The 57,671-nt window shown below is 41.1% G+C and carries 51 protein-coding genes and 2 pseudogenes (2 of these 53 running past the window's edge); 19 read left to right on the top strand and 34 right to left on the bottom strand.

Annotated features, from left to right (window positions below):
- Positions 1-699, top strand: the end of a protein-coding gene (locus NGC85_RS01055) for a PLP-dependent aminotransferase family protein (RefSeq protein WP_254804565.1). It extends 801 nt beyond the left edge of the window; the window shows 699 of its 1,500 coding nt (coding positions 802-1,500); its start codon lies off the left edge, out of view; the stop codon is at positions 697-699.
- Positions 700-766: 67 nt separating this feature from the next.
- Here NGC85_RS01055 and NGC85_RS01050 read toward each other — a convergent pair whose 3' ends face one another.
- Positions 767-2,209: an amino acid permease gene (locus NGC85_RS01050; RefSeq protein ID WP_169108965.1), complete on the bottom strand. Its 1,443-nt coding sequence runs from the start codon at positions 2,207-2,209 to the stop codon at positions 767-769.
- A gap of 727 nt (positions 2,210-2,936) precedes the next feature.
- On the opposite strand from NGC85_RS01050, the gene NGC85_RS17445 reads away from it, so the two are divergent.
- Positions 2,937-3,059, top strand: a complete 123-nt coding sequence (locus tag NGC85_RS17445; RefSeq protein WP_257232889.1) for a hypothetical protein — start codon at positions 2,937-2,939, stop codon at positions 3,057-3,059.
- An 801-nt stretch (positions 3,060-3,860) separates the two neighbouring features.
- Here the strand turns inward: NGC85_RS17445 and NGC85_RS01045 are convergent.
- Entirely contained in the window at positions 3,861-4,469 is a 609-nt protein-coding gene (locus NGC85_RS01045) for a recombinase family protein (protein ID WP_004726718.1), read from the bottom strand.
- Positions 4,470-4,563: 94 nt separating this feature from the next.
- Between NGC85_RS01045 and NGC85_RS01040 the strand changes: the two genes are divergently transcribed.
- Both NGC85_RS01040 and NGC85_RS01035 read left to right on the top strand, forming a co-directional pair.
- On the top strand, positions 4,564-7,074 hold the full coding sequence (locus NGC85_RS01040) for a Tn3 family transposase (RefSeq protein ID WP_254804564.1): 2,511 nt from the start codon (positions 4,564-4,566) through the stop codon (positions 7,072-7,074).
- 33 nt (positions 7,075-7,107) lie between these two features.
- Positions 7,108-7,248: pseudogene (locus NGC85_RS01035) on the top strand (helix-turn-helix domain-containing protein); the annotation flags it as partial.
- 91 nt (positions 7,249-7,339) lie between these two features.
- On the opposite strand, the gene NGC85_RS01030 reads toward NGC85_RS01035, so the two are convergent.
- The 5 genes from NGC85_RS01030 to NGC85_RS01010 all read right to left on the bottom strand — a co-directional run bounded on the left by NGC85_RS01030 (position 7,340) and on the right by NGC85_RS01010 (position 10,829).
- A complete protein-coding gene (locus NGC85_RS01030; RefSeq protein WP_000029507.1) occupies positions 7,340-7,759 on the bottom strand; it encodes a PaaI family thioesterase in 420 nt (139 codons plus the stop codon).
- A gap of 1 nt (position 7,760) precedes the next feature.
- Positions 7,761-8,225, bottom strand: coding sequence for a PaaI family thioesterase (locus tag NGC85_RS01025; protein WP_000378064.1), 465 nt, complete (start codon positions 8,223-8,225; stop codon positions 7,761-7,763).
- A 56-nt stretch (positions 8,226-8,281) separates the two neighbouring features.
- Positions 8,282-9,253 carry a BtrH N-terminal domain-containing protein gene (locus NGC85_RS01020; RefSeq protein WP_000186299.1) on the bottom strand — a complete coding sequence of 324 codons (972 nt, stop codon included), beginning with the start codon at positions 9,251-9,253 and terminating at the stop codon, positions 8,282-8,284.
- Entirely contained in the window at positions 9,250-9,876 is a 627-nt protein-coding gene (locus NGC85_RS01015) for a TetR/AcrR family transcriptional regulator (RefSeq protein ID WP_000952904.1), read from the bottom strand. The genes NGC85_RS01020 and NGC85_RS01015 overlap by 4 nt, the downstream gene beginning before the upstream one ends.
- 83 nt (positions 9,877-9,959) lie before the next feature.
- Positions 9,960-10,829: a metal-dependent hydrolase gene (locus NGC85_RS01010; RefSeq protein ID WP_000149466.1), complete on the bottom strand. Its 870-nt coding sequence runs from the start codon at positions 10,827-10,829 to the stop codon at positions 9,960-9,962.
- Between the two features lie 656 nt (positions 10,830-11,485).
- Here NGC85_RS01010 and NGC85_RS01005 point away from each other — a divergent pair.
- Complete coding sequence (locus NGC85_RS01005; protein WP_004656998.1) at positions 11,486-11,716, top strand: IS5 family transposase; 231 nt, start codon at positions 11,486-11,488, stop codon at positions 11,714-11,716.
- 38 nt (positions 11,717-11,754) lie between these two features.
- Here the strand turns inward: NGC85_RS01005 and NGC85_RS01000 are convergent, their stop codons facing one another.
- From NGC85_RS01000 to NGC85_RS00990, 3 genes are all read right to left on the bottom strand, one after another.
- Positions 11,755-12,969 (bottom strand): NAD(P)/FAD-dependent oxidoreductase, encoded by a 1,215-nt coding sequence (locus NGC85_RS01000; RefSeq protein ID WP_001193555.1) that lies wholly within the window; start codon positions 12,967-12,969, stop codon positions 11,755-11,757.
- Positions 12,970-13,055: 86 nt separating this feature from the next.
- Positions 13,056-14,447: a cytochrome P450 gene (locus NGC85_RS00995; protein WP_004658516.1), complete on the bottom strand. Its 1,392-nt coding sequence runs from the start codon at positions 14,445-14,447 to the stop codon at positions 13,056-13,058.
- Positions 14,448-14,496: 49 nt separating this feature from the next.
- Positions 14,497-14,817, bottom strand: coding sequence for a 2Fe-2S iron-sulfur cluster-binding protein (locus tag NGC85_RS00990; RefSeq protein WP_004658513.1), 321 nt, complete (start codon positions 14,815-14,817; stop codon positions 14,497-14,499).
- Positions 14,818-15,033: 216 nt separating this feature from the next.
- Between NGC85_RS00990 and NGC85_RS00985 the strand changes: the two genes are divergently transcribed.
- Positions 15,034-16,113 carry an AraC family transcriptional regulator gene (locus tag NGC85_RS00985; protein ID WP_005071493.1) on the top strand — a complete coding sequence of 360 codons (1,080 nt, stop codon included), beginning with the start codon at positions 15,034-15,036 and terminating at the stop codon, positions 16,111-16,113.
- A gap of 240 nt (positions 16,114-16,353) precedes the next feature.
- Here NGC85_RS00985 and NGC85_RS00980 read toward each other — a convergent pair whose 3' ends face one another.
- The 3 genes and pseudogenes from NGC85_RS00980 to NGC85_RS00970 all read right to left on the bottom strand — a co-directional run bounded on the left by NGC85_RS00980 (position 16,354) and on the right by NGC85_RS00970 (position 20,026).
- Positions 16,354-16,707 (bottom strand): recombinase family protein, encoded by a 354-nt coding sequence (locus NGC85_RS00980; RefSeq protein WP_009516421.1) that lies wholly within the window; start codon positions 16,705-16,707, stop codon positions 16,354-16,356.
- A 117-nt stretch (positions 16,708-16,824) separates the two neighbouring features.
- Positions 16,825-17,034, bottom strand: a pseudogene (locus NGC85_RS00975) (ATP-binding protein); the annotation flags it as partial.
- Positions 17,035-17,059: 25 nt separating this feature from the next.
- Positions 17,060-20,026 (bottom strand): Tn3-like element ISAcsp1 family transposase, encoded by a 2,967-nt coding sequence (locus tag NGC85_RS00970; protein ID WP_254804563.1) that lies wholly within the window; start codon positions 20,024-20,026, stop codon positions 17,060-17,062.
- Positions 20,027-20,120: 94 nt separating this feature from the next.
- On the opposite strand from NGC85_RS00970, the gene NGC85_RS00965 reads away from it, so the two are divergent.
- Positions 20,121-20,729, top strand: a complete 609-nt coding sequence (locus NGC85_RS00965) for a recombinase family protein (RefSeq protein ID WP_004726718.1) — start codon at positions 20,121-20,123, stop codon at positions 20,727-20,729.
- Here the strand turns inward: NGC85_RS00965 and NGC85_RS00960 are convergent.
- Complete coding sequence (locus NGC85_RS00960; RefSeq protein WP_254804562.1) at positions 20,726-21,334, bottom strand: XRE family transcriptional regulator; 609 nt, start codon at positions 21,332-21,334, stop codon at positions 20,726-20,728. The two genes, NGC85_RS00965 and NGC85_RS00960, sit on opposite strands and share 4 nt — an antisense overlap.
- Before the next feature lie 103 nt (positions 21,335-21,437).
- Between NGC85_RS00960 and NGC85_RS00955 the strand changes: the two genes are divergently transcribed.
- Positions 21,438-21,701, top strand: a complete 264-nt coding sequence (locus NGC85_RS00955) for a hypothetical protein (RefSeq protein ID WP_254804561.1) — start codon at positions 21,438-21,440, stop codon at positions 21,699-21,701.
- Positions 21,702-21,794: 93 nt separating this feature from the next.
- Positions 21,795-22,727 (top strand): IS5 family transposase, encoded by a 933-nt coding sequence (locus tag NGC85_RS00950; protein WP_254804560.1) that lies wholly within the window; start codon positions 21,795-21,797, stop codon positions 22,725-22,727.
- A gap of 126 nt (positions 22,728-22,853) precedes the next feature.
- On the opposite strand, the gene NGC85_RS00945 is transcribed toward NGC85_RS00950, so the two are convergent.
- From NGC85_RS00945 to NGC85_RS00930, 4 genes are all read right to left on the bottom strand, one after another.
- Positions 22,854-24,026, bottom strand: coding sequence for a site-specific integrase (locus NGC85_RS00945; protein WP_032025663.1), 1,173 nt, complete (start codon positions 24,024-24,026; stop codon positions 22,854-22,856).
- A 216-nt stretch (positions 24,027-24,242) separates the two neighbouring features.
- Positions 24,243-24,812: a single-stranded DNA-binding protein gene (gene ssb / locus NGC85_RS00940; RefSeq protein WP_005052423.1), complete on the bottom strand. Its 570-nt coding sequence runs from the start codon at positions 24,810-24,812 to the stop codon at positions 24,243-24,245.
- A gap of 51 nt (positions 24,813-24,863) precedes the next feature.
- Entirely contained in the window at positions 24,864-26,228 is a 1,365-nt protein-coding gene (locus NGC85_RS00935) for an MFS transporter (protein WP_254805521.1), read from the bottom strand.
- Positions 26,229-26,379: 151 nt separating this feature from the next.
- Positions 26,380-27,462: a DUF475 domain-containing protein gene (locus tag NGC85_RS00930; protein WP_005052426.1), complete on the bottom strand. Its 1,083-nt coding sequence runs from the start codon at positions 27,460-27,462 to the stop codon at positions 26,380-26,382.
- A gap of 174 nt (positions 27,463-27,636) precedes the next feature.
- Here NGC85_RS00930 and tenA point away from each other — a divergent pair, with 174 nt between their 5' ends.
- Positions 27,637-28,311, top strand: a complete 675-nt coding sequence (gene tenA / locus NGC85_RS00925; RefSeq protein ID WP_254804559.1) for a thiaminase II — start codon at positions 27,637-27,639, stop codon at positions 28,309-28,311.
- A 155-nt stretch (positions 28,312-28,466) separates the two neighbouring features.
- Here tenA and NGC85_RS00920 read toward each other — a convergent pair whose 3' ends face one another.
- The 3 genes from NGC85_RS00920 to NGC85_RS00910 form a co-directional block, all read right to left on the bottom strand.
- The gene (locus tag NGC85_RS00920; protein ID WP_254804558.1) at positions 28,467-28,820 is read right to left on the bottom strand and encodes a DUF1304 domain-containing protein; all 354 of its coding nucleotides are present in this window, start codon (positions 28,818-28,820) and stop codon (positions 28,467-28,469) included.
- A 71-nt stretch (positions 28,821-28,891) separates the two neighbouring features.
- A complete protein-coding gene (locus NGC85_RS00915; RefSeq protein WP_254804557.1) occupies positions 28,892-29,869 on the bottom strand; it encodes a zinc-binding dehydrogenase in 978 nt (325 codons plus the stop codon).
- Between the two features lie 3 nt (positions 29,870-29,872).
- Positions 29,873-30,475: a TetR/AcrR family transcriptional regulator gene (locus NGC85_RS00910; RefSeq protein ID WP_254804556.1), complete on the bottom strand. Its 603-nt coding sequence runs from the start codon at positions 30,473-30,475 to the stop codon at positions 29,873-29,875.
- 366 nt (positions 30,476-30,841) lie between these two features.
- Here NGC85_RS00910 and uvrA point away from each other — a divergent pair, with 366 nt between their 5' ends.
- Together uvrA and NGC85_RS00900 are read left to right on the top strand one after the other, a co-directional pair.
- Positions 30,842-33,673, top strand: a complete 2,832-nt coding sequence (gene uvrA / locus NGC85_RS00905) for an excinuclease ABC subunit UvrA (RefSeq protein ID WP_254804555.1) — start codon at positions 30,842-30,844, stop codon at positions 33,671-33,673.
- A 67-nt stretch (positions 33,674-33,740) separates the two neighbouring features.
- Positions 33,741-34,583 (top strand): AbiJ-NTD4 domain-containing protein, encoded by an 843-nt coding sequence (locus NGC85_RS00900; RefSeq protein WP_254804554.1) that lies wholly within the window; start codon positions 33,741-33,743, stop codon positions 34,581-34,583.
- A 15-nt stretch (positions 34,584-34,598) separates the two neighbouring features.
- Here NGC85_RS00900 and NGC85_RS00895 read toward each other — a convergent pair whose 3' ends face one another.
- Positions 34,599-36,314, bottom strand: a complete 1,716-nt coding sequence (locus NGC85_RS00895; RefSeq protein WP_254804553.1) for a GGDEF domain-containing protein — start codon at positions 36,312-36,314, stop codon at positions 34,599-34,601.
- A 1,264-nt stretch (positions 36,315-37,578) separates the two neighbouring features.
- On the opposite strand from NGC85_RS00895, the gene omp33-36 reads away from it, so the two are divergent.
- Positions 37,579-38,448: a porin Omp33-36 gene (omp33-36, locus tag NGC85_RS00890; protein ID WP_254804552.1), complete on the top strand. Its 870-nt coding sequence runs from the start codon at positions 37,579-37,581 to the stop codon at positions 38,446-38,448.
- A gap of 122 nt (positions 38,449-38,570) precedes the next feature.
- Here omp33-36 and NGC85_RS00885 read toward each other — a convergent pair whose 3' ends face one another.
- Positions 38,571-39,221, bottom strand: coding sequence for a response regulator transcription factor (locus NGC85_RS00885; RefSeq protein WP_005052445.1), 651 nt, complete (start codon positions 39,219-39,221; stop codon positions 38,571-38,573).
- Between the two features lie 352 nt (positions 39,222-39,573).
- On the opposite strand from NGC85_RS00885, the gene msuE reads away from it, so the two are divergent.
- Positions 39,574-40,314, top strand: coding sequence for an FMN reductase (gene msuE / locus NGC85_RS00880; protein WP_254804551.1), 741 nt, complete (start codon positions 39,574-39,576; stop codon positions 40,312-40,314).
- Between the two features lie 26 nt (positions 40,315-40,340).
- Positions 40,341-41,447, top strand: coding sequence for a dimethylsulfone monooxygenase SfnG (gene sfnG, locus NGC85_RS00875; RefSeq protein ID WP_254804550.1), 1,107 nt, complete (start codon positions 40,341-40,343; stop codon positions 41,445-41,447).
- Between the two features lie 74 nt (positions 41,448-41,521).
- Here the strand turns inward: sfnG and NGC85_RS00870 are convergent, their stop codons facing one another.
- Positions 41,522-41,935, bottom strand: a complete 414-nt coding sequence (locus tag NGC85_RS00870; RefSeq protein ID WP_254804549.1) for an Lrp/AsnC family transcriptional regulator — start codon at positions 41,933-41,935, stop codon at positions 41,522-41,524.
- Positions 41,936-42,038: 103 nt separating this feature from the next.
- Here NGC85_RS00870 and NGC85_RS00865 point away from each other — a divergent pair, with 103 nt between their 5' ends.
- The gene (locus NGC85_RS00865; RefSeq protein WP_254804548.1) at positions 42,039-42,581 is read left to right on the top strand and encodes a cysteine hydrolase family protein; all 543 of its coding nucleotides are present in this window, start codon (positions 42,039-42,041) and stop codon (positions 42,579-42,581) included.
- A 52-nt stretch (positions 42,582-42,633) separates the two neighbouring features.
- Here NGC85_RS00865 and acs read toward each other — a convergent pair whose 3' ends face one another.
- Positions 42,634-44,577: an acetate--CoA ligase gene (gene acs, locus NGC85_RS00860; RefSeq protein ID WP_254804547.1), complete on the bottom strand. Its 1,944-nt coding sequence runs from the start codon at positions 44,575-44,577 to the stop codon at positions 42,634-42,636.
- 283 nt (positions 44,578-44,860) lie between these two features.
- On the opposite strand from acs, the gene NGC85_RS00855 reads away from it, so the two are divergent.
- Both NGC85_RS00855 and NGC85_RS00850 read left to right on the top strand, forming a co-directional pair.
- Positions 44,861-45,427 (top strand): DUF805 domain-containing protein, encoded by a 567-nt coding sequence (locus NGC85_RS00855; protein WP_254804546.1) that lies wholly within the window; start codon positions 44,861-44,863, stop codon positions 45,425-45,427.
- A gap of 119 nt (positions 45,428-45,546) precedes the next feature.
- Positions 45,547-46,536, top strand: a complete 990-nt coding sequence (locus tag NGC85_RS00850) for a mechanosensitive ion channel family protein (RefSeq protein ID WP_005052459.1) — start codon at positions 45,547-45,549, stop codon at positions 46,534-46,536.
- Here NGC85_RS00850 and NGC85_RS00845 read toward each other — a convergent pair.
- The 5 genes from NGC85_RS00845 to prfB all read right to left on the bottom strand — a co-directional run bounded on the left by NGC85_RS00845 (position 46,516) and on the right by prfB (position 51,310).
- Positions 46,516-47,226 carry a 16S rRNA (uracil(1498)-N(3))-methyltransferase gene (locus tag NGC85_RS00845; protein WP_254804545.1) on the bottom strand — a complete coding sequence of 237 codons (711 nt, stop codon included), beginning with the start codon at positions 47,224-47,226 and terminating at the stop codon, positions 46,516-46,518. The two genes, NGC85_RS00850 and NGC85_RS00845, sit on opposite strands and share 21 nt — an antisense overlap.
- Complete coding sequence (locus NGC85_RS00840; RefSeq protein ID WP_254804544.1) at positions 47,223-48,542, bottom strand: 3-deoxy-D-manno-octulosonic acid transferase; 1,320 nt, start codon at positions 48,540-48,542, stop codon at positions 47,223-47,225. The genes NGC85_RS00845 and NGC85_RS00840 overlap by 4 nt, the downstream gene beginning before the upstream one ends.
- Before the next feature lie 108 nt (positions 48,543-48,650).
- Positions 48,651-49,715, bottom strand: a complete 1,065-nt coding sequence (locus NGC85_RS00835; RefSeq protein WP_254804543.1) for an alkene reductase — start codon at positions 49,713-49,715, stop codon at positions 48,651-48,653.
- A 45-nt stretch (positions 49,716-49,760) separates the two neighbouring features.
- On the bottom strand, positions 49,761-50,063 hold the full coding sequence (locus NGC85_RS00830) for a helix-turn-helix transcriptional regulator (protein WP_005052470.1): 303 nt from the start codon (positions 50,061-50,063) through the stop codon (positions 49,761-49,763).
- A gap of 151 nt (positions 50,064-50,214) precedes the next feature.
- Positions 50,215-51,310, bottom strand: a protein-coding gene (prfB, locus tag NGC85_RS00825; RefSeq protein ID WP_254804542.1) for a peptide chain release factor 2 whose coding sequence is annotated in 2 segments (ribosomal slippage) — positions 50,215-51,237 and positions 51,239-51,310 — 1,095 coding nt in all. Because the reading frame shifts where the segments join, the coding sequence is not laid out codon by codon here.
- A gap of 409 nt (positions 51,311-51,719) precedes the next feature.
- Here prfB and NGC85_RS00820 point away from each other — a divergent pair.
- On the top strand, positions 51,720-52,487 hold the full coding sequence (locus NGC85_RS00820; protein WP_254804541.1) for a putative porin: 768 nt from the start codon (positions 51,720-51,722) through the stop codon (positions 52,485-52,487).
- A gap of 44 nt (positions 52,488-52,531) precedes the next feature.
- Here the strand turns inward: NGC85_RS00820 and recJ are convergent, their stop codons facing one another.
- The 4 genes from recJ to guaB form a co-directional block, all read right to left on the bottom strand.
- Positions 52,532-54,232 carry a single-stranded-DNA-specific exonuclease RecJ gene (recJ, locus tag NGC85_RS00815; RefSeq protein ID WP_254804540.1) on the bottom strand — a complete coding sequence of 567 codons (1,701 nt, stop codon included), beginning with the start codon at positions 54,230-54,232 and terminating at the stop codon, positions 52,532-52,534.
- A complete protein-coding gene (gene pdxH / locus NGC85_RS00810; RefSeq protein WP_254804539.1) occupies positions 54,233-54,886 on the bottom strand; it encodes a pyridoxamine 5'-phosphate oxidase in 654 nt (217 codons plus the stop codon). It abuts the gene before it with no gap.
- Positions 54,887-54,899: 13 nt separating this feature from the next.
- Entirely contained in the window at positions 54,900-56,237 is a 1,338-nt protein-coding gene (gene glmM, locus NGC85_RS00805; protein ID WP_254804538.1) for a phosphoglucosamine mutase, read from the bottom strand.
- Positions 56,238-56,363: 126 nt separating this feature from the next.
- Positions 56,364-57,671: the 3' portion of an IMP dehydrogenase gene (gene guaB, locus NGC85_RS00800; RefSeq protein WP_254804537.1), read on the bottom strand. 159 nt of this gene lie beyond the right edge of the window; the window shows 1,308 of its 1,467 coding nt (coding positions 160-1,467); the start codon falls outside the window, past its right edge; it ends in the stop codon at positions 56,364-56,366.

The following is a 57,671-nucleotide window of genomic DNA, read 5'->3' as shown; positions in this document are numbered from 1 at the left end:
ACCCCATCTCACCAATATCCATTGGGTTCACATTTAAGTTTAGATCGACGTAGACAACTCATCCAAATCGCGCGTCAGCACAATAGCTGGATTGTGGAAGATGATTATGACAGTGAATTTCGTTTTTCAGGTCAGCCTTATCCTTCACTACAAGGCTTAGAGAGTAATGCGCCTGTGCTCTACATGGGTACTTTTAGCAAAACGATTTATCCATCTTTACGCATTGGTTATTTAGTTGTACCTAAACCTCTGTTCTCACCTTTACGTATTGTTGCCGCTGAACTGTATCGTGGTGGACATTTGCTTGAGCAAAAAGCACTCGCTGAATTTATTCGTGAAGGTCATTACGAAGCGCATATTCGACGCATGCGCTTACTGTATGGCAAACGTCGGGATTATTTGGTTAGTTTAATTCAACGTTATCTTGGGTCTGAGTTTATTCATGAATACGATGAAGCTGCAGGTTTACATTTGGTTTTAAAATTACCAGATCATTGTGATGATGTTGCCATCGCAGCAACTGCACTGGAACGTGGCGTCAAAGTACGCCCACTTTCTCAATACTATATGCAGTCACATGCACATGCCCAACGCGGTTTGCTGATGGGCTTTGCTTGTGTCAATGAAAAAGATATGGTGATGGCATTTGGTGTGTTATTACAATGCTTACGAGAAGCGAAAGTTCCCACGCTCAATTAATCATCAATCAATCCAAATCTTAAATAAAAGAGCCTCTATAATAAAGAGGCTCTTTTATTTTCAAAAATTAAACTAATTTTTCTTCATGTATTTGGTTTAAGTGCGACGCTCGACGCTCTTCTCCCCAACGCAATTTTTGTGAGACAAAACCAAAGAATACGATAATGCCAAACAGTGCTGTAGTGTAGATGACTTCTTTGAAATAAGTACCTTCAATCAACATGGTGAGAATTGCACCGATGATCGCAAAGATCACCAGATAAGTTATATAAGGAAATAACCACATTTTAAACTCAATCGGCGTGCCTTCTGCTTCAAGCTTTTTACGCATACGCAGCTGAGAATATGCAATGGTCAAATACACATACAGTGTTGCTGCACCTGTAGTTAACATGAAAAAGTCGTAGACATTCATACTTTCCGTAGCCGTTAAAATCACAGCAATCACTGAGAAAAAGCACGACACAATCACCCCAACCCAAGGGCTGCTCTTACTATTTACAGAGCCAAAACTTTTCGGTGCATCACCGCGTTTTGACAATGAAAATAACATACGAGAACAGGTATACAATGCTGAGTTAAAACAGCTACATACTGAAGTTAAAACCACGAAGTTCACGATATGACGCGCTTCTGGAATACCCAGTGCATTTAAGGTCACACTATAGGTTCCCCAAGTTGAGTCTTTTAATAATTCGTTATTATGTGGAATCAAACAAACCGCAACAAACATCGAACCGACGTAAAACAGTACAATTCGCCACACCACTGAGTTAGAGGCTTTACGAATTTCTTTAGAAGGATTTTCAGACTCTGCCGCCGCGACGGTGACAATCTCCGCTCCGATATAAGCAAACATGACTCCAAGTAACGCCGTAATCACGGATGATGCACCATTGGGCATAAAGCCTTGCGCAGTTAAATTACTGACACCAGAAGCAGATGCATCTCCCCATGGCCATAAGTGCATAATGGCTAAACTACCGATCACAAGGAATATCACAATCGCAATCACTTTGATAAGTGCAAACCAAAATTCAAACTCACCATAATTTTTTACGTTTTGTAAATTTACAGCGACTAATCCAACAATCACTAGAACCATATAGGCCCAGATTGGTATAAACGGAAACCAGCTATTTAAAATTTTTCCAGCCACATAGGCTTCCCATCCCATCAGCATCGCTAAGGTACACCAATATAACCAACCGATGGAAAAACCTGCCCAACGACCAATGGCACGATCGGCATAAGTTGAAAATGAACCACTGTCAGGATTTAAAACCGCCATTTCACCTAACATGCGCATAATGAACCAAACCAGTAATCCACCTAAAGCGTAAGTGAGAAACACCACTGGTCCTGTGTTGTAAATAATACTGCCTGAACCGACAAATAAAGAACCACCGATCACACCAGCAATTGAAATCATGGTGAGATGGCGTGATTGAAGTCCATGTTTTAAATTTTGGGAGAGATTGGCTTCAGAACCATGTTGATGTGCTGCCATATCATTTTCCTTAACCTATGAAGATATAAACAACTCAAGACTTCAAATGCTCGATATTGTTTGAATATCTCCTAAAAATTGTGTCACTCAATCCATCTCTCATCATGAAAGAAATATAGCTCAAGCGACGCTTCCGTATGCATACTTCCTATAGCTTTAATTTGTCGTTTTGGCTCTGAAGAAACGAGAGCCATTTTTATAATAAAAGAGAGAGCCAATTGAAAAAATTATGCACAAAAATGGAGAACTTTACTTTTAAAAGAAAACTCCATATTTAAAAATCCTGTATTTATTATTTTTTAATTAGATACAAATCAATCACTTAAACAAAACTATTATTTATTTTTTACATATTCATTGAAATATTCTTGCTGACTTTGATCCAAATTTTTTTCTAGAAATCATTAAAAAAGCCCCATCTTAATTTTAAGACAGGGCTTTTTTATAGCCTAAACCAACCAATTAAAATGGAAATCCATATGTATTTTAATATAAATATTAAATTTCAAATACTTATAAAGTATTTTTAATTTTTTGTAAAGTTAAATATCTTTTAATCAATGTTGATTACATTTTCTTAGTTCCTTCTAACATTTATCTTTACAAAAATAACTTAAATGAAAATATCTAAAATTATCTAACTTTATCTTTTTTATATCCAGAAATATTTTCTTTATAACTTCTATGATTCTTATCACTAGATAATCACTTTGATAGGAGAAATAGAATGTCTAGAACACCTAACGATGATCGCTCTGATAGCATGAATCCAAATAATGATGCCTATTGGGATTCTCTAGATAATCATTCAGATCAATTAAATCCAAACAATGATCGCTACCAAGGATAAAGCATTATGCATCTAGGAGATTTCGATCTCCTATTTGTTTTAGGGAAAGCTATGTATTACTCAAAAGATAAGGACATCAATGCATACGTAAAGCGACTACTTAAACATAAGAGCTTTCGTATCATTAGCGGTAAAAAACACGATCAACTGTGTATATTCGAACAGCGGAAGTTAGCTATACCTTCCACTCCGAGTAAACAGAGAAGCTATATTGAATTTAAAAATACTGTTAAACGCATTCTAAGAGAACTAGGAATAGTAAATTATGAAGCAATACTGTGATGATCCATTCTTGGATAATCTGTTACATAAAACTCAAAGGCTTAAAAAAGGGAGTTAATAGTCTCTTTTTAAATTTATTAATAGACGAAAGGGCAGCAAAACTTTCGTTGGCTGCCCTTTCTTACCCACCCCTAACCCTTAATTCATAAACTTAGTTTTCGGGACTTTCGTTTCCTATTCTGTTTCCAGAATCTAAATCTATGCCAGAATGGATTTTACCATCGCGTTACAGCAGCGAATTGGCTGAACTGTAAGACTCAAGCGGTAAAATCAAGTAAGTCGATTACGACTCATTGTGAGGCTTTAGGCGCCTACAGCCTTGAGGTTTACTTTAAGTTACCAAGTTGCAGGAAGCACTTCAACCTCTTTTACTTGATAACCATTCATGACTAACGAATTTAATAATAGGTAATCGATAGTAAAATAATTTACTAAGTATTCTTCATTTACTAAAGACTCTTCACGGTAGTTACGCACAAGTTGAATGGGGTCGTCTCAGGAAACGGAAAATATAGCACGCTAAGGATTTTCACTCCGACTTCTTTTAACGATATCCAACACGGTATTTTTGCTTAGATTGACCAGCCGACCGACTTGTCGATAAGAGTGTCCAGCAGACACCAACTCCAACACTTTAGGTGCCAGACGATCTGACTTGGTACGTTGACCAGGACGACGACCAAACACAACGCCCCGCGCTTGTGCCGCTGCTACACCAGAGCGCACACGTTCACGTAGTAAATCTCCCTCAAACTCTGCTAATGCAGACATCACAGAAGCCATGAGCTTTCCCTGAGATGTGGAAAGGTCAAACTGCAAACCTGTTTGTGCCACCAGAGATACCCCGAAATGCCCAAGATCTTGTAATGACTGTACGAGATCCACGGTGCTTCTGCCCCAGCGTGTCAATTCCGTCACCAAGATGGCATCGATTTCACGAGATTGCGCCATGGTCATCAAGTATTTTCTTTGCAATCTCTCATCCTTACTGCCTGATGCAGTTTCTTTCCAAACACCGACAACATCGTAGCCGCAACGATTGGCGTAGGCACGTAGGTCATATTCCTGTCGTTCGCAGGACTGATCGTTCGTTGATACTCGGCAATAAATGGCCGCATTCTGTCCCAATTGAACCTCCTTGCGAAATTGCAGCGCAAAGCTAAGCGTGGCGGTACAAAATAATGTACCTTTAATAGTTTAGTTTATTTGGGACTAATGAGCCATGCCGCGCCATTCTATTTTGTCGTCCACGGAATTGGGAAGCCTGTTCGAAATTCCAGATGATAGAGCTTTTATGCTTCAGCATTACACTCTGAGTGATTCTGATAAATCCATAGTCCATCAACATCGAGGGGCATCCAACAAGCTAGGCTTTGCAATTCAACTTTGCTACATGCGTTACCCTGGAGTGATATTGGGTATTAACGACGAACCATTCAAACCCTTACTTTTCATGATGGCTGCTCAACTTAGTATATCAGTGGACTGCTGGAATGATTATGGTCAGCGCGAGCAAACAAGACGAGAACATATTGCCGAATTGAAAAAAGTTTTTGGGTTCAAACTATTCACCTTGAGTGACTATCGGCAATCGGTCAATATGATGGTGGATTTGTCCCTTCAGACAGATAAAGGTCTTATTTTAGCCACAACTCTCGTTGAAAATTTACGACAAAAATCAGTCCTTTTGCCAGCTATAAATGCAATTGATAGTATTTGCGCAGAAGCAATCACATCTGCCAACCGCATAATTTATACTGCTTTGACGAGTTCACTTTCAGAAACTCATCGTCAAAATATAGATGCTTTGCTGAACCGTAAAGAGGGCAGCAAACTGACAATATTGGGGTGGCTTAGACAGTCACCAGCTAAACCAAACTCAAAGTACATGCTTGAGCACATTGAGCGGCTGAAGTGCTTACAAGCCATCGATCTACCTGAAGACATTGGAAAACACGTTCATCAAAATCGCTTACTGAAAATTGCTCGCGAAGGTGGGCAAATGACTCCTGCTGATTTGGCCAGATTTGAATCTCAACGTCGATATGCCACTTTGGTAGCAATCGTTGTGGAGAGTATGGCCACGATCACCGACGAAATTATTGACCTGCATGATCACATTATTGGAAAGCTATTTGCTATCGCAAAAAATAAACACCAGCAACAATTTCAATCATCAGGTAAAGCGATCAACGACAAAGTGCGTTTGTATGGGCTTATCGGGAAAGCCTTGCTAGATGCCAAGCAAAATGGCAGTGATCCGTTTGCCGCCATCGAAACTGTTATTTCATGGGATGCTTTTGCAGCAAGTATTACTGAGGCAGAAAAACTGGCGCAACCCGAAGACTTTGATTTTTTACCACGAATTGGCGAGAGCTATGCAACTTTACGCCGTTACGCGCCAGAACTTCTTGCCATACTTAAATTGCGTGCTGCCCCAGCAGCAAAAGATATGCTTGCCGCTGTAGAGTTGCTCCGCAGCATGAATGTTGATAATACACGAAAAATCCCCTCTAATGCTCCAATAGCGTTTATCAAAAAACGGTGGGCAAGACTAGTCTTTACCGATGATGGTATTGATCGCCGCTATTACGAAATATGTGTGTTATCTGAACTTAAAAACTCGCTACGGGCTGGGGATCTCTGGGTACAAGGCTCTCGCCAATTCAAAGACTTCGATGAGTATTTAGTGACTGCTGATAAATTTAATCAGCTAAAACAGTCCAATGAGTTACCTCTAACCATTACTACTGATTGTGATCTATATTTGCAAAGTCGCCTTTCACTATTGGAGCAGAAATTAGCAATCATTAATCGCATGGCAGCGACCAACGATTTGCCTGATGCGATGATCAATCCAAAATATGGCGCAGAGCCTGGAAGGTTATTTTATACACACATTTCTGATCAATACGCACCATTTAGCAGTAAGCTGATCAATGTGGGCGTTCGTGATTCAACCTATGTTCTTGATGGGCTGCTGTATCACGAGTCTGATTTACGCATCGAGGAACACTACACCGATACGGCTGGATTCACCGACCATGTTTTTGCACTCATGCACATGCTAGGGTTTCGATTTGCACCACGAATTCGTGATCTGGGCGATACGAAACTCTATATTCCAAAGTCAGACATAGACTATGCCGCACTTAAACCCATGATTGGCGGCACACTGAATATCAAACAGATTCGTACTCATTGGGACGATATTTTGCGTCTGGCCGCATCAATCAAGCAAGGGACTGTCACAGCGTCGCTAATGCTACGTAAACTCGGTAGTTATCCACGACAGAATGGTTTGGCATTGGCATTACGAGAGCTGGGGCGTATTGAGCGCACACTGTTTATCTTGGATTGGTTGCAAAGCGTAGAACTACGCCGTCGGGTTCAAGCTGGATTAAATAAAGGTGAAGCCCGTAATGCATTAGCGCGCGCCGTTTTCTTTTATCGATTGGGTGAGATTCGAGATCGAAGCTTTGAGCAACAGCGTTATCGAGCCAGTGGCTTGAATCTAGTGACCGCCGCCATTGTATTGTGGAACACGGTTTATTTAGAGAGAGCGACTAACGCCCTACGAGGGCATGGTCGCACAGTCGATGATACCTTGCTGCAATATCTGTCACCGCTGGGGTGGGAGCACATCAATTTAACTGGGGATTATCTATGGCGAAGCAAAGCCAAGATAGGTGGTGGAAAATTTAGGCCATTGCGCGCAATTGAAAAACCTTAGCGTGCTATATTTTCCGTTTCCTGAGACGACCCCTACAAGGGCCGTAAGCCGTCACTGACTCCTGAACAAGTGGCTCTGCTGCATCAACGTCTTGAATCTGGCGACTACAAAACCAAGCGAGCATTGGCGAAGGAGTTTGGGATTTCTGCGCCAACGCTGTATCGGTATCAGTAGTAGTTCCAGCTATTTGATATTATTTGTCTATCTATTGAAAATTTTTCTGAGTAAAACAGGGTCGGCATCCTGAACTGAGCTTGCTCCAATTTTATTTGCTGCTAACCGTAAACAGGAATCGACCGATACAAACCAACTTGCCATCAAGTAGTAACTGAACCGATACTGTCGTAATGCGCCGACCCGCACGAACAATACTGGGGACTGCCTGTAACGTACCTATAAATGCTGGCCGCAGGTAATCAAAGGTCATCGTGGAGCATAAGGGCAGCTCATTATCACCACGCTGACGGGCAAGATAGGCGGCGGCGGCCACTTCACCAAAACTCGCGAGAATGCCGCCATGAAACGTGCCAATCATCGGGTTGCCGATATGCGAATCACGAAAGTCCATAAAGTACTGTATTTCTCCATGTTGCATTTCCTCACGAAAACCTAGAAAATCGACAAAAGGCTCGTCACACAATTTTAGTGGGGGTGTTTCCGCGCTCATCTGATTTACTATACTCATATCACTCGCCTCGCGCTTCATTGCTGTCAAAAGAGGGTCCCATCGTGCCGATTGCGAAAGAACCAGTGACAGTAGCCAGTAGCTCACCACTGTCTTCTGCAACCGCTCGGCCCGTGATAAAGGCCACCGTATCGGTTCTACCAATGCAATCCACTATCGCCTTTAAACCTACCGCAGAGGGAATACGTCGCAAAAAATCGACACGCAAATCAATAGTGGCAATCGGCTCTAACGACCGCAATGACGAAAAAATAGATAAGCCGCAAGTCGTATCCAGCAGCGTCACCAAAGCCCCTCGATGCAGTGAGCCTTTACGGTCAGAGAGTTGCTCAGAGAAGGGCATCGTCATCTCGGCATGACCATCGCTCACTGCACCAACACTAATATTGAACATATTGAATAAAGGGTGATTAGTACCAAAAAACGCCTTAGCCATGGTCAGGTGTGCCGTGTTATTACTGTCCATTTTTGAACTCCCGCCATTGCTGGCTGATTTTATTGCGAAAAAATTAGCGGCACGTCTCAAAGTGCAAGGGCGGCATCTGTATAATTACGTTCGGCCTGCATCACCGCCACAATGGCCTCTTCAATGGCGGCATATGGAAAGTTTGTGCTTTCCGAGGCAGACTTCAAACACATGGCTAATGCCGTCCATGCTTTTTCGCAAGCCCTCATTAACAGGGGCAGTCGATATTGCTGTACACTTGCGTCATAGTGAACCGCTTCATCAAGGAATTCAGCGTACATTTTGCGGAAGCCGCCGCCACCTGTGCCACGCTTTTCAATAATTTGGTAGGCAAATCGGGTCGTCCAGTGCCAATCGCCTGTGGCTCCCCAACGACTCAGTTCGGCCAGCCATGTTTCCAGTGCCGATATGCCACTCACAGCTAATGACTTGGCGTTGTCATGGATGACACCGGTAATCATCTCGGGGGTAATTTCGCCTTGAAACGCGGTGGGCGTGAACATATTGCCATAGTGAATAAATGGGGGCTGTGTAGAAAAACGTGCGCGGGTCAGTGCCTCTCGCGTCACCGACAAAACACTCGGACGCTCGGTATCGGTGACAAATACCGCACCTGTCTCTGGATTTCTCGACCAAGCGGCTATGGCGTGACCGGGAAAGTGCGTGCTGCTGTTGAAGTAAGGTAAATAAAAAATATCCGTCAGCAACAGGGTGGGGTGACCCGCATCCAAACATTTCTCCAGCGCGGTGGCTGCCGATTCGGGTGACTCGAAGGTTTGCCACTCAAAGGGTATACCGATACTTTCAAATACGCGCGCTTCAAACCCCAAAGACCGCACATGCACTAAAAATGGCACAGGGGCGTCAGCCATTTCCAAATAGGTCACGCCAAGCCCTGAGCCTAATCCAAAGCACATGGCCTCGGAAATATTCAGCCCATTAAACTCGAGCAAATCACGAATTGCGGAGCTGCCACAATGCCTCCCGATGGCGTGCGTGATACGGGATGGAGTCTTATAGTTGGTCACAGGTTTTTTGCCTCTTCGTGAAAATCTGGATTAAGGATGCCTCTTGTCATCATCTGCCATATCGCATCCGCGATCTGTTCAAGATTGTACTTACCATTTTCTTTATACCAAGTGGCAGCCCAGTTTATTGCTCCTAGCCCAATCAGTCTTAACAGATCTGCATCCACATCGTTTCGGATACAACCATAAGACTGCAGATCATCAAGAATTGTCTGCCAATATCGCTCGTATCTGTCTCTCTCAGCAATAATCTGCTCACGTGCGACTCCATGTACCGAGCGCCACTCAAACAACAACACATAAACCATATCGTCACCCGACATAAGGATATCGACATGTGTCTGCAGTGCCGATTGCATTTTTTTGAGTGGATCTTGAATCGCGGAAGTCGCCTCAACAATCCTGTAAATAGTTCTCTCAATAGCAAGCCGCATCATATCAACCAAAATATCGTCTTTACTACGATAGCGGTAATGCAGACTGCCTGGAAGAATACCACAAGCACTGGCAATTTCTCGCACACTGGTACGCTCAAAACCCTTTTCTCGAAACAGCTTGGCAGAAGCGGCTAATACTCTCTCGCGGTCAGCAACTTCGACTCGCGTAGATTCACTACTCAACATAGTTTGACTCATAACATTATATCAATAAGACAGGTTACTCGACTTGGTCAAGTCGAGTCGAGTCTTTCACGGTCTCTCCTGATCTATACAGCTTTTGCAATGGGGACATTAAAAACAATTCGTGACGCTTCCATAGGGTCTTGATGCTTATCATATTCAGCCAGCCAAGAATTAACCTTTTCTGGGATTTCGGTGTCGCTAGGATGGAAACCTGGCTTAAACCAGTCCAGATAGCGTGGAATAAGTCTGGTAATCAGGCCACGTGGTCCATAGAGGCGATAAAATCCCTTAGCAAGCACCAATGGCTGACCTTGTAGTTTGTCAATTTTCAACATATGCCAAAGAACTGAGCCAACCACCGCATGTACCAGTAGCGTTCCGATAATCAAAGCAGATGCGCGGGTGAAATACCCCCCACCTGCCGCTGTTTCGTAAACATCAAAGGCTACTGTTTTGTGTTCGACTTCTTCTACCCCATGCCACATGAACATGGCACGCATTGCGGGATGAGCATTCTTGAACATCTCACCCTCACCCTCCATAGCACCCTCGCCTAGTACAGCAGTAATATGTTCAAAGGCAGCTGTCATGGCCAACAGATACTTGGCGGGCAGGTGTTTTTGGGAGAGCCGAATAAATAATTTGAATCTTGCGATGACCTTTTCGACATGAATGCCTTGCGACTGCATCACCGCATTATACTGGTCATGCACAATGCCATGTTGCGCTTCTTGGCGAAAAAAGTTTTTGATATCTTCTCTCAGTTTAGGATCTGTGACCAGATCCTGATAGTTACGCACCGACTGAATAAAAAAACGCTCTCCATCGGGGAAGTGAATAGAAAGTGCATCAAAGAAGCGTGTTAACACCGGGTCACCGTCGTTCCAAAAAACTGGAACATCACTTAAATCAAACCGCGGCTTACGTGGCTGGATATTGATCATATGAGTCATGGCGAGAGTTTCCTTGTAAAGGCATCGAATGTCTGTAAACCTGCTATCACATTTGACCTTGAGCAATATTTTTCACCTTGGTCAGGCACAGCAAATATCACACAAGAATTCAACGGGTATTGGTCAAATGACCAAATGCATATTTTGAATATATATTGGTCGATTGACCAAATGTCAAGCCTGTCCTCAAAATTTGATAGAATGAGTTAACAACGCAGCAGGTGAGCCAGATCATCTTTGACATCGAATATAGCTACCAGACCTTTTGGCAGAGGTGTTTTTTTAATGTTAGTTTTTTTACATTAGAGTGTGTTGACGTTTGAAAATATTGATTGCAAATTGGAGGCAGACTCAGAGAATTAAAGCTCTCCCCATCCGAGTCCACCATGCCACGCTTTATGCTGAACGACCAACATTGAGCAAAGATTTCTCCTATGCTCAAGCAACAGGACATTGATCACAAACCAAATTTACGGCTCACCGTAGAAGCCATGCTCTACAGAATGTGGGTGAAATGTCCATGGCTAGACCTACCTCCTGACTGAGTTTGGTCAGCAGCCTAATCTCTACAAAAGATACAACGACTGGTCAGCAAAAGGTTTTTTCCAAAGCATACTCAGGGTTTTATCTACTGACTCTGATATAGAGTAGGGGTTATGGATAGCAATTACGTCAAGGCACATCAACATAATGCACGTGCTGCAACTCACGATCAGGAGGCGATTGGCTTAAGTCGAGGTAGCAAGACAAGTAAGATCCATCTTGCCGTAGATGGGTATGGATTACCCATCGTGTTTGCGATCACGGGTGGTGAATTACACAAAGCCAAAGCTGCACCTGACTTGCTCTCACAGGTATCTATCGATGCCATTCTGATTAACATCTGAATCAGCGTAATGCAAATCTAGCCTGATGTAGTTTTAAGCTACCCCATCAACGCCTGTACCGCAATCGACTCATCCGCCAACCGCAGTGGATCGACCGCCGTACCAGCCGTGATCAGCTTTTTGCTTAGCATAAACTCCTGCGGACGATTCACACAATCCGCCGCAATCAGGCGACCCGCCTGCAAATAAAACGCTGCAAAGCTACGCCTTTGCTGCACATCACCCCGAATCACGATCTGATCATACCCCTGACTGAGTCCCGCAATCTGCAACTTTAGATCATACTGATCTGACCAAAACCAAGGCAAACTCTTCGAGGTCCGCTGTAAGCCACACAAGGTCGCCGAGGCAATTTTGGCCTGTTCATTGGCGTTTGGTACCGACTCCAAGCGCATCCGCCGCTGATAAATCGGATTAAACGCATTGGCACAATCCCCGATGGCCACAATCTCTGGCGCACTGGTACGGCAATACTCATCAATCACAATACCATTGTCCACCTGCAAGCCCGCGTCCAGCGCCAACTCGATATTCGGTACAACCCCGACCCCGATGATCACCAGATCTGCATCGAACATCGAACCATCGGCACACAGCACCGCTTGCGCCCGCCCCTCACCCGTGATCGCCGTGACCGACACACCGGTATGAATCGTCACACCCTGTTCGCGATGAATCCGCGTATAAAAGTCCGACACTTCCGGTGCAGTTACCCGCTGCAAAATCCGCTCGGCGGCTTCCAAGACCACCACCTGCATGCCCTGCTCGGTCAATGCGGCGGCTGTTTCAAGACCGATATAGCCACCACCGATCACCACTGCTTTGCCGTTGGGTTGTACAAATGGCTGGATAGCCTGTACATCGCTGATATTTCTAAGATAATGCACACCTGCCAAATCAGACCCAGCCAGCGACACCGTCCTGACTCGTGCACCGGTACACAGCGCCAACTGGTCATACGCAAGCGTACTGCCATCTTGTAGTGTCACGCTGCGCGCTGCCCGATCAATCGCAACCACCCGCCCGTGCCGAAATTCGATCTGATTTTTTTGATAAAAAGCGGCTGGCCGAATCAATAACTCATCGACCAGTTGTGCACCGCATAAAAAGGTCTTGGACAACGGCGGTCGATGATACGGCAAATACGGCTCATCGCCGATCACCACAATCTCGCCCTGCCAGCCATCTGGCCGCAGACTTGCCGCCAACTGCGCCGCAGCATGACTTGCGCCAATGATGACGATTGTTTGCATATGAATTCACTCAGTTCATGGTTGATGCACAGCATCAATTGTTGCCGACGACAGTTGCAAAATGCCTCTGTCGCCTATTTTGATACCTACGCTTTGGCAGTCAGTTTGACCATCATCTTGGCATAGCCGCGCACAAAGTTAGACTGCACCAACTCTGGCTCACCCAATACCTCAATATTGTCGAAGCGAAGCAATAACTCCTCCCACAGAATCCGCAACTGCATCTCGGCCAAGCGATTGCCCATACAGCGATGCACACCAAAGCCAAATGACAAATGATTGCGTGCACCTTTACGATCAATCAAAAACGCATCTGGCTGTTCAATCACCCGCTCGTCACGATTGCCCGAGGCATACCACATTAAGATCTTGTCGCCCTTACGGATGGTTTGGCCGTGCATCTCGATGTCTTGCTTGGCGATGCGACGCATATACGCCAGTGGGGTCTGCCAGCGAATGATCTCGGACACCATATTTGGAATCAGGCTCGGTTGGTTTTTCAGTTTGACAAACTGCTCAGGAAACAGGTTCAGCGCATATACCCCGCCGGTCATGGAGTTCCGCGTGGTGTCATTCCCACCGACAATCAGCAAGGCCAAATTGCCCAAAAACTCCATCGGACGGTGAATCAAATCCTTGGTATCGTCATTGCTCAGCATTAAGCTAATCAAATCAAATCCCATCGGCTCACCTGCCGCTTGCTGAGCCGCCTTGGCATGCCACAGCGCGGCAAACTGCTTGGCCATATCAGCGGCGGCATTAAAAAGCACATCGTTGTCGCTAATCTCACCGCCCGTGGCTTCTGCGCTGCCCGCCAACGTATCAGACCAGTACACCAGCTTGTGCCGCTGTTCATACGGAAAATCTAACAAGGTCGCCAGCATGCGTGCGGTGATTTCTTTGGACACCCGCTCCACCCAATCAAACGGCGTATCGAGCGGCAAATCATCCAAAATCTCTTGTACCCGACTGCGGATCAGCCCTTCCATTTCTTTTAAATTTTTCGGTGCGACCACACCTTGTACCGCTTGACGCTGCACATCGTGCTTAGGCGGATCCATTGCAATAAACATTTCCACATCCAGTCCGGCGGGCGGCTTGCCAATCACAATCACCGGTTCCGCCGAAAACAGCTCGTGGGATTTGTCCACGAACACAATATCGTCATAACGGGTAATCGACCAAAATGCACCGAATGGACTGCTTTTTTGGTAATGAACAGGACGCTCGTCGCGTAGCCGCTTAAAGTATGACTGCCATTGATGCTGTCGATATAAAAACGGATTGCTCATATCGATGTCTTCGAGCTTGAGCGTGGCAACATCGGGGATTGGCTTTTCTACAAAATCAGGGAACGGTTGCGCCTGTGTCACCCGTTGCTTGACCTTTTGGAACACCTGCATGCCTTTCACTTGTAAATGCATGGGTATCGGCAGCAGGGCTGAAATTTGGTTTAGTGTGGCTTGCATGTTTTTCATGATTCATTCCTCAATGATGATGCTTAACAGCTGTTGAAATCTGCCGTCACTACATTTGAAACTCAGGCAAATGCACCACCATGCCATCCATTGCATCGGACAATTGAATCTGGCACGCCAAACGAGACGACGCCGTACCTTCTGGTACCATCTCTAGCATGCGCGCCTCTTCGTCATTGGGCTGTCCTGTCGCCGCCAGCCAAGCACCGTCAACGATCACATGACAGGTTCCACAAGCACATTCGCCACCGCAATCTCCATCAATGCCGGATACGCCGTGATCGATAGCCAGTTGCATCAGCGACTTGCCCGCTTCGATGTCAAGTACGGTGGCGGTACCGTCATACTCGATCAATGTAATTTGACCCATTATTACTACTCCTGTGTGGTATACGGTTGCTGGTGACGCCGATGAAAATAGCCATCCCTCTTTACTCATAATAGACATGTATCCATACTGCTTACAGGTCTCTTGTTGACAATATAGGGTCATTAAAAGACGATTATGGCGCTGTAGCCCCATCGTCGATTGCATTTTTCTAGTCGATGTTCTTTCATACTGGTCTGTTATTGAGGTGTTTGAGCCATGTTGCATCCAAGTCTGCTGACTGGTCTCGCCAGTACAAGTGAATCTGCTAATATCCCCTGTAGCTATACCCGTCTGATTGGCCTAGAGCTGGACTTGCAGGCGCGTGACCTACCTAAACTATTAAAATTCACCACGCTGACCGCTGAACAACTGATGCGTGACGACACGATGATCACGGCCAGCCAACAGATTCAAATCTTACAAAATAGCTTGGAGTTGTCCGCATCCGATCAGTTTGGCTTGCGTTTAGGGCAGCGGCTCACGCCGTCAACACATGGCTCGATGGGCTTTTTAATCAATAGCAGCCCGAACTTATTGGCCGTGTTACAAGCGTTTCAAACTTTTTTGCCGACCCGTATGAGTTTGATTAGGCTCGAAACACACACCAATGCTGAGTGGACGACCTGCTTGATTTTCTTTGAGCAGACCTTGAGTCATGCAGTACATCGGCTACTGTCCGAAACTGTTGCGGTGATTTTTTCGGAATGTGCCGAATTTATTGTTGGACGACCGCTGACCGAGGCGGTGATTCAGTTTAGCCATCCCGCCCCCGATCATCATGCCTGTTACGCGGATTATCTTGCCGGTACCTATCAGTTTGATCAGCCACAACTGTCGATCCGAGTGCCGACCGAGTTGTGCTTGATTGCCAATGCATCCGCGCAGCACGATAGCTATCTGCTGGCGATGCAACAATGCGAAATGATCCTCAACCGGCTCAAGACCCAACAACACAGCACCACCTACCAAGTGCAAAAAGCCATGCTGTCCTATCCGCTCGGGCAACTGAGTGAAGAGGATCTGGCTGCAGCCTTGTTTATGAATAAGCGTACGCTGGCCAGACGTCTGGTCAAAGAGAACACGAGTTACCGGCTGATTCGAGATCGGATTTTATCTGAGAAAGCCAGTAGTTATTTACATGACCCTCAAATATCGGTCGAGGCAATTGCCAGCTTACTGAATTACCACGACTCTGCTAATTTTCGGCGCGCGTTTAAACGCTGGTTTGGTGTATCACCAAGTGCTTATCGGCGAAAAATCACCCATCGGCAAGAAGAAAATGACCTGAGAGAATGAGGTTGTTCGTATGATTGTTAATACGTTGAAACATCAATACGCCCTAGAAAAATACCTTAAAACGCTATGTCAGAGATGGCAATCATATGGCAGCCCTCCACTTCCAATCCGATAACCTCAACTCAACCCAACGCTTGCAACCCGCTGTGAACTCTGTAGAGGTTTTAATTCCCATTGCAGCCCATCCACCGTCAATGTCTTCAGTTAGGGGTCGTCTCAGGAAACGGAAAATATAGCACGCTAAGGATTTTCACTCCGACTTCTTTTAACGATATCCAACACGGTATTTTTGCTTAGATTGACCAGCCGACCGACTTGTCGATAAGAGTGTCCAGCAGACACCAACTCCAACACTTTAGGTGCCAGACGATCTGACTTGGTACGTTGACCAGGACGACGACCAAACACAACGCCACGCGCTTGTGCCGCTGCTACACCAGAGCGCACACGTTCACGTAGTAAATCTCCCTCAAACTCTGCTAATGCAGACATCACAGAAGCCATGAGCTTTCCCTGAGATGTGGAAAGGTCAAACTGCAAACCTGTTTGTGCCACCAGAGATACCCCGAAATGCCCAAGATTGTTGACGCTCACTTAATATTGACCAGCGATGCTCGTTGAATATTGACCAGGCATTTAAGCAATGTAGCGTACTACACTGCTGTGGATAAATCGATCAATTGCTGTTGCTTTTTCTTCACTGATCGACGGTTAAAATAACTCTCCTTTCTCTGCTTCTCGTTTCTTTATACGCTGCTTGGCTTCCTCCGTGCTTTGCTTAAAACGATAGGATTCATTACCCGTTTCGATGATATGGCAATGATGAGTCAGTCGATCCAGCAGTGCAGTCGTCAACTTAGCATCACCAAATACATTGCTCCATTCCGAGAAGCTCAAGTTCGTCGTAATGATAGGGGTCGTCTCAGGAAACGGAAAATATAGCACGCTAAGGTTTTTCAATTGCGCGCAATGGCCTAAATTTTCCACCACCTATCTTGGCTTTGCTTCGCCATAGATAATCCCCAGTTAAATTGATGTGCTCCCACCCCAGCGGTGACAGATATTGCAGCAAGGTATCATCGACTGTGCGACCATGCCCTCGTAGGGCGTTAGTCGCTCTCTCTAAATAAACCGTGTTCCACAATACAATGGCGGCGGTCACTAGATTCAAGCCACTGGCTCGATAACGCTGTTGCTCAAAGCTTCGATCTCGAATCTCACCCAATCGATAAAAGAAAACGGCGCGCGCTAATGCATTACGGGCTTCACCTTTATTTAATCCAGCTTGAACCCGACGGCGTAGTTCTACGCTTTGCAACCAATCCAAGATAAACAGTGTGCGCTCAATACGCCCCAGCTCTCGTAATGCCAATGCCAAACCATTCTGTCGTGGATAACTACCGAGTTTACGTAGCATTAGCGACGCTGTGACAGTCCCTTGCTTGATTGATGCGGCCAGACGCAAAATATCGTCCCAATGAGTACGAATCTGTTTGATATTCAGTGTGCCGCCAATCATGGGTTTAAGTGCGGCATAGTCTATGTCTGACTTTGGAATATAGAGTTTCGTATCGCCCAGATCACGAATTCGTGGTGCAAATCGAAACCCTAGCATGTGCATGAGTGCAAAAACATGGTCGGTGAATCCAGCCGTATCGGTGTAGTGTTCCTCGATGCGTAAATCAGACTCGTGATACAGCAGCCCATCAAGAACATAGGTTGAATCACGAACGCCCACATTGATCAGCTTACTGCTAAATGGTGCGTATTGATCAGAAATGTGTGTATAAAATAACCTTCCAGGCTCTGCGCCATATTTTGGATTGATATGTCCTGTACTTTCAGCTCTGCCACCTGCGCGGAAGCGTTGGCCATCTGATGAGGAGGTAGTGCCATCTCCCCAGTTTTCAGCGAAAGGTTGTTTCAATTGAGCATTCACCAATTCGGCCAATGCCGTTGAATAAGTTTCATCACGGATATGCCAAGCCTGTAGCCATGAGAGTTTGGCATAAGTTGTACCAGGACATGATTCGGCCATTTTCGTCAGCCCTAAATTAATTGCATCAGCCAGTATGGTCGTGAGCAATAACGCTTTATCCTTCGCAGTGTCATCCGTTTTCAAATGAGTGAAGTGTCGAGTAAAGCCTGTCCATTCATCGACCTCCATTAATAATTCGGTGATCTTGATATGTGGTAACAGCATTGCTGTTTGGTCAATTAAAGTTTGGGCTGTATCAGGAGCCACGGCATCGAGAGGTGTTATTTTTAGACCAGATTGATTGATCATCGCATCAGGCAAATCGTTGGTCGCTGCCATGCGATTAATGATTGCTAATTTCTGCTCCAATAGTGAAAGGCGACTTTGCAAATATAGATCACAATCAGTAGTAATGGTTAGAGGTAACTCATTGGACTGTTTTAGCTGATTAAATTTATCAGCAGTCACTAAATACTCATCGAAGTCTTTGAATTGGCGAGAGCCTTGTACCCAGAGATCCCCAGCCCGTAGCGAGTTTTTAAGTTCAGATAACACACATATTTCGTAATAGCGGCGATCAATACCATCATCGGTAAAGACTAGTCTTGCCCACCGTTTTTTGATAAACGCTATTGGAGCATTAGAGGGGATTTTTCGTGTATTATCAACATTCATGCTGCGGAGCAACTCTACAGCGGCAAGCATATCTTTTGCTGCTGGGGCAGCACGCAATTTAAGTATGGCAAGAAGTTCTGGCGCGTAACGGCGTAAAGTTGCATAGCTCTCGCCAATTCGTGGTAAAAAATCAAAGTCTTCGGGTTGCGCCAGTTTTTCTGCCTCAGTAATACTTGCTGCAAAAGCATCCCATGAAATAACAGTTTCGATGGCGGCAAACGGATCACTGCCATTTTGCTTGGCATCTAGCAAGGCTTTCCCGATAAGCCCATACAAACGCACTTTGTCGTTGATCGCTTTACCTGATGATTGAAATTGTTGCTGGTGTTTATTTTTTGCGATAGCAAATAGCTTTCCAATAATGTGATCATGCAGGTCAATAATTTCGTCGGTGATCGTGGCCATACTCTCCACAACGATTGCTACCAAAGTGGCATATCGACGTTGAGATTCAAATCTGGCCAAATCAGCAGGAGTCATTTGCCCACCTTCGCGAGCAATTTTCAGTAAGCGATTTTGATGAACGTGTTTTCCAATGTCTTCAGGTAGATCGATGGCTTGTAAGCACTTCAGCCGCTCAATGTGCTCAAGCATGTACTTTGAGTTTGGTTTAGCTGGTGACTGTCTAAGCCACCCCAATATTGTCAGTTTGCTGCCCTCTTTACGGTTCAGCAAAGCATCTATATTTTGACGATGAGTTTCTGAAAGTGAACTCGTCAAAGCAGTATAAATTATGCGGTTGGCAGATGTGATTGCTTCTGCGCAAATACTATCAATTGCATTTATAGCTGGCAAAAGGACTGATTTTTGTCGTAAATTTTCAACGAGAGTTGTGGCTAAAATAAGACCTTTATCTGTCTGAAGGGACAAATCCACCATCATATTGACCGATTGCCGATAGTCACTCAAGGTGAATAGTTTGAACCCAAAAACTTTTTTCAATTCGGCAATATGTTCTCGTCTTGTTTGCTCGCGCTGACCATAATCATTCCAGCAGTCCACTGATATACTAAGTTGAGCAGCCATCATGAAAAGTAAGGGTTTGAATGGTTCGTCGTTAATACCCAATATCACTCCAGGGTAACGCATGTAGCAAAGTTGAATTGCAAAGCCTAGCTTGTTGGATGCCCCTCGATGTTGATGGACTATGGATTTATCAGAATCACTCAGAGTGTAATGCTGAAGCATAAAAGCTCTATCATCTGGAATTTCGAACAGGCTTCCCAATTCCGTGGACGACAAAATAGAATGGCGCGGCATGGCTCATTAGTCCCAAATAAACTAAACTATTAAAGGTACATTATTTTGTACCGCCACGCTTAGCTTTGCGCTGCAATTTCGCAAGGAGGTTCAATTGGGACAGAATGCGGCCATTTATTGCCGAGTATCAACGAACGATCAGTCCTGCGAACGACAGGAATATGACCTACGTGCCTACGCCAATCGTTGCGGCTACGATGTTGTCGGTGTTTGGAAAGAAACTGCATCAGGCAGTAAGGATGAGAGATTGCAAAGAAAATACTTGATGACCATGGCGCAATCTCGTGAAATCGATGCCATCTTGGTGACGGAATTGACACGCTGGGGCAGAAGCACCGTGGATCTCGTACAGTCATTACAAGATCTTGGGCATTTCGGGGTATCTCTGGTGGCACAAACAGGTTTGCAGTTTGACCTTTCCACATCTCAGGGAAAGCTCATGGCTTCTGTGATGTCTGCATTAGCAGAGTTTGAGGGAGATTTACTACGTGAACGTGTGCGCTCTGGTGTAGCAGCGGCACAAGCGCGGGGCGTTGTGTTTGGTCGTCGTCCTGGTCAACGTACCAAGTCAGATCGTCTGGCACCTAAAGTGTTGGAGTTGGTGTCTGCTGGACACTCTTATCGACAAGTCGGTCGGCTGGTCAATCTAAGCAAAAATACCGTGTTGGATATCGTTAAAAGAAGTCGGAGTGAAAATCCTTAGCGTGCTATATTTTCCGTTTCCTGAGACGACCCCTGAATCAATTCATTCATATCTAGAGGTTCTGTAATTTCAGCTAAAAAATTTGCACTCACCTCATGATGGGCTGGATGATTGTTATTAGGCTTAAATGTAATTAATTTCTGAATTACACATCTAAATTTATTATCACCTTGATCATGAATAGATAAGATAGCTTGTGCATCTTTTCGTTTTATACGTCCTTGATAGTCTCGTTGGGGATTTATAAATTTTTCACGTAAAATCACTTTACCTTCAACCAAAACAAACTTTATTGGAAAAGACTCTTCAATGCCATTCTCTTCTTCCAACCGCATTTCTTCATCAGACTTTCGCACCTGATAGAGTTGTGAGGTAACTTTTCTGAGTTGATGACCATATAAATCTAGAAGAGGCTTTATTTGATCTTCATAAGCTAATTTCACCCCATTCTTCCAGTCACTTACTTGTGATTGACTACTTAACCTACACATCTTTTGTATGCTGATTTGAGTATGCCCATTATCCAAAGCAATTCTGATTAATTGCTTTGTCAGTTTGAACCTTTTACGAGGAGCTTTAGGTTTTTGCTGTAATTGTTCACTCATTGTGACAACCGAATCTAATTTAATCAATAAGTTAAATATAAGCGAAAAGTAGCTTAGAACAAGTGATAAAGTTAAGATAATATTAGATAAATTCAGATATTTTATGGCAAAAATAGATTGGCTAATCGCAAGTAAACAACGAGCTATTGAATTAGGGTACGAACCAATTGAAGCTCCTGAAGCTTTCGGTGGCGAAGTTTTTATCAAGAATGGATTTAAGTGGATTCACGACATAAGTTTTTTAAAACAAAGCCTAAATGTCCAGACTGATAAAGCACTTGAAAATCTTGGTTACAATGTTGACGACTACTATGACTACAATTCAACAAATGGAGAATTTTTAAATATAAAAGGCTTTGTTGCATAAATATCGCGAAGATAGACTGACTCATCTTTATTTTTATTTGGCTTTGTTGCATAAACCTATCTCTAAAGGCTTATTCCACAATATAATTTTCAAATGAATAAGCCTACACCTAAAATTTATCATACAACCAATTGGTCTTCATATAACCGAGCACTCATTAATCGTGGGAATATTGCCATTTGGTTTGATCCTGCTACGCAATGGTATGCTCCATCAAAAGGCAAACAAGGACGAAATCAAACCTACTCCGACGCAGCTATCCAATGCTGCTTAATGATTAAATCATTATTCCGTCTATCTTTACGTATGGTCACTGGCTTTGTACAAAGCCTGATTAAACTTTGCGGATTAGATTGGACAGCGCCAGACTACACCACGCTTTGTAGAAGACAAAAACATGTTGATATTGCGATTAGCTATCAAAAAAGTAGCAATGGGCTACATCTACTTGTGGACTCTACAGGCTTGAAATTTCTAGGTGAAGGTGAGTGGAAACGCAAGAAACATCAGCCTGAATATCGTCGCCAATGGCGTAAGCTCCATATTGCTATAGATGCTGACACTCTTCAAATACGTGCAGTTCAGCTCACAACGAATAATGTGAGTGATTCACAAGTCCTCGGGGATTTACTTGATCAAATCCCGCTGGATGAACAGATTGATTCAGTTTATACAGACGGGGCTTATGACACAAAACAATGCCGTCAGGTCATTGCAGATCGACAAGCAAATGCAGTGATTCCACCCAGAAAAAATGCAAAGCCTTGGAAAGATACAAAAGTTCATTCGCAAGAGCGAAATGAATTACTTCGAACCGTTAAACGTTTAGGCAGGACACTATGGAAAAAATGGTCAGGCTATCATCGCCGAAGTTTGGTCGAAACCAAGATGCATTGCATCAAATTATTAGGCGATAAACTCTGCTCAAAGAATTTTGACAGCCAAGTGAATGAGATCCATGCACGCGTAGCCGTACTTAATAAATTTACAGAATTAGGCAGACCTCATACCCAAGTTGTAACTTAAATTTTAACAACTTAGGAGAGCTCTATCTTCAAAGGCTTTATGCAACAAAGCCCTTCGCGACTAGTAATAAAATTCGGAATTTCTCTCCAACCATTCTCATTAGCAAGTAAATCCTGTTGCATAGTTTTAGATTCCAAAAATCTCACGTTGATATTGTCCTAAATACTTATTAGCTTCTAATTCAGTTTCTTTGAATGTATAGATATCTTGCGAGGACAACGAACTATCCCCCCTCAAATATGCTAATGCTTTTTTTCTATTGTCTTCTTCAACACCAGCTTCTCTTAACAATCGCTCCATTGAAGATGAAAAAGTATGTCTTAAGGTTTTTGGACTAAAATTTGTAGGTAAAAATTCAGAATGCTTTTCTTTCAAGATTTGAAAATATTGAGTGATTGATGGAATTGAAAGAGGTTTTCCATCTTGATTAAGAATTAAGTAATCCGATTCGATAGAAGTTTGATTTCTCTGATCTAACCTCTCTCTCCATTTTGTAATATAGACATCTAACTCTTTCGCAAGAGCTTTATCATTAATTGATAATGTACGTCCATTTCTCTTAATTTGAGGTCTTTGCTTTCTTTTATCTTTAGCATCAGGTGGGCGACGATGCACTCTTATGGAAGATATTCCCCCAAACTGTACATCTTCAACTCTTAAACTCAATAACTCTCCAGGACGTAATCCAAAGGAGAGCATTAGCATCACCATAATATAATTTCTATATTCAATCGGATTTTGACTTCCATTTTTTGGTCTAATCAGCTTAATAAGATTAGATTGCTCACTACTAGTTAACCCTTTACTAAGACTTTTATTAGTTGGTGGTGAATTTATAAAACAGCGATCAAGTAAGGAGATAAGCCTTGTCTTATATGTAATGTAGTATTGATAATTATTTGATGTGAAAGGTAGAGTCCCGATATACATCTCAATATACCAGTTTAAAAACTGTTTAATCGTGATGAGTCTTTGATTAAAGGTATCTGGCTTGACTGCGATCTTGATCGTCTTATGTCTTTTTTCATGATCTTTTCTTAGAAACTCTACAAGGCTTCCTGTAATTTCAGCTTCAGTAAAAGGTCTCTTCTGAATCAACCTTTCATATAAGTCAATATTATGAATGTGAAACCATTGATATAGTAATTTTATTTCTCTTAAATTCCTGATCAGTGTATTAGAGCTGGCATGCCTTTTGGAGAGAATAAACTCATTTGGCAAAGGTATTGGCATACCATCATCATCTAAGAGTATAGGCAATAACTCTCCAGAATCATGCAAGATTACCTCTACATCCATCTTATAAATTTCCAATCTTGATATATTCTTTTCAACATACTAACTTAACAAAATAAATTATATATGCACTTTTAAATTAACATTTTCTATAGTTAAAAAATAGCTCCTCTTATTAACAAAATAAAAGAAGCCATTTTTCTATTTAAGCAATTGAGTTTAAATAAATTTAAAACAATAAAATCTTAAATAACTTAACAAATTACTTAGATATATGATCTAGAACGGTAAATCATCATCTAAATCAGCGGGCGCAGCAGCAGGTTGTGGTGCAGCTTTTGGTGTATTAAAACCATTACCCGCTTGTGGATTGCCAGCATAATTGCCTTGATTGCCACCTTGACCATAACCATTTTGGTTATTGTTATAACCTGTATTTTGGTAACCACCACCTTGGTTATTATTGTTAAAACGTGGTTGGTTAAAGTCACCACCACCTTGTTGTTCACCTTGCTGACGTGAGTCAAGCATTTGCATTTGATCGCCACGAATTTCAGTACTGTAACGCTCTTGACCATTTTGGTCTGTCCACTGACGTGTACGCAATGAACCTTCAATATAAACTTTTGAGCCTTTACGTAAATATTGCTGAGCAATTTCCCCTAAGCGATTGTGCAATACAATACGATGCCATTCTGTTTGTTCTTTTCGCTCACCAGTATTTTTATCTGTCCACGATTCACTTGTTGCAATCGAAAACTGAGTCAGAGATCCACCATTCGGAAAGGTTTTTGTTTCTGGATCTTTACCCAAAGTACCGACTAAAATAACTTTATTCACACCACGCATTAGCTGTCATCATCCTATCTATTTCTATGTTTTACTTTATAAGAGTTATGCTTAAATGGCTACCTCTTTGCCAATCAAGTGCGTTAAATCTTGTCGCCCAGCATCATCAATCCGCAGTTTATCGACTTTAATATAAGCAACTTGTTGTTCGGGCATCACCACGACTTCTTCAATACCACGAATTGCCAGTAATTTTGAAGCCCATTCATCTGTTTGTGTCATATGAGGTAAAGGCAACACAATTGAAGACAAATATCTTGGCTGAGCCAAGCCAAAACTAACCAGCAACCACAGTATAGCAATCCCAGATAATACACTCCAGCCAAGCGCAGTATTCTGTAACATCAAAAGCTGACCGCCTAAAGTCCCACCAAAAAATGCGCCTAAAAATTGACTACTCGCATTCACACCCATCGCAGTCGCTTTCGATTGAATCGGTGCAACTTTTGATAACCAAGAAGGCAATAATGCTTCCATCACGTTAAATGCAATAAAGAAAATACCTAAACCTGTCAGCAACACATATTTGGATTCATAGCCAAAAATCAGAATGAGTAAACCGCCAATAATGCCTGCAATTGCCGAAAGAAAAATGCCACGCATCTTGCGGTATTTTTCAGCAATGATAATGCTTGGAAATGCAAAAAAGAGACTGAGTACCAATAAAGGTAAATAAATTAAACCATGCTTAGCCAATGGGATCTGTGCATATTCAATCAGTTGTGAGGGAATATAGATAAACATTGCGGTCAGTAATAAATGCAATGCAAAAACAGAAATATGTAATCGATTTAAATCGCCCATTTGAATCACTTGTTTCAGTTGATTCAAATAACCCTGTTGAAAATTACGATGATGTCGGGTGACTTTAGGAACCAAGAGCAACATTGAAATTGCAGCTAAACCCATAATGGTCGTGACAAAGAATAAACCTGAAATACCGACTAGACTGGTGAGCCACGGACCTAAACTAAATGCCACGACGAAGGACAAACCAATACTCATGCCCATGGCAGCCATGGCTTTGGTTCGCTGTTCTTCTCGAGTGACATCGGCAAGTAATGCCATCACTACGGCAGAAACTGCCCCTGCTCCTGCAATTGCACGACCTATGATGACGCCATAAATGGTATCGGCGAATCCAGCAATTGCCCCACCAACAGCGAACAAAATCAAACCCAAAATGATCAGTGGTTTTCGGCTAAAGCGATCAGCTAAGAGGCTAAACGGAATTTGTAATATTGCCTGAGTCAGACCATACACCCCGACAGCCAAACCAATCAACGCTGGTGTTGCATACGCATAGGATTGTCCTGCCACAGAAAAAACAGGAATAATCATGAACAAGCCCAACATGCGTAAGGCAAAAATGCTACTTAAGGCAAAAGTTGAACGACGTTCTAAAGCATTCATTATTGATAAGACACTATAACTGACTCAACGGATTATAAGTCATTCACTCATAAAGGTTGTAAGTAGATGATAAAAACTTAAGATATTTGCAAGAAAAAATAAAGGAGCGATTCCGCTCCTTTATTTAACATAGCTGACTAAGCTGAAAATAAACTTAAGATACGTGTTGCTGTCTTTTACTGTATTGAATCGAGGCAATCACTGCCCAAACAATAAAGGCAACACCAATAAGACCAGTCACAACTTCAGGTACATGTAAGCCAGTACCACTTGCGATCATAATGAATGCCAAAGCACCAATTGCGTAGTGCGCGCCATGCTCAAGGAAGATGTATGCATCCAAAGTGCCTTTCTCTACCAAATAAATTGTCATTGAACGGACGAAAATCGCACCAATAGCCAGACCTAACATGATGATAACGACATCACTGGTAATTGCAAATGCGCCAATCACGCCATCAAAGCTGAATGATGCATCAAGAACTTCAAGATACAAGAAACCACCGAAACCAGCTTTCACAACACCTGATGCTGCACCGTTTGCATCATGAGTCACCGCATTACCTTGTTCATCAATTTCAGGTTCACCGCCAAGCATATGACTCAGCACTTGCACACCGATATACACCACAATGCCCCAAATACCAGCCATCGTGACAACAAGACGCTTACTTTCATCTACATTCGATGCCATGATGATCATTGCAACCAAAGCAATAAATACCGACATTGCAGGTACACTAGCTAAATTTGCAAGTTTAGATTCAAGCCAACGGAACCAATGTGTTTCTTTACCATCATCAAAGAAGAAGTTTAAAAACACCATGAGTAAGAATGTACCACCGAAGGCTGCAATTTCAGCATGATGTTCCATCAAACGTTCTGAATAGGATTTTGGATCATTAAGCGCTAGTTTCACCACTTCCATCATGCCCATATCGGCAGTCACAGCGACAATCACGACTGGGAAAATCAAACGCATACCAAACACGGCGATTAAAATACCCACCGTTAAAAAGATCATTTTCCAAAAATGATCCCAATTACGCAGTACTGAAGCGTTTACGACAGCGTTATCAAAAGAAAGGGAAACCTCCATCACAGCTAAAATTGCAGTAATGGTTAATGCTTTAAGCATTGTAGCCACACCTGCTTCTGGACCATGCGAATAGCCCCAGTAAGCAGATAGTGCTAAACACACTATGGTGAAGAATATGGAGAAACGGAAATGCTTCATGAGCAACCTTTTTACGAAATCGTTGGGGTATAAAAATGTGTCTATTGTAGGGGAGTTTTAGATGAAAGATAGAAAAGATTGTTGCTGTTATTTTGAGATCAAACTCTATTAAAACTGAGTTCTGCTATAGTCTGTTGATGTTTTTCTTTTATTCGTTTCTAACAGGTTCAATTCATGACATTTTCTCAAGATGTTTGGCAACGTAATCAAAATTTATATCAAAAAATCTTAGCTTTGCCGTTTAACCAAGAACTTGCAGCAGGCACATTAAACCGTGAAGCCTTTTGTCATTATGTGATTCAAGATGCGCATTATTTACTGGCTTATGGTCGTGCGCTTGCTGTAGCTGCGGCAAAAGCCTATGAAGCAGATGATGTGATTCAATTTTCCGAAGCTGCAAAAATTGCGATTATTGTAGAACGTAGTCTACATAGTGATTTCATGCAGGAATTTGATATCAGCAAAATTGAGTTTGAAAATACACCTTTGACGCTCGCTTGCCATCATTACACTTCTTTTTTAACTGCAACGGCTTGGTCAGAAAGCTACCCTGTGATTTTAGCAGCATTACTGCCTTGTTTTTGGATTTATGCAGAAGTGGGTAAAGACATTGTTAGTCAATCTGTTGCAAATAATCCATACCAAGCATGGATTGATACCTATGCAGGTGAAGAATTTAATACGGCAGTGCGCAATGTGATTACAACTGTAGATAAAGTGGCAGCACGTTGTGATCAAGACACTTTGGCGAAAATGCATGCTGCATACACTATGGGTGCAAAACTGGAATGGTTATTTTGGGATAGCGCTTATCAGCAACGCCAATGGTTAGGTTTAGACCAAGCTTAATAGCCTATCTAATCTTTATTTACATTTTTCATAGACATAAAAAAGCCCCTCATGGGGGCTTAGTCGTATATCGTATTGTCCGATATACTGTATGAGGCTCATCTCAAACTGAGTGCATTAAAACACAAATCAGAATGGGTGAATACCTTTATAGATTAAAAAAAGTTAACCGCAATTAAGGCAAGCAATGCGGGTACAGATTGGATATAAATAATTTTTTTACTCGCCGTCAAACCACCATAAATACCTGCAACCAACACACAAGCTAAAAAGAAATTCGCCAATGCGACTGCATAGGTTTCAGGTGCAACTAATGCCCAAAATAAGCCTGCTGCAAGAAAACCATTATAAAGACCTTGGTTCTGCGCCAAAACTTTGGTGAGCTGAGCTTTTTCAGGGGTATTCGCAAATGCTTTTAAACCTGCTGGTTTATCCCATAAAAACATTTCCAACACTAAGATATAAACATGCAAGACAGCAATTAATCCTACAAGCAGTTGTCCAATCATCTCATTTTCCTTTTTATTTTATGACTTAATATCAGTAGACCAGCCTCACGACTGGTCATCTATTGTCAAAGTTAAGGCTTTAACAACACTTTACCCTGACGTGCACCTTGAGTGGCTTTGAGTGCAGCAGTTTTAATGTCATCAAAACTGAAAATGCCTTCTACAGGTAAAATCAGTTTCTTTTGTGTCGCAAGCGTTAATAACTCAACAAATAATGCCTTCTTCCGCTCAGCTGGCATTTCTTTATTAACCACACTTGCCCAAAAACCTTTCACCGTGGCCTGTTTGAAAATCAAATCACCCGATGAAATCTGCATGGTCTCGCCCGTCATGCTGCCAAATGAAACCAATACGCTATTTTCACTCAGCAGATTCAGCATTTCACCACTCGCCGTTCCACCAATTGAATCCACGCCTGCAATCAATAGCTGATCAGCATGAATGGCTTTCACTTGTTGCTTCCAATCCGCCTGATCAGTCGCAACCACATGTTGAATACCTAAAGCCTGCATTTCAGCAATCGCATCGGTACGACGCACAAGATTAATCACTTGCAAACCACGCGCCTGAGCAATCATCGCTACGGTTTTACCAACCGCACCATTCGCTGTATTCTGAATCAACCATTGACCTGTTTGAACATTCACAAAGTCGAGTAACATCAAAGCACTAATCGGCATACCAATCAATTGAGCTGCTGTTTCATCATCAATCGCATCATTTAAAGGGATAATGCCTTGCGCAGGCGCAATAAAATATTCTGCCCAACTGCCATGGACCCCAGCAACGGCAACCCGTTGCCCTAATTTACTTTCATCAACACCTTCACCTACCGCATCGACGATACCTACCGCTTCACTCCCGCCAATTGCAGGCAACGTTGGTTTATAGCCATAACTCCCCCGCACCGTCCACACATCGTGATTATGGATTGGAGACATAATGGTCTTGATACGGACTTCACCTGCTTTAGGCTCTGGTTGAGGCATATCTGCCACTTCTAAAACATCTACGGGTTCGCCAAATTGATGATGGATAATACTTTGCATGATTTATTCCTGTATCGGTTGTAACAGCTGTTTCGTGGTTTCCAAAGCTAGATGCAATGGCGCTTTGTTTTGTGCCAATTTGTTCATCAATGCTGCACCTAACCAAAGCTGATACATCACTTGAGCTGTTTTAAATGGGTCTAGATGTGTTGGAATCGAACCTTGCTGCTGCCCTTCTTGTAATAGCAGCGCCACGCGTTGCGTGAGTCGATGCACACCTAAATTCAAGATCTGTCGCATGTCTTCTGATAAATCAGAGACTTCAGCAGCGAGTTTTACAATTAAGCAGTTTTCTGCCCAACTGCCATAAATTGGATCGTCAATCCATGCCTGCCACAAAGCCATCAAACGTGCATAGGCACTTTGTTCAGTGTGCTGCCAAAGCTGCTCAACTCGTACTTTATAGTCAGCCATGTACTGTTCTAATAAAGCACAACCAAACGCCTCTTTAGACGCAAAATAGTGGTAGAACGAACCTTTGGGTACGTCACAGGCTTTCAAAATTTCTTGTAAGCCAACCCCCACAAAACCTTTACGCAATACCAATTCAAAACTGGTATCCAAGATATGTTGTCGGGTCGCTTCACTTTTCATTGATCGTTTCATAGACACACTATATTTTAATATTAGACCAGTCGTCTAGTAAAATTATGTATTTTTATTTAGCAACAGCTTTACAGTAGTAAAATCAGAAAATGAATGATAAAAATACAACTCGGTTAAGACTGATGATGTTTGAAAATGTGGTCTAACCGTCACAATTTGTCGTTTTAAATATTTTTATACCACTTGAACAATTTTAAGGCGCTATCATATAAGACCTGTTAAACATCATGATGCTACGCAGCAATTATTTTAAATTTATGTGTATTGATTCCTTTCTCATCACATTCAAATTAAATAATCGATGCTGCATGACATCAATGTTCAACCTGTTTTGATCTTCTATTTGCATATTATTGAGATGTTTTCATGAGCCAAAGTCATATCCGTATTCGAGGCGCACGTACCCATAATTTAAAGAATGTGTCACTCGATATTCCACGTGACAAATTTGTGGTCATCACAGGGCTTTCAGGTTCAGGTAAATCATCACTCGCATTTGATACCTTATATGCCGAAGGTCAGCGTCGTTATGTTGAATCACTTTCCGCTTATGCACGCCAATTCCTTTCGCAAATGGAAAAACCTGAAGTTGACTCAATAGAAGGTTTATCGCCTGCAATTGCGATTGAACAGAAATCAACCAGCCACAATCCACGTTCAACTGTCGGTACAATTACCGAAATTTATGACTATTTACGTTTATTGTATGCACGTGTAGGAACGCCATATTGCCCTGAACATGACTTGCCGATGGTCGCGCAAACAGTCTCAGAAATGGTTGATGCAGTAAAAGTGCTCGATGAAGGTACAGCGCTGATGTTACTTGCGCCTGTGGTACGTGAACGCAAAGGCGAATACAGCAATTTATTTGAACAATTACAAGGTCAAGGTTTCGTACGTGCGCGTGTCGATGGTGAAATCATTGATATCGATACGCCACCTGAATTAGATAAAAAGAAAAAACATACCATTGAAGTCGTAATTGATCGCTTTAAAGTCCGTGATGATCTCGGTAATCGTATCGCTGAATCTTTTGAAACAGCATTACGCTTAGGTGGTGACATTGCAATTTTATCGTGGATGAATGGTGAACACCCTGAACGTGTCTTTTCAGCTAAACACTCATGCCCTGAATGTGATCGTGCCGTGGCGGAACTTGAGCCACGTTTGTTTTCATTCAACAATCCCTTCGGTGCCTGCCCTGTTTGTGATGGTTTAGGAACGCGTAGTCATTTCAGTTCGGAAAAACTGATTCCAAATCCTGAAGTATCCATCAGTCAAGGTGCAATTCGTGGCTGGGACAGACAACGTCCTTATTACTATACGATGTTGCAAAAAGTCGCCGATCATTTTGAGATTTCATTAGATATTCCTTGGAATGAATTGGATAAAGAGACACAAAAGAAGTTCTTACAAGGTACAGGCAAAGAGAAAATCGATCTCAGTTATATCGATGAACGTGGTCGTAAACACAGTCGTGTACAAGCCTTCGAAGGTGTATTGCCACACTTAGAACGTCGTTACCGTGAAACAGAATCAAATTATGTCCGTGATGATCTCGCACAATATTTATCCAATGCAGCGTGTGATGCCTGTGATGGTTCACGTCTTAATGAAATCTCACGTCATGTTCGTGTCAAAGATAAGACTATTGCACAAATCACCAAGATGTCGATTGGTGATGCTGAAAACTATTACCAAGACCTCAATCTTGAAGGTGCGAAAGGTGAAATCGCCGATAAAATCTTTAAAGAGATTCGCGAGCGTTTACACTTCCTTGTCAGTGTCGGTTTAAATTATCTCAGTCTCGCTCGTTCGGCTGAAACCTTGTCAGGCGGTGAAGCACAACGTATTCGCCTCGCTTCACAAATTGGTGCAGGCTTGATGGGCGTGATGTATGTTTTAGATGAGCCCTCGATTGGTTTGCATCAACGTGATAATGATCGCTTATTACAAACATTGATTCGCTTACGCGATTTGGGCAATACCGTACTTGTGGTTGAGCATGACGAAGATGCGATTCGTGCTGCGGATCATATTATTGATATCGGACCTGGCGCAGGGATTCATGGCGGTGTCATTATCGGTGAAGGTAGCTATGAGGAGATTGCGAGCAATAAAGACTCTCTTACAGGTCAATATCTCTCAGGCAGCCTAAAAATTGCGATACCTACGCAACGAACCCAATCACCACGCCCAGATGAATTCATCAAACTCTCTGGTGCAAGTGGTCATAATCTACAGAATGTCGATCTCACCATTCCGCTCGGCATTATGACCTGTGTGACGGGCGTGTCAGGTTCAGGAAAATCAACCTTAATTAATCGTACTTTATTACCATTAGCTGCCACTCAACTCAATGGTGCAACAACGCTGACCGCAGAAAAGTTTGATTCGATTGATGGCTTGCAACACTTGGATAAAGTGGTTGATATTGACCAAAGTCCAATTGGTCGTACACCACGTTCAAATCCTGCCACCTATACAGGTTTATTTACGCCGATTCGTGAGTTATTTGCGCAAACACCTGAAGCCAAAGCGCGTGGTTATAGCGCAGGTCGTTTCTCGTTTAACGTGAAAGGCGGTCGTTGTGAAGCCTGTGAAGGCGACGGCATGATCAAGGTAGCGATGCACTTCTTACCTGATATGTATGTGCCTTGTGATGCTTGTCATGGCAAGCGTTATAACCGTGAGACTTTAGAAGTGGGTTATAAAGGCAAGAACATTTCAGATGTGTTAGAAATGACCGTTGAAGATGCAGCTGAGTTCTTTAGTGCCATTCCTGTGATTCATCGTCGTTTAGATACTTTAATACAAGTGGGTCTGGGTTATATTCGCCTAGGTCAAGCTGCAACCACACTTTCAGGTGGTGAAGCGCAACGGGTTAAATTAGCTCGTGAGTTAGCAAAACGTGATACAGGTAAAACCTTATATATCTTGGATGAGCCTACAACAGGTCTACATTTCCATGATATTGCCAAGTTACTCGACATTTTGTATGAGCTACGCAATAAGGGTAATACCATTGTGGTGATTGAGCATAATTTGGATGTGATCAAAACTGCCGATTGGGTAATTGACCTTGGTCCTGAAGGTGGTTCTGGTGGCGGTCAAATCATTGCCGAAGGAACACCTGAGCAAGTGGCTGAGGTTGAAATTTCACATACAGGTAAGTTCTTAAAACCGATGCTCAAATAATATCCAGCTTGTTGTAATTTCATGATAAAACGGTGATTCATTCACCGTTTTTTTATTTGAGGGAATAATGCGATTTTCAGAAAGATATGGATATAAACCTGTTCGAGAAATAATTCAAAAAGAAAGCATGGATGAAGTTTTAAAAAATGGATTATGGAATGCAATTAGTGAATGTATTTTTCAAAAATACTCTCATCGTTATCTTGCTCGAACCAATCTTATATCAGATAGTAACCTAGAATCTTTTTTTAAATTACTATTCCATAGTCACTTCAAAAAAAGAATTGATCAAATTCCATATTCGATAGAAGCTACTATTGAAGAAATTGACACTTTATTTTTCAAAAAATACCGTTGGTATGAAATTTATGATTTTATAGAAGCTTGCATTCAATATTTTCCTTTTGATGAAGATAAAGAAGATTTCATTCTTTTGTTAAATGATTGCCTAGAAGCTGAAAACTCTGCTTATAGAATAGTTAATAGACAAATCACAGAAATTACTTCTGAACAAGAAATCCAATCCATTGAAGAAGCATTGCAAAACACGAATCCCTTCTCAGGCGTTCAACTACATTTAAATCAAGCATTAAAACTAATGTCGGATCGTCACAATCCTGATTACAGAAATTCTATTAAAGAGTCAATTAGCGCTGTCGAATCAATTTGCAAAATTATCACGCAAGATGATAAAGCGACTTTGGGTAAGGCACTCAAAGTGATTGAGGATAAGTATAGCTTACATGCTGCTCTAAAAAATAGTTTAAGCCAACTTTATGGGTATGCCTCAGATGGAGATGGTATACGCCATGCGATGCTAGAAGAATCAAATTTATCTTATATCGATGCCAAGTTCATGCTGGTTTCTTGCACAAACTTTATAAACTATTTAATTGAGAAGACAAAATAGATTGGGGTAAGAGTGTTACCCCTCCACCATATTCTTCCCTTTTACTTTCGCTTTTAACAACGACTGATCGGCTTTTTCTAATAACTCTAACCAAGTTTCAGCCCCTATCGCCACACCAATACTGACCGAAACCTGAATCAACTCACCAACATTCGTGGTCATAATATTTTGCTTTAAAATTCCTGAACGAATATTTTCAGCTATAGCTTTTGCAGCACTCATTTCAATACTTTCAATGACCACTAAAAATTCATCACCGCCATAACGCACAATCAAATCAGAAACTCTTACATGATGTTTAAGCTGATCTGCAATCATCGTAATCACTTGATCACCGACAATATGCCCATATCGATCATTCACAAATTTAAAATTATCAATATCAATTGCGAATACGCAGGTCTGAGATAGCGCATTTGGTTTAGCGATTAAATGATTAACATACTCTTCCAAAGCTAAGCGATTAGATACCCCCGTAAGCATGTCGGTATTTGCAATTTTTTTTAATTGCGACTCCATCATATCTCGCTGCTTCAACATAAGCTTTAAGTTATCAATTGCGCCAAACAGCGATAAAAACTCTTGCTTAGGTTGTTTGGTAATTAGTTCAGAACTGTCCGATAATTCTAAAATCATGTCTCTGGCATTAATCAAAGGTGTAAAAACCTTTCGTTTGGTATAAATCATCGTAAAAAGTGCAATCAGCAAAGACAAGCTAGAAATAGACAAGGTGAACATAAACTGCTGTTTGGCTTTTCTATTCTGCTGTGTAGCAATACGAATACTATGATCTAAAATATAATTTTGCAGATCCATGACTGTTGTAAATTTACCAACGATACGCTCTGTAAGTTGCGTGCCTGTTAAAAAATACGCCTGACCCGCTTTACTTTCATCTAATAATTGACGAACTAAGGGTAATCCTTTGTCAAGAAATTCGCTTTTGACCCTTTGATGTAAACGAATATATTCAGATGTTTTGGTATACTGCGGTTGAATTGCATCGACTAATGACCACAAATAACGTGATTGATGCTCAGTTTGTAAAGAGCGTGCTCGATTCACATCTGAAATGGTTTCTGAAAAAGTAATTGGTGCCATGACATTGGACGCAACACGTCCAGCTTGATCACGCATATCGGTTAAAATTAAGATGGAAATAAAATAATTCGACATCCTGCTGTCTTGGCTTTTTGATTGAGCCATCAAGCCATTTAAAAACGTACGGCTTTCATCCCATACAGCAAACATCTCTAAAATGGCATGATCAAGCTGAGCAGATGTCCGCTTGGAATGAGGTATTTCAGCATATGCATCGACAATTTTACGTGAGTTTTCCAGTTTAAATTTTAAGTCGGTTTGCAATTGTTGCGCTAAGAATTTAAAACCCGCTTGATCTAATGTAGTGATCGTTTCAGTAATTTGACCATCCACGACTTGTCTAAATTCAGCTAATTCTTTTTTATTTTTTTCAATTTCTTCAGGTGTACTCGACATAACTTTATTTGAGGGAGCACGCTCTCTCGAAATTTTATTCGCAGTTTTCACTAAAGCACGTAGACTTGTAATTTCAGTAAGCACCTGATTTGTTTTATTATATTCTTTATAACTATTCAATATCAAAGGAATAGAAATATATAAAATCGATAAAATTATAATAGCCATGCAGAAAAAAAGTCGAAGACTGATTTGTTCTGAACGTAATTTGACACGCTTTAACTTACGTCCCATTCATCCACCTTGTTTTTTTTCAAAAGCCATCCCGAATAAATTTTAAACAATGAATAATTTTACCTGATTTTCAAAATATACTGGCATTATTAATCTCATTTTTCTATGCTTTTAAATATATACAACAACATCGCATTCTTTTTATTATTTAATTTTTCTCTAAATTTAATTTCAATTTAAATAAGCAATAAATTTGATCAAGTACCCTCAAAATAAAAAGGATAATTCGATTTAAAACAATGTATTAAAAAAATAATTAGCGCACAAATAATAATCACTTAGTATGGTTTAATCTATATGTTTAAAACATATTAGAAATTAAAAGCATAATATCAATTTTTTAATTTTCATTAAAAATTCATCATCGGAGATTTAAATCTTTAACATAAAAATAAACAATTTCACAAACTGAACACGCTAAGAGATACTTTTATTAGATAGATACTGCGAATTTAGTTCAGTGATTCCTCAGGATGTTTTCTCCCTTCATTAAAAACATCCTTTTCGATCCCAGCCTTTTCAAATCAGGTTGGGATTTTTTTATTCATAAATATAGACAATCTAAACTTAGCCATATCAACAATTAGATTTACCGTTGGTTTTGATACAATAGTGAAGTTCTCGATATTGCAATAATGATGATAAAGTCAAAATTCAGACAAAAAAAAGCTCAACCTTGGGGAAAGCTGAGCTAGTAAAAAGAGATGTGAATACACATCGAATACTAAGAAATGTTATGAGATATAATGCAAATTAAATACCTCTTAGTGCCTATTATGAGAACCAAGTCTCAAAAAGTAAAGTTGATTAAATAGATCGGAATTGTTTTTATTATCGCTTTTGTAAATAGATAATTTTTAGTCATGCTGCGATCAGAGACTAAATTTACACATCAATTAATTGATACTCATCCTATAATTAGGATGAATAATGAAATATGTCACAATAATTCATAGTCGATATGACAAAATTAAGACACAATCAAATGAAAAAAACGATCATATAAATCGCTTTATCCAATAGCTAAACACTACATATTTTCCTTCTTAAATCATTTAAAAGCTATTAAAAATCAAGATATCTCATTGTAAAAAATCAATTTAAATTTTGGTTGACAACAAAAAATACAATTGCATATTTTTTAATCTGAAAATTAGTATTTGCTTTCACTCGTCGGGAGATTCGATTTATTACATTGACTTCATATTTTGTTACAATACAATGACTCCAACTTTACCCATTACTGTTAATGCTGGAAATTGTTATGAAAAAACTCGGTTTAGCCACTGCTTTATTATTAGCCATGACCGGCGCTCACGCTTACCAAGTAGAAATTCAAGGTCAATCTGAATTTTTAGATACTACGAAAAATGACAAAGACTTTACTGGTGCTGGCCAAGTAAGTTATTTCTTCAAAAATGTAGACACTTCTAAAGGTCCTTTAGCTGAAGCTGCTTTCTTAAACCAAGCTTCAAACGTTTCTGTTGCATATAGCTTTGCAAAAGAAAGCGGTGATGAAATCGTAACTCGAAAGAACGAATCTCTTGGTGCTAAAGGTGAAGCTTATATACCTACACCATACCTACCAGTTTATACAAGTGCTGCATACAGCCACTCTCAAACTAAAACTGATGGTAAGAAAGACAATGGTGACCGTTTTGCATTAGAAGTAGGTACTATGCTTGCACCTAACTTCTTAGTTGCAGTTGGTTATACCAACATCGCTGACCAAGTTGCTTTAGATGCAAACAGCGTACTTTCACGTGGTATCGTAAAAACTGTAGCTGAATCACAAACTATTGGTCAAGACCAAGATGCGATTACTGCACGTACTAAATACGTTGGTAACATCGACGGTACAAACATGGCTGTAGGTTTCGAAGCTGGTCTTGTCTATGGCGATGACACTGCATTCGAATTAAAAACTGACGTATACCTAACGCCTAAGTTAAGCGTTGGTGCATCTTACGCAGAATCTAGTTTTACAAATACAAGTGACTCAGCTTGGGGCGCGAATGTTAATTACTTCATCACTCCAGCTGTTGCTGTTGGTGCAAGCTACGTAAATGCAAATGCTGTAAATGCAGACTTAGATACGCAAACTGTAGGCTTAAACGCGAAGTTCCGTTTCTAATATTGGATTCAGGTTCTAAGCTTAGAACACTTAATTCATAATAAAAAACCAGTTCTGATGAACTGGTTTTTTATTATTTAGCTTTAGATAAAATCAGCACTTTGACTTCATGCTTCAACACATTACATCTTCTTATCTTCAATATTTAACGCACTGATCGCTAAAACAGCTTGTGTACGATTTTGCACACCTAGCTTACGGAAAATAGCCGTTACATGTGCTTTGATCGTGGCTTCAGATACATCCAATTCATAAGCAATCTGTTTGTTCAATAAACCTTCTGCGACCATCATCAGAACACGAAACTGCTGTGGGGTAAGTGATTGCAAACGCTCTGCTAATGCCGTTTCATCTGCTGCTCTAGGATCAAAGCCAGAATGGGTTGGTAAATTCGGAGGTAACCAAATATCACCTTCTAAAACATGTTTAATCGCTTCACCAATATGACTTGGGTGAGATGACTTCGGAATATATCCCATTGCACCATGTGCAATCGCTCGCTGAATAATCGACACTTCCTCATGCGCCGAAACTACGATGATCGGTATTGCTGGATATTGTGCTCGTACATAAACCAAAGCAGAAAAACCAGATGCACCAGGTAAATTTAAATCGAGTAAAACTAAATCAGGTTCAGAACCATGTTCCAACTTTTCATAGAACTCATCAACATCCGCAGTTTCCTGAATCTGAGCTTGAGGAATGCTATAACGAACCGCTTGAATCAAAGCATGTCTAAATAAAGGGTGGTCATCTACAATTAAAATATTCATAAGCGTTTTACGCAGTCTGCAAGTACGTCACTGTACGGTGTTTATTCAAATTTAATCTATCTTAGCCTATTTTGAAATAAACTGTTGGTCTGAGATCAAAACTTGTTTATTTCAAATCACTGGAAAACAAATCAGATATTGATATAAATCACACAACCTAGGTCAATCAAGAAATACTATACAGAAATAACCATTAGAAACAGAGCATTAAATTGATTTAATTTTTCTTAACTTTATGTTTCTAGATATATCTATAAAACAGATAAGCTTGCAGCATTTCCTTATTTTACAGTACATACCATCATGTAGATAAATAAATAGCAATTCGAAATGATCTTTTTAGGCAGTTGCTATGTCCAATTACAATACCCCATCTACTTCTCTTAATATTGTTGCAGTATCAGGTGGCTTAAATAGTCCTTCAAAAACAGAAAGTTTGGTTCAAGCCATTCTTGACGAGCTTTCAGAAGCAATCAATATTAAAGTTCATTTTGTAAAGCTTAGTGAAATCGGACCGTTGTTAGGTGGGGCAATTTACCGTAACCAATTACCACAACGGGTACAGGATGATTTGGCTGCTGTAGAAGCAGCAGATGCGCTTATTGTTGGTACACCTGTGTATCGAGCTTCATTTACAGGTTTATTCAAGCACTTTTTTGACTTCGTTGAGCAAACTGCTTTAGTTGACGTACCAGTATTATTAGCTGCCTCAGGTGGCAGTGATCGTCATGCCCTTGTACTGGAGCATCAATTACGCCCCTTGTTTAGCTTCTTCCAAGCACAAACCTTACCCATTGGTGTTTATGCGACTGATCGAGACTTCACGCCTGAATATACGGTAAAAAGCGAGCAATTGTCAGACCGAGTGACTTTAGCTGTCGCTCGGGCATTACCAATTTTGGAATGGGCACCTGCCAAAGGTCAACGAGCAGCAGCGATCAAAACTAAAACTGAACAAGCCAATCAGAACTTGGGTATTAATAAACAAATTGAACAAGCTGAGGTATTACCTTCAGCAGCCGTTCCTAGTCTAGATGCTGCTGAATCTCGCCTACACCCTAAGTCAGGCAAAAAATTAACCCATGTCGCATAAATCAACTCTTTAGAGAGGATACAAAAATGATAATCGCAGAATCAGCAATTAAATTTGCTTATTGGGTTCCCAATGTTAGTGGTGGTCTGGTTGTCAGTACGATTGAACAACGCACCGATTGGAGCTACGAATATAACGTGCGTTTAGCCCAAGCAGCTGAAAAAAGTGGCTTTGAATATGCGCTTACACAAATCCGCTTTACCGCAGGCTATGGTGCAGACAATCAACATGAATCAGTCAGTTTTAGTCATGCTTTACTGGCAAAAACTGAGAAACTCAAAGTGATTGCAGCCATATTACCAGGACCTTGGAAGCCTGTAATTGCAGCAAAACAACTGGCAACCATTGATTATCTCACTCAAGGGCGTGTGGCAATCAATGTGGTCAGCGGCTGGTTTCGTGGTGAGTTTGATGCGATTGGTGAACCTTGGCCTGAACACGATGAACGCTATGTAAGATCAGAAGAGTTTATTCGCACTTTAAAGGGAATTTGGAGTACTGATAATTATAGTTTCGATGGAAAATATTACCAATTTCAGAATTACACCCTCAAGCCTAAACCTGTGCAAAAACCGTATATAGAAGTATTCCAAGGCGGTAGTTCACGTGCTGCACGTGATATGGCAGCACGTGTATCTGATTGGTATTTTACCAATGGCAACAGTGTCGAAGAAATCAAAAAACAAGTGGATGATGTCCGAAGTAAAGCCAAACAAGCCAATCGACAAGTCAAGGTTGGCGTAAATGCCTTTATTATCGCCCGTGATACAGAGGAAGAAGCTAAAGCCGTGTTAAATGACATCATTGCACACGCCAATGTTGAAGCGGTGAATGCCTTCGGTGATGCTACTCGTGAGGCAGGTGCAGCCGCTCCAGAAAAAGAAGGTAACTGGGCAAAATCAACATTCGACGATTTAGTACAATATAACGATGGTTTTAAAACCAATTTGATCGGTACTCCGCAACAAATCGCTGAACGAATTGTGGCGTTGAAAAATGTCGGAGTTGACCTCATTCTGTCAGGCTTCCTACATTTCATTGAAGAAGTTGAATATTTTGGAGCAAAAGTATTACCGTTGGTTCGTCAGTTAGAACAACAGCAGGAAATTCAACTGGAGGCTAAATCGGCATAACCTTGGCATTGAATAAGAAGAAAAATAAAAACGATTGAATCTTTCCCTCATGACTCGGCTTGAGTGATTTTATTTTAAGTCAATTCAATTTCTCGGATGACCGTTTCAACCGAATAACGACACCACTGTGACAACTTCTCAATAAACGCATTCAATTGGGGTGGATTAAAATGACTGACGATCATGTAACAACCATTTCCTAAAGTCTTAAAACATTCATCTATCTGTTCATATTGTTTAACCAGCCGCTCAATTTCAATGAATGCTTGTTGTTCATTTAAAAATAATTGAATGAATTGTTTATGTTCATATCGCATGGCAATAGTGTAATTTTTAATAATGCCCGCATCGATTAATTGGTTAATACGTGCACCAACCGCCTGCCCTGTACGATGTACGCTTTGTCCAATTTCTTTGTGGCTTAGACGTGAGTCTTGTTTGAGTATTTCAATAATTTTTAAATCAATCGGATCAAGTTCAATATTCATTTTTCATTACGAAAGAAAACAGGCAACAATGCTTTCATCTGACTATATCTGATTTTTGCTCTACTCCCTATGCTTGTTTAATCCCCACTTTGGAAACACAACCATGAAACAAGCCTTACTGATTATTGATGTTCAAAATGATTATTTTAAAAATGGCAAAATGGAATTGGTCAATCCAGACCTTGCTCTAGCGCAAACCAATCTATTAGAAGATCATTTTATTCAAAACAATTTACCCATTATTTACATTCAACACATAAACCCTGCCTCTGCCAGTTTCTTTCAGGAAAATACAGTGGGTGTTGTATTACATCCGCAGCTTCAAGTGAAAGACTCGTCGATAATTGTTGAAAAACATTTTCCAAATAGTTTTTTAGAAACCAAACTTCAAGAAATATTAAAACAGCATCAAGTTGAGCAACTGGTGATTACAGGCATGATGACCCATGTCTGTATCGATTCAAGTACGCGCGCAGCCAAAGAGCTTGGCTATCAACCGATTGTAATTGCCGATGCGACTGCAACTCGTGATCTTGAACATGATGGCAAAATTGTTAAAGCAGCCGATGTTCAAACCGCATTTTTGTCTGCTCTTGGCTTTTTCTCTACAGTGCAAAACACCGCTGACTACTTAGACCGCCATTAAGCTGTTTCCATAAAAAGAGCGCTACATGAAGCGCTCTTTTAGATTTTTAGCATTATCTGTTTGGATAAACCGTTGCAATTAAATGTTCAACCACTGCTGGCTCAGCCAACGTAGAAGTATCACCTAAACTATCCAATTCATTTGCTGCTATCTTTCTCAAGATACGACGCATGATTTTACCTGAGCGTGTTTTAGGTAAAGCAGGTGCCCAGTGCAAGGCATCTGGCGTTGCCACAGGACCAAGTACTTTACGTACCCAATCGACTAATTCCTTTCTCAGTGCTTCAGATTCAGCGACATCGGCTTGCAGCGTTACAAAGGTACAAATACCTTGCCCTTTAATGTCATGTGGCATGCCCACAACAGCGGCTTCCGCGACTGCTTCGTGTGCAACTAAAGCACTTTCGATTTCTGCTGTACCTAAACGATGTCCTGAAACGTTGAGCACATCATCGACACGTCCAGTAATCCAATAATAGCCATCCGCATCGCGACGTGCACCATCACCGGTGAAATAACAATTTTTAAAGGTTGAAAAATATGCCTCAATAAAACGTTCTGGATCACCCCAAATTGTGCGCATTTGACCCGGCCAAGAGTCTTTAATCACCAAATTACCTTCAGTCGCACCTTCAAGTTCATTGCCTTCACCATCCACTAAAGCAGGTTGAACGCCAAAGAACGGACGTGTTGCCGAACCTGGTTTGAGTGCTGTTGCTCCAGGTAATGGAGAAATTAAAATACCACCAGTTTCAGTTTGCCACCACGTATCCACAATTGGGCAACGACCTTCACCCACCACTTCGTGATACCAGTTCCATGCTTCAGGATTGATTGGCTCACCAACTGAACCAAGTAAACGTAAGCTACTACGATCACTTTCACGGACATAGGCATCGCCTTCACGCATCATGGCACGAATTGCGGTAGGCGCGGTATATAAAATGGTGATGTTATGCTTATCAATCACATGACCAATACGCGCCCATGTTGGGTATTGTGGAATCCCCTCAAACATAACAGTCGTTGTTGCATTGCTGAGTGGACCATATAACAAATAGCTATGCCCTGTGATCCATCCTACATCTGCGGTACACCAATACACATCATCTTCTTTGAGATCGAAGACTTCTCTAAATGTTGTGTTGACGTATACGAGATAACCACCAGTGGTATGTAATACCCCCTTTGGTTTACCAGTAGAACCTGAGGTATAGAGGATGAATAGCGGATCTTCTGCTTTCATTGGCTCTGGTGGACAATGCTCATCCACTTCCATAATCGCAAGGTGATACCAAACATCGCGTTCTGCATTGAATTGAATTGGGTTACCTGTACGATGCACCACAATTACATTTTCAACGCTACTCGTGCCGTCAATTTCTAAAGCAGCATCAACATTTTCTTTCAGTGCGATCAGCTTGCCACCACGCATACCTGCATCGGCTGTAATCACTAATTTCGCCTGACTATCCTCAATACGACTCGCCAGTGAATCAGGTGAAAAACCACCAAAAACCACACAATGCACTGCACCAATACGGGCACAAGCTAACATCGCAATTGCAGCTTCTGGCACCATTGGCATGTATAAAATAACGCGATCACCCTTGCCTATCCCTTGTTTTTTCAGCACATTGGCAAAACGGCAGACCTCATCATGTAATTCAGCAAATGAAATAATTTTATGTCTTGAAGGATGGTCACCTTCCCAAATAATCGCAGGTTTAAGCGGATTGGTTTTTAAATGACGATCCAAACAATTTGCCGAGACATTTAATTCGCCATCAGCAAACCATTCAATTTTAAAGTTGTCTGGTTGAAAACTGGTATTTTTCACTTGAGTAAAAGGTTTAATCCAATCAACCTTTTTCGCTTCTTCCGCCCAAAATGCTTCGGGCTGTTCAATCGAATGCTGGTAACGTTTGAAATAGTCTGCTTCCGAGATTCTTGCCGTTTGTTTAAATTTCTCAGGCACTGGGTAGATTTCTTTCATAGCTCACTTCCTTGGTTTTTTATTTCATACCCTAGATATACACATCTAATTGATTGGTATGTTTTGTTTTCTCTTGCAGTATTGTCACCATTTACAAGAGCAAACAATGCGGCTTTGGTCGTAGGACTGTTATGATTTTACAACCAAGATAAATTTCAAAAATTTACTCAAAATAATTTAAAATTTAACAGCTTGTCTATGCTTTTTGTTTTTAAAATAAGTGAATATTTTGATCAATCTGTAAAGCTTAAAAGATTTAATAAACAGAACAACAGGAAAAATTATGTTTAATCCCGAAACTGCCTCCCAAACACCACGCAAAGATCATCCTTTATCTACTCAAGGTCGTTTTAATCGACTGAGTTATTTGGGTTGGTATGGTCTGCTCAGTCTCAGTTGTATGCTGGCTTTTATGCTGATCATTACGCTTGCTGGCAGTTTTAGTGTCAATAATGTAAATGTGCATGAGCCATTTTTTTCGACATTTTCAGGGATTGCTGGTTTCGGCATGCTTGCAATATGGTTTGCTGCTTTTTATTTTCAAATTGTATTTCTAATTCGTCGTTTACATGACTTAAATAAAACAGGATGGCTCAGTTTGCTACTGCTGGTTCCATTCATTCAAATCTTTTTTACTTTATATGTCTTACTTGCACCAGGTACACCTCATCGTAATGATTATGGTGATATCCGCCCTTCAAGCACATGGGAAAAAATCATCGCATGGATCATGATCATGCTCAGTTTATTCATGATATTTGGTATGTTTATTTTTGCGTATTATTTTGCAAGCCCTGAATTTTGGGACACACCAACTCAAATTATTCAAAACACGACAGAATATTTTTAATGTTCTATGCTCTATAGATAGAGGATATGTCGTTACTGAATTTAGCATGCGCAATCATCATAAATTTATTATGATTGCGTTCCTCACAATACATTACTTTGCGAAATAGAGATTTTCCTGTGGCAGACGAACAGACAACGTTAACGAATATAGCGAAAGATACTGGTGAGCTTATTCATCAAGCGGGTGCAAAAACAACGCAAACGGTGATTACCCATACAGAGAAATACCAAGACGCATATACTGCAATTGATAAAATGGTGAATGCTTTCTGGGATCGTCTTCCCTATATTGGTCTAGCTCTTATTGTCTTTGTAATCTTCTGGTTACTTACTAAATTATTTAAAGTTTTTGTCAATAAAACATTGAGTAATCGTTCTTATACAAGACAAAACTTAGTTTTAGTGCTCCATCGTGTCGGTGGTACTTTTATTTTATTTTTTGGCTTCCTAATCGCATTAGTTATTGCGATTCCAGGTTTTACCCCTAGTCAATTAATCGGTGCATTGGGAATTGGTTCAGTTGCCATTGGTTTTGCATTCAAAGATATTTTTCAAAACTTACTTTCAGGTGTACTCATTTTATTGGGTGAACCATTCCGTATTGGCGATGCCATTATTGTCAATGGTATGGAAGGTGTTGTGGAAGATATTCAAATTCGTGCAACATTCTTACGCTCATATGATGGTCGTCGTATCGTCATTCCTAATGCAACTGTTTATACCAGTCCAATTACGGTTAACACAGCTTACCAACAACGCCGCTGTGAATTCATTGTCGGTATTGGATATGATGATGATGAGCAAAAAGCCAAGCAAATTGTCTTAGATATTTTAAATAATGATCGTAATGTATTAAGTCAACCAGCTTTCTCAGTCAATGTCACAGCTTTAGCTGATTTCTCAGTTAATCTAACAGTACGTTGGTGGATCAACACCACAGAGACTGATATTTTATCTTCCACCAGTTCAATTCAAGCTCAAGTGAAGCAAGCATTTAACGCTCAAGAAATTAATATTCCCTACCCAATCCAAGAGCTTAAAATGCAGTCTACTCCTATTGCTCAACTTCCTACTGCAATAAAGACTTCAGACAAACAATCGACCTAAAATATGCGATAGGGCTGTTTCTGTTCTTAAAATTCGGTTGCCTAAGCTCATTGCTTGGCAGCCATTTTTTTTGAGTAACTCAATCTCATAAGGAATAAAACCACCTTCTGGTCCCACCACTAAATTACATCCATTTTGTATCGCAGATGGCATCTTTAGCTCAGCATAAGGATGCGCAACATAAGCGGGTTTTTCGTTAGTAATCAAAGTCGGCAAAACATCTTCTACAAAAGGCTTAAAACGCTTATACAGTTGAATTTTGGGTGGAATAGTATCGCCTGCTTGCTCTAAACCAAGCGTCACATAACTCTCAAGCTGTTGTAAAAATGGACTTTGCCAATAGCTTTTATCTACGCGATAACTATGTATTAAACTGATCTGCTCCACGCCAAGCGTCACTGCGTCCATGATCATACGACGCAATACTTTTGGACGAGGCAACGCTAAAATTAAATGCACAGGTAACTTTTCAGGCACAGTTTCAGTCTGAATGGGTTTAAGCTTGATTTGTTGCTCTGAAATACTTAAAACTTCTGTCAGATAACGCTGACCATGACGAATACCAACTTTTAAAGTATCACCAACATTTAATTGAAGATGTTGTTTTAAATGTTGAATTTGACGAGCATCCTCAATTGACCATACGTCCAATGCAATATTTGGATCAGATTCAAGTAAAACAATATTCATGATAAAATTTTTTGTTCTAAATAATGATCAATCAATTGAATATGCTTTTGTAGTGAGCCTTTATTCCGTTGTAGAACCAATTCCGCTTGTCTAATCAATTGCTGACTCTGGCTTAGATCATCTAAGCAGCTTAAAAGTTGCTGCACTACCTGCTCAGCATTTTCACCCACAAGTATTCCTTTCTCAGACACGAACTCGACTACAATACTTTGAAAATTAAAATAACGTGGACCAATGACAGTTGGCACATCTAAAACCATCGGCTCTAAAATATTGTGCCCCCCTCCTGGTTCATTGAGTGAACCACCGACAAAACAAGCTTGACTAAGCGCATACCACAACCACATCTCCCCCATACTATCTGCAAGAAAAACCTGTGTATCGACTTGAATCGACTGTTTAAGGCTGCGGCGTTGTGTATTTAAATTTAAATTTTGGCAGACTTTATAGACCTCATCAAAACGTTCAGGATGGCGTGGCACAACGATACACAGTAGCTTTGGGTTTGAATTTAAATTTGACTGTAATTGTTTCAGTAAACTTTCTTCTTCCGGCGCATGTGTACTTGCAAGTACGATGACCTGCCGATCTGCTAATTTCCAATCTTGTTTTAATTGTTGTGCTTGTTCGATGAAAGAGATCGGTGCCGTAATATCAAATTTAATATTACCTACCACCATACTTCTGTTTGGATCAAGACCTAAATCAATATAACGCTGTTGCGTTGCGACATCTTGCGCCAATAACCATGTGAGTTGCTGTAACATGGACTGGGTTAAGCGGCGAACTTTGCCATAACCTTTGGCGGATTTTTCTGAAAGACGAGCATTCAATAAGATACATGGAATTTGTTGCTGCTTGGCCTCTGCTATTAAATTGGGCCAAATTTCAGTTTCAACAAGCGCAAGAAGCTTAGGCTGATAAAGATCAAAAAATTGCTTGAGTAAAGGTTTTTGATCAACAGGCAAATACACAGCCTGAAATAAATTCAAATATGGTTCTTTTAGAAATAACGACTTTGCACGTGCTTGACCTGTCTTGGTAGTATTGGTCACTAAAACAGGATGCCCTAATTTTAAATAATGTTCGATTAGAGGCTGCGCAGCATTGGTTTCTCCGACCGAGACCACATGAAACCAAATTGTATTTAAATTTTTAGGCGCTTGAAACGGTCCAAAACGTTCTAGACATTCTTGTTGAAATAGCGCTTCACTTTCAGCCCGTTGTTTAATTTTCCAACGGTATAAAGGCTTGATACATTTCAGTAAAAAGTTATACCAAAAGGGCGTTTGTCGTACTGCGTTGCTTTGCGCCATCCTAGACCATATTTCAAAATTCAATTTAAGCTCATTATGCGCAATTTCAAAAAAAAACTCATGCCATTTTAGTAAATCGCATGAGTGATTCTGAATGTTAAATATTGATTATGCTTCTAACTTTTCAAATACAGGGTAATCCGTATATCCCTCTGCACCATCAGCATATAAAGTTTGAAAATTTACCTGATTTAAAGGTAAATCATGTTCTAAACGTTCTAGTAGGTCAGGGTTTGCGATATAAGCTAAACCAAATGAGACTGCATCCGCTTGTTTTTTCTCTAAAATCGTTTTTGCAGAATCGGGAGTTAATTTCTCATTGGCAATCCACGCCCCTTTAAATTTCGGACGTAGTTTTGGCTGTAAGCTATCTTCTGCTGCATATTCACGTGTGAAAATAAAAGCAATGTTACGTTGATCAAGCTGTTCAACCACATAACCAAAGGTCGCTAATGGATTGTCATCACCCATATCATGAGAATCAGCACGTGGCGCTAAATGTACACCAACGCGACCTGCGCCCCACACTTCGATAAATGCATCGACCACTTGCAATAATAAACGCGCGCGATTTTCAATCGAACCACCATATTCATCAGCACGAATATTGGTTTTACTTTGCAAGAATTGATCGATTAAATAACCATTCGCCGCGTGAAGTTCAACGCCATCAAAACCAGCTGCTTTTGCTTGTTCCGCCGCATTTTTATATTGTGCTACGATTTCTTGAATTTCTTTATGGGATAAAGCACGAGGCTTTACAAACGGACGCTTCGGACGAAGTAAGCTGACTTCACCTGCGGGTTGAATAGCACTTGGAGCCACAGGTATATCACCATCTAAAAGATCAGGATGTGAAATACGACCTACATGCCACAATTGAACCACAATTTTTGAGCCTTGCGCATGCACCGCCTTGACGATTTTATTCCATGCCTGAGCTTGTTCTTGTGACCATAAGCCTGGCGTATTCGCATAACCTGCCGCTTTGGGGCTGATCACTGTAGCTTCAGTAATAATCAGACCAGCATTGGCACGTTGCTGATAATATTCCACCATTAAATCGTTTGGAATACGCTCCGCGCCGCTACGCGCGCGGGTTAAAGGTGCTAAAACCAAACGATTTTTAATCGTAAAATCACCTACTTGTAACGTAGAATTTAATTCAGCCATGATCGCCTCAACTTCACTTTTTAATGAGTTTTGAAAAAACTCTTTTTAAAGTGATTTTTTTAAATGTTCGATGTATTGCTGAATCAAAGCTTCGTTACGGGTAAAATATGACCATTGCCCATATTTTTCAACCTTGATCAAACCCGCTTGCTGTAAGACAGACAGATGGTTTGACATTGTCGATTGTGCAACTTTTCCTAAGCGTTCAATGTGACCTGCACATACGCCTCGTTCAAAACTGCCACCACATTCCTGTACCGGTAAAAATTGCTCTGGTTGTTTTAACCATTGCAAAATTTCTCGACGTAATGGATTGGCTAAGGCTTTGCTTATAACATCAATATCCATAGACTCACCACATTTTCAACAGGCAAAACTTCGTTCAGCACCTAAAATCAGTATATCGAATTTAATAAATATTAATATCTATTTTTTCCGATATTAATATCATATTTTTCCGATTAACTAAAAATTGCTGAACGAAAATGCCGTTTTAACGTTATAGACCTTGTTTCAAACTTGCTTCAATGAACCGATCTAAATCACCATCTAAGACTGCTTTAGTGTTTGAATTTTCAACACCTGTACGCAAATCTTTGATACGAGAATCATCTAATACATAAGAGCGAATCTGACTTCCCCAACCAATATCTGACTTCGAATCTTCAAGCGCTTGTGCAGCTTCATTACGTTTACTCATCTCCAACTCATAGAGTTTGGCACGTAATTGCTTCCATGCATGGTCACGGTTGGCATGTTGTGAACGTTGGTTCTGACACGCGACTACAATACCTGTAGGTGCATGCGTTAAACGCACTGCCGAATCTGTTTTGTTAATATGCTGACCACCTGCACCTGATGCGCGATAAGTATCGGTACGAACATCTGATGGATTAATATCAATTTCAATATTGTCATCAATCTCTGGAGAGATAAACACGGCTGAAAATGATGTGTGACGGTTGTTATTACTATCAAACGGCGACTTACGAACTAGACGATGCACACCACTTTCGGTACGTAACCAACCATAAGCAAACTCACCATCAACACGGATCGTCGCAGATTTAATACCAGCAACATCACCGTCAGAGACTTCCATCAATTCGCCTTTGAAGCCATGACGTTCAATCCAACGTAAATACATACGTAACAACATTGACGCCCAATCTTGCGCTTCTGTACCACCAGAACCAGATTGGATCTCAAGGAAGCAAGGATTCGGGTCCATTGGATTGCTAAACATACGGCGGAATTCAAGATTCCCAAGCGCTTCTTCAGCACTATCTAACTCAGCTTGAACATCTTCAAGCAAACTTTCATCATCTGCTTCAACAGCTAAATCCAGCATGGCTTTTGCATCATCGAGCTGTTCAGCCAGACGATCAAATACACCCAATGTATTTTCTAAACTGCCTTTTTCTTTAGCGATGACTTGAGCACGACTTTGATCATTCCAAATTGCAGGATCTTCGAGTTCTCTTAAAACTTCTTCTAAACGCTCTGCCTTTAGATCGTAGTCAAAGATACCCCCGTAGTGTTTGACTACGATCAGATAAGTCTTTTAATTGGACTAAATACGGATTAATTTCCACGCCTACTTTCTCTCAATTTTTTCACTCAATTTGTTATTTTAACATAAGTGTTTTAAGTGACACAGTCTTCTGTTTTCCAATAGATTTACTAATGAAAAAACTCTCAAATGATCAGTATTTCTTATTAAAATTTTAATTTTGTAATGACACATTTAGCGACAAAAGTGTCCATAAATTACATAAAGATACCAGAACACACAATCTATCCTATGTTTTAATAAATCAAAACATTTATAAATAAATTTTATTTATCAAATAGATATAATTTATATTTTACAAGTTGATTACATTCGTACAGTCCGATTACTTTCCTGTGATTGACGACCACAATATTTTAACTAGACTGAGAGTTGTAACAAAACATGTAATCAATATTCATTTGGTTCATTATCTCAAAAGGGGCATAACCATGAAAAAATTAGCAATTGCATCAGCACTTTTATCTGCACTTGCAGTAACAGGAACTGCTCATGCTTATCAAGCTGAAGTAGGTGGTTCATATACTTATACTGATTGGGATGATTTCGATGGAACTCATAGTTTTGGTGTAGATGGTAAATATTATTTCAACCCAGTTCAAACACGTAATGCACCACTTGCTGAAGCAGCATTTTTAAACCGTGCTAGTAATGTAAATGCAAAAGTTAATTACGCAAATAACAATGGCGTAAAAGATTCACAATATGGCGTAGGGGTAGAATACTTCGTGCCGAATAGTGATTTTTACTTAAGTGGTAATATTGGTCGTAACGAGTTCGAAGTAGACAACTCTTTTGTTGATCAAAAAGTAACAACTTATGGTGCAGAAGTCGGTTATTTACCAGCACCTGGTTTATTACTTGCACTTGGTGTGAAAGGTTACGACGAGAAAGATGGTAAAGATGGAGCAGATCCAACAGTTCGTGCTAAGTATGTAACTCAAGTGGGTGGTAATGACATCAACTTAGAAGCTTATGGTGCTTTCGGTGATCTTGATGAATACCGAGTAAAAGGTGATTACTATCTTGATAAAACCCTAAGTGTTGGTGCGGACTATTACAACAACGATTTAACAAAACGTGATGAATGGGGTATTTCTGCGAAGAAATTCCTTAATCAACAAGTGAGCTTAGAAGGTCGTGTTGGTTTAGGTGATGACTATAATACCTACGGTATCCGTGGTGCTTACCGCTTCTAATTTCCACCAGAAATAAAAAAAATCCGCCCTTCTGAGCGGATTTTTTATTGCGTTAAATGAGCTACTTGTAGTTGTAAACTGGTATTTCCATTAAAGACATTACGCTCTAGGGTATACACTAAATCAACATAAGCTAACATTGGGTTAAATTCAAAACGATCTATTGCATTAAAGGCAATCGCATCGATCGAATGATTTCCTGATGAAAGCTTAAGTTTTAAATGTTGGTCTTTAAGCCATCGATAATCAATTATTTGGAAGCGACCTTCAAACTGAGGAAGTGGAAATTTTTGCCCCCACGGACCAAGTTGCTCAATCCAGTCTAACGTATTTAAATTCAAATCAGCGGCAACAAGCTCACCATCCGTCCATAAGATCGGCTGAAATAAATCCTCATCCATTTGTGCTATTACTTCGATAAAAACAGATTTAAATGTATCAAAATGTTCTTTTCTGAGCGTCAAACCTGCTGCTGCGGCATGTCCACCAAAATGGCTGACTAAATGCGGATACTGCTCAGCAACTTGCTCAATCATGTCGCGGATATGAATGCCCTCAATTGAACGTGCCGAACCCTTAATATGTATACCATCTTCATCAGGTGCAAAAACTAAACTAGGACGATGGAACTGTTCTTTTAAACGACCAGCCACAATACCAATCACACCTTGATGCCATTGCTGATCAAACATCACCAGTGCAGCAGGTAATTGCTCTGTTTCTAAGTGAATATGCTGCAAAGCACTCATTGCTTGCTGCTTCATCTCCGTTTCAACCTGACGGCGCTCAATATTCAACTGATTGAGTTGCTGCGCAATGGGGTACGCTGTTTCTAAATCTGAAGCAAGCAAACACTCGATACCTATACGCATGCTTTCCATACGTCCAGCTGCATTAATTCTAGGACCAATCACAAACCCTAAGTCTTGTGCTCGAAGCGTTGCTGCATCACGTTTCGCAATATCTAATAATGCGAGGATTCCTGCACGACATTGATATTGCTGAATTCGTTTTAAACCCGTATCAATCAGAATACGATTGTTATAGTCCAAAGTTGCAACATCGGCATAGGTTCCTAAAGCGACTAAATCTAAATATTGCGTCACTTTACACGTGCTTTTAGCTTGCTGACTCCGATAACTAGCGAGTTTTGCTAACACATAAAAGGCAACACCAACTCCTGCTAAAGCCTTACTCGGAAAGTCACAACCCAGTTGGTTTGGATTCACCACAGCTTCAGCAGCGGGTGTAGATTTTGTCGTTAAATGATGATCAGTAATAATGACTTGCATACCTAAAGTATGAGCCGTTTCGACCCCTGCATGGCTAGAAATTCCATTATCGACTGTAATTAAAAGATCAGGCTGATAGGTTTGTTTTGCCAAATCAGCAATTGCAGGAGTTAATCCATATCCATATTTAAAACGATCAGGAACTAAATACTCGACCCGTGCACCTATTTCTTTTAGGACTAATATCATCAGTGCAGTACTGGTAGCTCCATCTGCATCATAATCACCGATAATCACGATTTGTTTTTGCTGATCAATTGCTTGATCAATCAACTCAACAGCGGCATCTATTCCTTTCAAGTTTGGTGCTAATAAATTTTTAAGCTTTAACTCCAATTCTTGCTCTGACTGAACTCCTCGCCTTGCTAAGATTTCTGCAATAAATGTAGGCACGCCCTGAAACTGTTCAGGGCGTGTAAGCAATGGTTTTTTTTTAATTTGTATCTGCGTCATTTATGGCATCAAACGTTGTATAGACCAAAGTCCATTTTGTTTTTCATAACTCAAGCGATCATGTAAACGGTTTGGTCGCCCTTGCCAAAACTCGTAATAATCTGCTTCAAGACGGTAGCCACCCCAAAACTCAGGCTTGTCTAATTCATCAGCCTGCGCTTGATCTTGCAAATTTTGAAAGCGTTGTTGCAATAGCTCACGACTCTCAATCACACCACTTTGCGGGGTGCTAATATGTGCCGCAATCTGACTATCGCGCGGACGTTTATGATAATAATCCGTCGACTCTTGTTTGGATATTTTGACGACCTGACCGCCAATACGTACCTGACGCTCTAAGCTTGGCCAGTAAAACAGCAACTCTGCAACAGGATTTTGAAGTAAATCTAATCCCTTCTGGCTGTCATAATTGGTATAAAAATCATATCCAGCTTCTGTCGCACCCCGTAGTAAAACCGTACGCACATGCGGACGACCTTGTGTATTAGCAGTAGCTAAAGACATCGCATAAGGTTCATGCAGATTTGCAGCAAGCGCATGATTAAACCAATTTAAAAATTGTAGATGTGGATTATCACTGACCTGCGCCTCGTGTAATTCACCTTGTTCATAACTCAAACGTAATTCACTGAGGTCTTTAATGACATCACTCATGATTCATCCTCACCTAAGCAACTTGAGCTTGCGAACGCACGGCATCAGCCAATCGGTTTGCTAATGCTTCAACTTCTGGTAAGTCATCCCCTTCCACCATTACACGAATCACTGGTTCTGTGCCTGATTTACGAATTAATAAGCGTCCGCGACCTTTCAACTGTTGTTCTGCTTTTTCAAACTCGTCAACCAAAGAAGGAATTGAGTATGGATCAATCATTTGTTGTAAACGGACATTCACCAATACTTGTGGGAATAACACAAAACCATCTACTAATTCATGTAAGGCTTTACCTTGCTCGACCATCACGGTTAGGACTTGTAGAGCCGCAATAATAGCATCGCCCGTCGTGCTTTTATCTAAAGTGAGAATATGCCCAGACGGCTCGCCACCAATAGACCAATGGTTTTCTTCAAGTGCTTGTAATACATAGCGATCGCCAACTTTAGCACGGACAAAACCAACATTCGCCTTTTCCAGAGCCAACTCTAGTGCCATATTACTCATGACGGTTCCCACAACCCCTGTAGGTTTTTGATTCGCCTGAGTCGCAAGAATATAAAGAATGTGATCGCCATCGATCAACTGACCATGCTTGTCGACCATCACTACCCGATCCGCATCGCCATCAAAAGCAATACCAAGATCAGCCTGATGCTCAATCACAGCTTTTTGTAAAAACTCTGGATGAGTTGACCCACAGTTTTCATTGATATTTAAACCATCTGGCTCGTTAAATAATGGGATGACTTTCGCACCTAACTCACGGAAGACTGATGGTCCCACGCTATATGCAGCACCATTGGCACAATCCACCACGATTTTTAAATTACGTAAGTCAAAGTGATATGGGAATGTAGATTTACAGAATTCAATATAACGACCATTCGCGTCTTTCACGCGGACACTCTTACCTAAATTTGCGGTGTCCTCAATGACCAAATCTTGTTCAAGCTCTTGATTAATTTGATCTTGCAAATAATCTGGTAGTTTTTTTCCTTCACTTGAAAAGAATTTAATACCATTATCGAAATAAGGATTATGTGAAGCGGAAATTACAATTCCAGCATGCGCATGCAAAGCACGTGTTAAATGTGCAATCGCAGGTGTAGGTAACGGACCTAATAAATGAACATAAACACCAGCCGCATTTAGACCTGCTTGTAAAGCAGCTTCTAAAATATAACCTGATAAACGAGTGTCTTTCCCCAATACCACAATCGGTTTATTTTTCGGACTGTTTCTTTTTAGAACTTTGCCAGCTGCGAAACCTAGTTTTAATGCAAATTCAGGTGTAATTGGCATTTGTCCAAATTTGCCACGAATTCCATCAGTTCCAAAATAGCTCATTATTTACTCACTTTCTTATCTTTATATGACTTTAAGCCATATCATTTTTCATATGATTCACTTTACACCAAAACAAAAAAACCGTCAGTGGACTGACGGTTTTTCTATCGGCAAAATTACCAAAAATCAACCAACACGATAGTTAGGCGCTTCTTTAGTAATCGTTACGTCATGAACATGTGATTCAGACATACCTGCTGAAGTAATTTTTACAAATTTCGCATTTTGACGAAGATCTTCAATCGCAGCAGAACCTGTATAACCCATAGATGAACGTAAACCGCCCATCATTTGATGTACGATGTTACCCATTGGACCTTTATAAGGAACACGACCTTCGATGCCTTCTGGTACTAACTTTTCAGCACTTGCTTTTGAGTCTTGGAAATAACGGTCAGCAGAACCCGTCGCACCTGCCATTGCACCCAATGAACCCATACCACGGTATGCTTTGTAGTAACGACCTTGGAAAAATTCAACTTCGCCTGGTGCTTCTTCAGTACCAGCAAGGAGTGAACCTACCATGATCGTGCTTGCGCCTGCGCCAATCGCTTTCGCCATATCACCAGAGAAACGAATACCACCATCCGCAATCAAAGGAATTTGATCTTTCAATGCGTTTGCAACGCTATCGATGGCAGAAATTTGTGGCATACCAATACCAGCTACGATACGTGTCGTACAAATTGAGCCTGGTCCGATACCCACTTTTACCGCATCTGCACCTGCATCAAGCAATGCCAATGCCGCATCACCTGTTGCAATGTTGCCACCAATCACTTGAACTTGTGGATAATTGGCTTTTACCCAACGTACGCGTTCAATCACGCCAGCAGAATGACCATGTGCAGTATCGACCACAATCGCATCTACACCTGCATCGACCAATGCTTCTACGCGGCTTGGTGTCTCAGCACCTGTACCAACTGCTGCACCTACACGTAAACGACCTAGATCATCTTTACAGCTATTTGGGTAGCTTTCAGCTTTACGGAAGTCAGTTACCGTAATTAAGCCTTTAAGTTCGTTGTTTTCACCAACAACTAAAACTTTTTCAATACGATGCTTTTGTAGCAACGCTTGAATATTTTCTTTCGACTCACCTTCACGCACAGTCACCAAACGGTCTTGAGCCGTCATGATGTTACTTACAGGCTGCTCAAGATTGGTTTCAAAGCGTGTATCACGACCTGTGACGATACCCACGACTTTGCCATCTTTGACAACAGGTACGCCACTAATATTATTCGCTTGGGTAATCGCAATGAGCTCACGAACCGTGGTTTCAGGCGTCACTGTAATGGGATCTTTCACCATACCAGCTTCAAATTTTTTCACACGGCGTACTTCAGCTGCTTGTGCTGCAATATCCATATTTTTATGCAAAATACCAATACCACCGTTTTGCGCCATCGCAATCGCCATACGAGACTC

Source organism: Acinetobacter sp. Z1, from assembly GCF_024296945.1.
Classification (GTDB): Bacteria; Pseudomonadota; Gammaproteobacteria; order Pseudomonadales; family Moraxellaceae; genus Acinetobacter; species Acinetobacter beijerinckii.
This window is presented reverse-complemented; position numbering and strand designations above follow the sequence as displayed.

What these genes read in the sequence shown, in the direction of transcription:
- msuE (WP_254804551.1), top strand. Translation starts at nt 39,574, where the DNA reads ATGTCCAATTACAATACCCCATCTACTTCTCTTAATATTGTTGCAGTA.
- uvrA (WP_254804555.1), top strand. Translation starts at nt 30,842, where the DNA reads ATGAGCCAAAGTCATATCCGTATTCGAGGCGCACGTACCCATAATTTA.
- NGC85_RS01000 (WP_001193555.1), bottom strand. Translation starts at nt 12,969, where the DNA reads ATGCAAACAATCGTCATCATTGGCGCAAGTCATGCTGCGGCGCAGTTG.
- NGC85_RS17445 (WP_257232889.1), top strand. Translation starts at nt 2,937, where the DNA reads ATGTCTAGAACACCTAACGATGATCGCTCTGATAGCATGAATCCAAAT.
- NGC85_RS00985 (WP_005071493.1), top strand. Translation starts at nt 15,034, where the DNA reads ATGTTGCATCCAAGTCTGCTGACTGGTCTCGCCAGTACAAGTGAATCT.
- NGC85_RS01050 (WP_169108965.1), bottom strand. Translation starts at nt 2,209, where the DNA reads ATGGCAGCACATCAACATGGTTCTGAAGCCAATCTCTCCCAAAATTTA.
- NGC85_RS01030 (WP_000029507.1), bottom strand. Translation starts at nt 7,759, where the DNA reads ATGAGTATAGTAAATCAGATGAGCGCGGAAACACCCCCACTAAAATTG.
- NGC85_RS01005 (WP_004656998.1), top strand. Translation starts at nt 11,486, where the DNA reads ATGGATAGCAATTACGTCAAGGCACATCAACATAATGCACGTGCTGCA.
- NGC85_RS00920 (WP_254804558.1), bottom strand. Translation starts at nt 28,820, where the DNA reads ATGATTGGACAACTGCTTGTAGGATTAATTGCTGTCTTGCATGTTTAT.
- NGC85_RS01010 (WP_000149466.1), bottom strand. Translation starts at nt 10,829, where the DNA reads ATGACTCATATGATCAATATCCAGCCACGTAAGCCGCGGTTTGATTTA.
- NGC85_RS00835 (WP_254804543.1), bottom strand. Translation starts at nt 49,715, where the DNA reads ATGGCTGAATTAAATTCTACGTTACAAGTAGGTGATTTTACGATTAAA.
- glmM (WP_254804538.1), bottom strand. Translation starts at nt 56,237, where the DNA reads ATGAGCTATTTTGGAACTGATGGAATTCGTGGCAAATTTGGACAAATG.
- NGC85_RS00885 (WP_005052445.1), bottom strand. Translation starts at nt 39,221, where the DNA reads ATGAATATTTTAATTGTAGATGACCACCCTTTATTTAGACATGCTTTG.
- NGC85_RS00960 (WP_254804562.1), bottom strand. Translation starts at nt 21,334, where the DNA reads ATGAGTGAACAATTACAGCAAAAACCTAAAGCTCCTCGTAAAAGGTTC.
- NGC85_RS00845 (WP_254804545.1), bottom strand. Translation starts at nt 47,226, where the DNA reads ATGAATATTGTTTTACTTGAATCTGATCCAAATATTGCATTGGACGTA.
- NGC85_RS00950 (WP_254804560.1), top strand. Translation starts at nt 21,795, where the DNA reads ATGAATAAGCCTACACCTAAAATTTATCATACAACCAATTGGTCTTCA.
- omp33-36 (WP_254804552.1), top strand. Translation starts at nt 37,579, where the DNA reads ATGAAAAAACTCGGTTTAGCCACTGCTTTATTATTAGCCATGACCGGC.
- NGC85_RS00930 (WP_005052426.1), bottom strand. Translation starts at nt 27,462, where the DNA reads ATGAAGCATTTCCGTTTCTCCATATTCTTCACCATAGTGTGTTTAGCA.
- NGC85_RS00945 (WP_032025663.1), bottom strand. Translation starts at nt 24,026, where the DNA reads ATGGATGTAGAGGTAATCTTGCATGATTCTGGAGAGTTATTGCCTATA.
- NGC85_RS01040 (WP_254804564.1), top strand. Translation starts at nt 4,564, where the DNA reads ATGCCGCGCCATTCTATTTTGTCGTCCACGGAATTGGGAAGCCTGTTC.
- NGC85_RS00870 (WP_254804549.1), bottom strand. Translation starts at nt 41,935, where the DNA reads ATGAATATTGAACTTGATCCGATTGATTTAAAAATTATTGAAATACTC.
- recJ (WP_254804540.1), bottom strand. Translation starts at nt 54,232, where the DNA reads ATGACGCAGATACAAATTAAAAAAAAACCATTGCTTACACGCCCTGAA.
- tenA (WP_254804559.1), top strand. Translation starts at nt 27,637, where the DNA reads ATGACATTTTCTCAAGATGTTTGGCAACGTAATCAAAATTTATATCAA.
- NGC85_RS00970 (WP_254804563.1), bottom strand. Translation starts at nt 20,026, where the DNA reads ATGCCGCGCCATTCTATTTTGTCGTCCACGGAATTGGGAAGCCTGTTC.
- NGC85_RS00830 (WP_005052470.1), bottom strand. Translation starts at nt 50,063, where the DNA reads ATGGATATTGATGTTATAAGCAAAGCCTTAGCCAATCCATTACGTCGA.
- sfnG (WP_254804550.1), top strand. Translation starts at nt 40,341, where the DNA reads ATGATAATCGCAGAATCAGCAATTAAATTTGCTTATTGGGTTCCCAAT.
- ssb (WP_005052423.1), bottom strand. Translation starts at nt 24,812, where the DNA reads ATGCGTGGTGTGAATAAAGTTATTTTAGTCGGTACTTTGGGTAAAGAT.
- NGC85_RS00895 (WP_254804553.1), bottom strand. Translation starts at nt 36,314, where the DNA reads ATGGGACGTAAGTTAAAGCGTGTCAAATTACGTTCAGAACAAATCAGT.
- NGC85_RS00840 (WP_254804544.1), bottom strand. Translation starts at nt 48,542, where the DNA reads ATGGCGCAAAGCAACGCAGTACGACAAACGCCCTTTTGGTATAACTTT.
- NGC85_RS00820 (WP_254804541.1), top strand. Translation starts at nt 51,720, where the DNA reads ATGAAAAAATTAGCAATTGCATCAGCACTTTTATCTGCACTTGCAGTA.
- NGC85_RS00915 (WP_254804557.1), bottom strand. Translation starts at nt 29,869, where the DNA reads ATGCAAAGTATTATCCATCATCAATTTGGCGAACCCGTAGATGTTTTA.
- pdxH (WP_254804539.1), bottom strand. Translation starts at nt 54,886, where the DNA reads ATGAGTGATGTCATTAAAGACCTCAGTGAATTACGTTTGAGTTATGAA.
- NGC85_RS00865 (WP_254804548.1), top strand. Translation starts at nt 42,039, where the DNA reads ATGAAACAAGCCTTACTGATTATTGATGTTCAAAATGATTATTTTAAA.
- NGC85_RS00910 (WP_254804556.1), bottom strand. Translation starts at nt 30,475, where the DNA reads ATGAAACGATCAATGAAAAGTGAAGCGACCCGACAACATATCTTGGAT.
- NGC85_RS00855 (WP_254804546.1), top strand. Translation starts at nt 44,861, where the DNA reads ATGTTTAATCCCGAAACTGCCTCCCAAACACCACGCAAAGATCATCCT.
- NGC85_RS00990 (WP_004658513.1), bottom strand. Translation starts at nt 14,817, where the DNA reads ATGGGTCAAATTACATTGATCGAGTATGACGGTACCGCCACCGTACTT.
- NGC85_RS00995 (WP_004658516.1), bottom strand. Translation starts at nt 14,447, where the DNA reads ATGAAAAACATGCAAGCCACACTAAACCAAATTTCAGCCCTGCTGCCG.
- NGC85_RS00955 (WP_254804561.1), top strand. Translation starts at nt 21,438, where the DNA reads ATGGCAAAAATAGATTGGCTAATCGCAAGTAAACAACGAGCTATTGAA.
- NGC85_RS01025 (WP_000378064.1), bottom strand. Translation starts at nt 8,225, where the DNA reads ATGGACAGTAATAACACGGCACACCTGACCATGGCTAAGGCGTTTTTT.
- NGC85_RS01015 (WP_000952904.1), bottom strand. Translation starts at nt 9,876, where the DNA reads ATGTTGAGTAGTGAATCTACGCGAGTCGAAGTTGCTGACCGCGAGAGA.
- NGC85_RS00900 (WP_254804554.1), top strand. Translation starts at nt 33,741, where the DNA reads ATGCGATTTTCAGAAAGATATGGATATAAACCTGTTCGAGAAATAATT.
- acs (WP_254804547.1), bottom strand. Translation starts at nt 44,577, where the DNA reads ATGAAAGAAATCTACCCAGTGCCTGAGAAATTTAAACAAACGGCAAGA.